Source organism: Vibrio tarriae, from assembly GCF_002216685.1.
GTDB lineage: Bacteria > Pseudomonadota > Gammaproteobacteria > Enterobacterales > Vibrionaceae > Vibrio > Vibrio tarriae.
In genome coordinates this window covers 2652263-2709933 of record NZ_CP022353.1, presented here as the reverse complement: position 1 = coordinate 2709933, position 57671 = coordinate 2652263, and the positions used below count along the sequence as shown (strand labels likewise).

55 protein-coding genes and 2 pseudogenes (1 of these 57 cut by a window edge) are annotated in these 57671 nt (G+C 45.1%); 24 read left to right on the top strand and 33 right to left on the bottom strand.

Annotated elements, in window-relative coordinates; all coding sequences use genetic code 11:
* Nucleotides 1–256: 256 nt before the first annotated feature.
* Nucleotides 257–643, bottom strand: a complete 387-nt coding sequence (locus CEQ48_RS18200; RefSeq protein WP_232060178.1) for a hypothetical protein — start codon at nt 641–643, stop codon at nt 257–259.
* Nucleotides 644–891: 248 nt separating this feature from the next.
* Here CEQ48_RS18200 and CEQ48_RS18195 point away from each other — a divergent pair.
* A protein-coding gene (locus CEQ48_RS18195; RefSeq protein WP_089071069.1) for an IS3-like element ISVch4 family transposase occupies nt 892–2069 on the top strand; the annotation gives its coding sequence in 2 pieces (ribosomal slippage) (nt 892–1150 and nt 1150–2069; 1179 coding nt in all).
* A 3-nt stretch (nt 2070–2072) separates the two neighbouring features.
* Here CEQ48_RS18195 and CEQ48_RS18190 read toward each other — a convergent pair.
* The gene (locus CEQ48_RS18190; protein ID WP_232477865.1) at nt 2073–2402 is read right to left on the bottom strand and encodes a hypothetical protein; all 330 of its coding nucleotides are present in this window, start codon (nt 2400–2402) and stop codon (nt 2073–2075) included.
* Between the two features lie 552 nt (nt 2403–2954).
* Between CEQ48_RS18190 and CEQ48_RS18185 the strand changes: the two genes are divergently transcribed.
* The 10 genes from CEQ48_RS18185 (at nt 2955) to CEQ48_RS18140 (ending at nt 20033) form a co-directional block, all read left to right on the top strand.
* Entirely contained in the window at nt 2955–3635 is a 681-nt protein-coding gene (locus CEQ48_RS18185; protein WP_001102918.1) for an inovirus Gp2 family protein, read from the top strand.
* Between the two features lie 61 nt (nt 3636–3696).
* On the top strand, nt 3697–4371 hold the full coding sequence (locus tag CEQ48_RS18180) for an inovirus Gp2 family protein (RefSeq protein ID WP_029825584.1): 675 nt from the start codon (nt 3697–3699) through the stop codon (nt 4369–4371).
* Nucleotides 4372–4423: 52 nt separating this feature from the next.
* A complete protein-coding gene (locus tag CEQ48_RS18175) occupies nt 4424–5023 on the top strand; it encodes an inovirus Gp2 family protein (RefSeq protein WP_024700458.1) in 600 nt (199 codons plus the stop codon).
* A gap of 68 nt (nt 5024–5091) precedes the next feature.
* Complete coding sequence (locus tag CEQ48_RS18170) at nt 5092–5292, top strand: AlpA family transcriptional regulator (protein WP_001211741.1); 201 nt, start codon at nt 5092–5094, stop codon at nt 5290–5292.
* Between the two features lie 80 nt (nt 5293–5372).
* A complete protein-coding gene (locus CEQ48_RS18165; RefSeq protein ID WP_005496785.1) occupies nt 5373–5813 on the top strand; it encodes a ribonuclease HI in 441 nt (146 codons plus the stop codon).
* A 209-nt stretch (nt 5814–6022) separates the two neighbouring features.
* Nucleotides 6023–8413 carry a T6SS effector antibacterial DNase gene (locus CEQ48_RS18160; protein WP_089072174.1) on the top strand — a complete coding sequence of 797 codons (2391 nt, stop codon included), beginning with the start codon at nt 6023–6025 and terminating at the stop codon, nt 8411–8413.
* 2 nt (nt 8414–8415) lie between these two features.
* Nucleotides 8416–8637 (top strand): DUF7683 domain-containing protein, encoded by a 222-nt coding sequence (locus CEQ48_RS18155; protein WP_000273139.1) that lies wholly within the window; start codon nt 8416–8418, stop codon nt 8635–8637.
* Nucleotides 8638–9158: 521 nt separating this feature from the next.
* Nucleotides 9159–10889 (top strand): ShlB/FhaC/HecB family hemolysin secretion/activation protein, encoded by a 1731-nt coding sequence (locus tag CEQ48_RS18150; protein WP_089072173.1) that lies wholly within the window; start codon nt 9159–9161, stop codon nt 10887–10889.
* A gap of 16 nt (nt 10890–10905) precedes the next feature.
* Nucleotides 10906–19518 (top strand): two-partner secretion domain-containing protein, encoded by an 8613-nt coding sequence (locus CEQ48_RS18145; protein ID WP_232477864.1) that lies wholly within the window; start codon nt 10906–10908, stop codon nt 19516–19518.
* Between the two features lie 5 nt (nt 19519–19523).
* Nucleotides 19524–20033 (top strand): hypothetical protein, encoded by a 510-nt coding sequence (locus CEQ48_RS18140; protein WP_089072172.1) that lies wholly within the window; start codon nt 19524–19526, stop codon nt 20031–20033.
* Nucleotides 20034–20318: 285 nt separating this feature from the next.
* Here CEQ48_RS18140 and CEQ48_RS18135 read toward each other — a convergent pair whose 3' ends face one another.
* The 7 genes from CEQ48_RS18135 to radC (CEQ48_RS18105) form a co-directional block, all read right to left on the bottom strand.
* Entirely contained in the window at nt 20319–20546 is a 228-nt protein-coding gene (locus tag CEQ48_RS18135) for a hypothetical protein (protein WP_089072171.1), read from the bottom strand.
* A 47-nt stretch (nt 20547–20593) separates the two neighbouring features.
* Nucleotides 20594–20962 carry a hypothetical protein gene (locus tag CEQ48_RS18130; protein ID WP_089072170.1) on the bottom strand — a complete coding sequence of 123 codons (369 nt, stop codon included), beginning with the start codon at nt 20960–20962 and terminating at the stop codon, nt 20594–20596.
* Nucleotides 20963–20992: 30 nt separating this feature from the next.
* Nucleotides 20993–21727, bottom strand: a complete 735-nt coding sequence (locus CEQ48_RS18125) for a WYL domain-containing protein (RefSeq protein WP_089072169.1) — start codon at nt 21725–21727, stop codon at nt 20993–20995.
* A 138-nt stretch (nt 21728–21865) separates the two neighbouring features.
* Nucleotides 21866–22042: a hypothetical protein gene (locus CEQ48_RS18120; protein ID WP_032477049.1), complete on the bottom strand. Its 177-nt coding sequence runs from the start codon at nt 22040–22042 to the stop codon at nt 21866–21868.
* A gap of 3 nt (nt 22043–22045) precedes the next feature.
* Nucleotides 22046–22489, bottom strand: coding sequence for a DUF2787 domain-containing protein (locus CEQ48_RS18115; protein WP_089072168.1), 444 nt, complete (start codon nt 22487–22489; stop codon nt 22046–22048).
* A gap of 49 nt (nt 22490–22538) precedes the next feature.
* On the bottom strand, nt 22539–22976 hold the full coding sequence (locus CEQ48_RS18110; protein WP_198301203.1) for a DUF2787 domain-containing protein: 438 nt from the start codon (nt 22974–22976) through the stop codon (nt 22539–22541).
* Nucleotides 22973–23446, bottom strand: coding sequence for a RadC family protein (gene radC, locus CEQ48_RS18105; protein WP_089072166.1), 474 nt, complete (start codon nt 23444–23446; stop codon nt 22973–22975). Before radC (CEQ48_RS18105) ends, CEQ48_RS18110 begins: the two co-directional genes overlap by 4 nt.
* A gap of 170 nt (nt 23447–23616) precedes the next feature.
* Here radC (CEQ48_RS18105) and CEQ48_RS18100 point away from each other — a divergent pair, with 170 nt between their 5' ends.
* The gene (locus CEQ48_RS18100; protein ID WP_089072165.1) at nt 23617–24357 is read left to right on the top strand and encodes a sce7726 family protein; all 741 of its coding nucleotides are present in this window, start codon (nt 23617–23619) and stop codon (nt 24355–24357) included.
* Between the two features lie 19 nt (nt 24358–24376).
* On the opposite strand, the gene CEQ48_RS18095 is transcribed toward CEQ48_RS18100, so the two are convergent.
* The 5 genes from CEQ48_RS18095 to CEQ48_RS18075 form a co-directional block, all read right to left on the bottom strand.
* Nucleotides 24377–25495 carry a beta family protein gene (locus CEQ48_RS18095; protein ID WP_089072164.1) on the bottom strand — a complete coding sequence of 373 codons (1119 nt, stop codon included), beginning with the start codon at nt 25493–25495 and terminating at the stop codon, nt 24377–24379.
* Between the two features lie 12 nt (nt 25496–25507).
* On the bottom strand, nt 25508–26008 hold the full coding sequence (locus CEQ48_RS18090; protein ID WP_089072163.1) for an ImmA/IrrE family metallo-endopeptidase: 501 nt from the start codon (nt 26006–26008) through the stop codon (nt 25508–25510).
* Nucleotides 26005–26625 (bottom strand): hypothetical protein, encoded by a 621-nt coding sequence (locus CEQ48_RS18085; RefSeq protein WP_089072162.1) that lies wholly within the window; start codon nt 26623–26625, stop codon nt 26005–26007. The genes CEQ48_RS18090 and CEQ48_RS18085 overlap by 4 nt, the downstream gene beginning before the upstream one ends.
* Before the next feature lie 337 nt (nt 26626–26962).
* Nucleotides 26963–28180: a tyrosine-type recombinase/integrase gene (locus tag CEQ48_RS18080; protein WP_089072161.1), complete on the bottom strand. Its 1218-nt coding sequence runs from the start codon at nt 28178–28180 to the stop codon at nt 26963–26965.
* Between the two features lie 235 nt (nt 28181–28415).
* Complete coding sequence (locus CEQ48_RS18075; RefSeq protein WP_000640567.1) at nt 28416–29282, bottom strand: YicC/YloC family endoribonuclease; 867 nt, start codon at nt 29280–29282, stop codon at nt 28416–28418.
* A gap of 163 nt (nt 29283–29445) precedes the next feature.
* Between CEQ48_RS18075 and rph the strand changes: the two genes are divergently transcribed.
* Both rph and pyrE read left to right on the top strand, forming a co-directional pair.
* Nucleotides 29446–30162: a ribonuclease PH gene (gene rph, locus CEQ48_RS18070; protein WP_001247175.1), complete on the top strand. Its 717-nt coding sequence runs from the start codon at nt 29446–29448 to the stop codon at nt 30160–30162.
* A 199-nt stretch (nt 30163–30361) separates the two neighbouring features.
* Nucleotides 30362–31003, top strand: coding sequence for an orotate phosphoribosyltransferase (gene pyrE, locus CEQ48_RS18065; protein WP_002030567.1), 642 nt, complete (start codon nt 30362–30364; stop codon nt 31001–31003).
* A 79-nt stretch (nt 31004–31082) separates the two neighbouring features.
* Here the strand turns inward: pyrE and lpxN are convergent, their stop codons facing one another.
* The 3 genes from lpxN to slmA are packed head-to-tail and all read right to left on the bottom strand — an operon-like array spanning nt 31083 to nt 33614.
* Complete coding sequence (gene lpxN / locus CEQ48_RS18060) at nt 31083–32060, bottom strand: lipid A biosynthesis myristoyltransferase LpxN (RefSeq protein ID WP_001283377.1); 978 nt, start codon at nt 32058–32060, stop codon at nt 31083–31085.
* Between the two features lie 10 nt (nt 32061–32070).
* Complete coding sequence (locus tag CEQ48_RS18055; RefSeq protein WP_198301202.1) at nt 32071–33018, bottom strand: Kdo(2)-lipid IV(A) acyltransferase; 948 nt, start codon at nt 33016–33018, stop codon at nt 32071–32073.
* A gap of 5 nt (nt 33019–33023) precedes the next feature.
* Nucleotides 33024–33614 (bottom strand): nucleoid occlusion factor SlmA, encoded by a 591-nt coding sequence (slmA, locus tag CEQ48_RS18050; protein ID WP_000918350.1) that lies wholly within the window; start codon nt 33612–33614, stop codon nt 33024–33026.
* Between slmA and CEQ48_RS18045 the strand changes: the two genes are divergently transcribed.
* Nucleotides 33570–33707, top strand: coding sequence for a hypothetical protein (locus CEQ48_RS18045; RefSeq protein ID WP_001889830.1), 138 nt, complete (start codon nt 33570–33572; stop codon nt 33705–33707). The genes slmA and CEQ48_RS18045 overlap by 45 nt on opposite strands.
* 65 nt (nt 33708–33772) lie before the next feature.
* Here the strand turns inward: CEQ48_RS18045 and coaBC are convergent, their stop codons facing one another.
* Nucleotides 33773–34972 carry a bifunctional phosphopantothenoylcysteine decarboxylase/phosphopantothenate--cysteine ligase CoaBC gene (coaBC, locus tag CEQ48_RS18040; protein WP_001190958.1) on the bottom strand — a complete coding sequence of 400 codons (1200 nt, stop codon included), beginning with the start codon at nt 34970–34972 and terminating at the stop codon, nt 33773–33775.
* 182 nt (nt 34973–35154) lie between these two features.
* Between coaBC and CEQ48_RS18035 the strand changes: the two genes are divergently transcribed.
* The 6 genes from CEQ48_RS18035 to mutM all read left to right on the top strand — a co-directional run bounded on the left by CEQ48_RS18035 (nt 35155) and on the right by mutM (nt 39860).
* Entirely contained in the window at nt 35155–36834 is a 1680-nt protein-coding gene (locus CEQ48_RS18035; protein ID WP_198301201.1) for a methyl-accepting chemotaxis protein, read from the top strand.
* A 111-nt stretch (nt 36835–36945) separates the two neighbouring features.
* Nucleotides 36946–37620 (top strand): RadC family protein, encoded by a 675-nt coding sequence (gene radC, locus CEQ48_RS18030; RefSeq protein WP_000053459.1) that lies wholly within the window; start codon nt 36946–36948, stop codon nt 37618–37620.
* A 294-nt stretch (nt 37621–37914) separates the two neighbouring features.
* Nucleotides 37915–38151, top strand: a complete 237-nt coding sequence (gene rpmB, locus CEQ48_RS18025) for a 50S ribosomal protein L28 (RefSeq protein ID WP_000091952.1) — start codon at nt 37915–37917, stop codon at nt 38149–38151.
* A 13-nt stretch (nt 38152–38164) separates the two neighbouring features.
* A complete protein-coding gene (gene rpmG, locus CEQ48_RS18020) occupies nt 38165–38332 on the top strand; it encodes a 50S ribosomal protein L33 (RefSeq protein WP_001051801.1) in 168 nt (55 codons plus the stop codon).
* 226 nt (nt 38333–38558) lie between these two features.
* Nucleotides 38559–39041 (top strand): hypothetical protein, encoded by a 483-nt coding sequence (locus CEQ48_RS18015; RefSeq protein WP_001266250.1) that lies wholly within the window; start codon nt 38559–38561, stop codon nt 39039–39041.
* 9 nt (nt 39042–39050) lie between these two features.
* A complete protein-coding gene (gene mutM / locus CEQ48_RS18010) occupies nt 39051–39860 on the top strand; it encodes a bifunctional DNA-formamidopyrimidine glycosylase/DNA-(apurinic or apyrimidinic site) lyase (protein ID WP_089072158.1) in 810 nt (269 codons plus the stop codon).
* Nucleotides 39861–39956: 96 nt separating this feature from the next.
* Here the strand turns inward: mutM and coaD are convergent, their stop codons facing one another.
* Entirely contained in the window at nt 39957–40451 is a 495-nt protein-coding gene (gene coaD / locus CEQ48_RS18005) for a pantetheine-phosphate adenylyltransferase (RefSeq protein ID WP_000078886.1), read from the bottom strand.
* A 110-nt stretch (nt 40452–40561) separates the two neighbouring features.
* Here coaD and CEQ48_RS18000 point away from each other — a divergent pair, with 110 nt between their 5' ends.
* Nucleotides 40562–41599 carry a glycosyltransferase family 9 protein gene (locus tag CEQ48_RS18000; protein WP_089072157.1) on the top strand — a complete coding sequence of 346 codons (1038 nt, stop codon included), beginning with the start codon at nt 40562–40564 and terminating at the stop codon, nt 41597–41599.
* 61 nt (nt 41600–41660) lie between these two features.
* Here the strand turns inward: CEQ48_RS18000 and CEQ48_RS17995 are convergent, their stop codons facing one another.
* Together CEQ48_RS17995 and CEQ48_RS17990 are read right to left on the bottom strand one after the other, a co-directional pair.
* The gene (locus CEQ48_RS17995) at nt 41661–42440 is read right to left on the bottom strand and encodes a glycosyltransferase family 2 protein (protein WP_089072156.1); all 780 of its coding nucleotides are present in this window, start codon (nt 42438–42440) and stop codon (nt 41661–41663) included.
* A gap of 42 nt (nt 42441–42482) precedes the next feature.
* Nucleotides 42483–43550, bottom strand: a complete 1068-nt coding sequence (locus CEQ48_RS17990; protein WP_198301200.1) for a glycosyltransferase family 9 protein — start codon at nt 43548–43550, stop codon at nt 42483–42485.
* A 133-nt stretch (nt 43551–43683) separates the two neighbouring features.
* Between CEQ48_RS17990 and CEQ48_RS17985 the strand changes: the two genes are divergently transcribed.
* Both CEQ48_RS17985 and CEQ48_RS17980 read left to right on the top strand, forming a co-directional pair.
* Nucleotides 43684–44391, top strand: a complete 708-nt coding sequence (locus CEQ48_RS17985; RefSeq protein ID WP_198301199.1) for a 3-deoxy-D-manno-octulosonic acid kinase — start codon at nt 43684–43686, stop codon at nt 44389–44391.
* A gap of 3 nt (nt 44392–44394) precedes the next feature.
* Nucleotides 44395–45355 (top strand): annotated as a pseudogene (locus CEQ48_RS17980) (WavE lipopolysaccharide synthesis family protein).
* 3 nt (nt 45356–45358) lie between these two features.
* Here CEQ48_RS17980 and CEQ48_RS17975 read toward each other — a convergent pair.
* The 12 genes and pseudogenes from CEQ48_RS17975 to rfaD form a co-directional block, all read right to left on the bottom strand.
* Nucleotides 45359–46288: a WavE lipopolysaccharide synthesis family protein gene (locus CEQ48_RS17975; RefSeq protein ID WP_089072153.1), complete on the bottom strand. Its 930-nt coding sequence runs from the start codon at nt 46286–46288 to the stop codon at nt 45359–45361.
* Nucleotides 46285–47028 (bottom strand): glycosyltransferase family 2 protein, encoded by a 744-nt coding sequence (locus CEQ48_RS17970; RefSeq protein ID WP_089072152.1) that lies wholly within the window; start codon nt 47026–47028, stop codon nt 46285–46287. The genes CEQ48_RS17975 and CEQ48_RS17970 overlap by 4 nt, the downstream gene beginning before the upstream one ends.
* Nucleotides 47025–48608 (bottom strand): glycosyltransferase family protein, encoded by a 1584-nt coding sequence (locus CEQ48_RS17965; RefSeq protein ID WP_089072151.1) that lies wholly within the window; start codon nt 48606–48608, stop codon nt 47025–47027. Before CEQ48_RS17965 ends, CEQ48_RS17970 begins: the two co-directional genes overlap by 4 nt.
* Nucleotides 48599–48979, bottom strand: coding sequence for an HAD-IIIC family phosphatase (locus CEQ48_RS17960; protein WP_000734013.1), 381 nt, complete (start codon nt 48977–48979; stop codon nt 48599–48601). The genes CEQ48_RS17965 and CEQ48_RS17960 overlap by 10 nt, the downstream gene beginning before the upstream one ends.
* Nucleotides 48976–50256, bottom strand: coding sequence for a lipid IV(A) 3-deoxy-D-manno-octulosonic acid transferase (gene waaA, locus CEQ48_RS17955; protein WP_198301198.1), 1281 nt, complete (start codon nt 50254–50256; stop codon nt 48976–48978). Before waaA ends, CEQ48_RS17960 begins: the two co-directional genes overlap by 4 nt.
* A complete protein-coding gene (locus CEQ48_RS17950) occupies nt 50256–51038 on the bottom strand; it encodes a glycosyltransferase family 32 protein (RefSeq protein WP_181715198.1) in 783 nt (260 codons plus the stop codon). The genes waaA and CEQ48_RS17950 overlap by 1 nt, the downstream gene beginning before the upstream one ends.
* A gap of 2 nt (nt 51039–51040) precedes the next feature.
* On the bottom strand, nt 51041–52090 hold the full coding sequence (locus tag CEQ48_RS17945; RefSeq protein WP_057563046.1) for a glycosyltransferase family 9 protein: 1050 nt from the start codon (nt 52088–52090) through the stop codon (nt 51041–51043).
* Nucleotides 52087–53124 carry a lipopolysaccharide heptosyltransferase II gene (waaF, locus tag CEQ48_RS17940; RefSeq protein WP_198301197.1) on the bottom strand — a complete coding sequence of 346 codons (1038 nt, stop codon included), beginning with the start codon at nt 53122–53124 and terminating at the stop codon, nt 52087–52089. Before waaF ends, CEQ48_RS17945 begins: the two co-directional genes overlap by 4 nt.
* Nucleotides 53124–54324: pseudogene (locus CEQ48_RS17935) on the bottom strand (O-antigen ligase family protein). The gene waaF and the pseudogene CEQ48_RS17935 overlap by 1 nt, the downstream one beginning before the upstream one ends.
* A 1-nt stretch (nt 54325) precedes the next feature.
* On the bottom strand, nt 54326–54886 hold the full coding sequence (locus tag CEQ48_RS17930; protein WP_198301196.1) for an acyltransferase: 561 nt from the start codon (nt 54884–54886) through the stop codon (nt 54326–54328).
* A gap of 14 nt (nt 54887–54900) precedes the next feature.
* Nucleotides 54901–56673, bottom strand: a complete 1773-nt coding sequence (locus CEQ48_RS17925; RefSeq protein WP_089072146.1) for a bifunctional glycosyltransferase family 4 protein/polysaccharide deacetylase — start codon at nt 56671–56673, stop codon at nt 54901–54903.
* A 216-nt stretch (nt 56674–56889) separates the two neighbouring features.
* Nucleotides 56890–57671: the 3' portion of an ADP-glyceromanno-heptose 6-epimerase gene (gene rfaD, locus CEQ48_RS17920; protein ID WP_089072145.1), read on the bottom strand. The gene runs 163 nt beyond the window's last position; 782 of the gene's 945 nt are visible here — the last part of the coding sequence; its start codon lies beyond the right edge, outside the window; the stop codon is at nt 56890–56892.

Genomic DNA, 57671 nt, shown 5'->3' with positions numbered 1-57671 from the left:
GCGAATAGAGATGTCGCCGCATTTAACAGTTGGTGGATATCTAATGATTTACACATTATCCGTATAAGTTACCATTTAGGTAGATTTTGGTATGATATAAATGTAAATGATATTCATTTTTATTGGCGTGTGGGTGTGGATAATCTTTGCACTCCAAGGTAAATCTATTGCCTTTGACGGATGTTAACCCTCTAGTACGATCTGTAAGATTTAGCAAGAAAACATACACTAATACAGGAATGTTTCATCTGTGTTTCTAGAGCAAAATGCGATAAGCGTGGACTTTAACTGCATCATCCACTTGTGGATCTCTTACCAGTTTCAACAGATTCACTTTCAGCGTGTATAACTGGTTTTGGTACCAGAAAAATCCCTCCTTACCATAAAGATAATAGTCAATGCTTGAAGTATTTGAGCTTTCATCTTTAGATGTATAGATGGACTCTTTTTTGGCGATGATACTCATTCTTTTTTGGTAATTTTTCTCACGATGAGTCGCCTTTTCTCCAGATTCTTCTTTTGTCTTATCCTCTACGAATAAAGATGTAAAAGTGAATAGAAATGTCCTTGTAGGTTCAATGAAGCACGGTAGAGTTACGCTGTCGATATCCGCTCTTTTCTTATGAAAAATGATTAGCTCCATCTTTACGAGCGATTTTATACAGTCAGTGATCTTTCGGCTATTGGTCCCTAAGCGAGCAGCGAGCCATTTTATACCCCTCGGAATACCTCCAAACTCAAATACATAGTTTTCCGCTAACAGGAAACACAGGCTAATCAGGGTTGATTTACGTTGCTGCCCAATGTCGTCTCTTTGTTTGTAGTGACATAGTGAATTTGGTCACTTAGTTAGAGGTGATATCATCACCTCATAAGTTAACAGGTGACATTATGACAAAACGTACAAGACGACTATTTAGCGCAGAATTTAAGTTAGAAGCAGCGCAGCTAGTCTTAGACCAAAATTACTCAGTGACGGAAGCAGCCCAAGCCATGAATGTGGGCAAGTCCACGATGGATAAATGGGTTCGCCAGCTTAGAGAAGAACGCCAAGGGAAAACACCGAAAGCTTCACCTATGACCCCTGAGCAAATAGAAATTAGGGAATTGAAAAAGAAGCTGGCTCGCCTTGAAGAGCATAATGAAATACTAAAAAAAGCCACGGCTCTCTTGATGTCGGACTCACTGAACAATTTTTGATAATCAAGAAACTCAAGCAGAGCCACAGCGTAAAAATATTATGCGAAATCTTCAATGTTCATCGAAGCAGTTATAACTATTGGCTTAAACGCCCAGCGTTAATTAATGCGGAAACAATAAAACTGCGCAGCTTGATTAGCGAGGCTCACGCCGCAAGCAATGGCTCTGCGGGAGCGAGAACCATTGCAGATATAGTCACAAATCAGGGTGTAAAGCTGAGCCGATACCGAGCAACAAAGCTAATGAGAACTCTTGGTTTAGTGAGCTGCCAAGAACCAAAGCATCGTTACAGAAAGGCTTCACAAGAACATATTGACGTTCCAAATCACTTAAGTCGTCAATTTGCTGTTACGGCTCCAAATGAAGTCTGGGCTGGCGATGTTACGTATATTTGGACAGGTAATCGGTGGATGTATTTAGCGGTCGTTATCGATCTTTTTGCCCGAAAAGTGATCGGTTGGTCAATGTCTTTGTCGCCTGATAGTCGGTTGACAGGTAAAGCGCTGTCTATGGCCTATGAATCTCGCGGAAAGCCAAAAGGTGTCATGTTCCATAGCGATCAAGGCAGTCATTATACTAGCCGTAAATACCGTCAATTACTGTGGCGCTTTCAAATAAAACAGAGTTTATCTCGCCGAGGAAACTGTTGGGATAATGCGCCGATAGAGCGCTTCTTTAGAAGTCTGAAGACGGAATGGGTGCCAACTGTGGGCTATCGTAGCTTCGCTGAGGCTCAACAAGAGATCACCCGCTACATTATCGGATATTACTGCCAACTCAGGCCACATCAGTATAACGGTGGTCTAACTCCCAATGAATCAGAACGATTATATTGGGAAAACTCTAAAACCGTGGCCAATTTTAGTTGACCACTACAGTTCGAAAAAGTTGTAGATGTTTTTATATTCAACAAGATCTTTTGAGATAACATTTGAGCGAAACTTAGACTCGCTCAATGGACAAGAAGGAAGAAGGTAAGTATCAGCATAAGGAGTGAAGTATGGCAGTATTGACTTCAGTTCATGCCAATCTTTCATCATCAAATAACGAATAGGAGAGTAGGATTTCCTATCGATCTTTTCTTCTTTTGAATACCCTCCAGAAAACAAAATATATCCGCCTTCCCTATCGTACGGATTGATGAAATTGTGTAGCTGATGAGTGTCATTCTTTTCCAGATTTAGGTTTTCACTTTCTTCCATTATAAGGACCTCTAGCCGTTGTTTGTCTAGCAGATTATATTATATATTTTAGTGTAGTCCGATTAAGAATCAATAAGATAGGTAAAATGGTTTTTTCACTTTTTATGTGAGTAAGCTCCAGAAGTAAAAACGTATGAACTGAAGTTTTTGACAATAAATGAGGATGCGTGGGGTTGTTTTGGAGTGATGGATTGCAGTTGAAGTCGTGGGCATTATGAGCTCTCTCTTCATTTACTAGCTCAACGGATTGTCATTTAACTTGTAACTTACTTGGATTCGAAAGTGGGGAGAGGACATCGATTTTCCATTGTTCAGTGCCTAGATGTTGATGGTTAACTAGCACTTGCCCCTTTAGATGGGCAGGAAATGTATACGTAGCAGTTTTTTACATTGTCTGTCTGGTTAGTATTATTACAGTCATATCTACCCTATCAATACACCCATTACATCGGCATAAGCTCATCAACTGAGTCACCATAGTGACTCACAGTACGCAATTAAAAATTAACGACACAGACCTATCTATGAACCTAAACACCGGAGTAGATAGGAATGAATGTACGTTCTAGAAAAAACAAAAACCTCAGACTGACCAACAAGAAAACGTTTCTGGGTAGACCTATCCAGACCGAGCACGGTCCACTCTACATCGACTACTTAGAGAAAATGCACGATACGATTGATCTCGCATTGGGCGAGTATCCTCGGCTGATGGCTATTCGAGTGGATTTGAGGTTTCCTAAGCTAAGGAACAATGAAAAGAGCGGTAATGTCATGACCGACTTTCTACGCTCGTTACAGTCGCAGATTGATCACTCCGGAAAACGAAAGAAAAGAGAAGGGAGTGCTAGAGTGCATCCCTGCAAAGTGCGGATTGCTTGGGTGAGGGAGCGCTCTAGCTCGATAAACGACCACTATCACCTAGTACTCATGTTCAACAAAGATAGATTTAACTGGTTGGGTAAAACTCAAACACAACAGGAGAACTTAGGCTCTTTTATCGTAGAGGCATGGGCGAGGGTGGCTGGTGTCGACTACGAGGAAGCCAATGGACTGGTTCATTTTTCAAAGAGAAAGAATAGCGACAGTGTGGTTATCCACCGCTTGAATTGTAACACTGATGACTTTGATGATGCGTTTGATGAGTTCTTCAAGCACATTAGCTATCTAGCAAAAGAGAACACTAAGCACTTTGGTAGCGGTAGACGAAATTTCGGTCATAGTCATAAGTAGCTTAAAAAGTAACGGTAGTACCAGTTCCTGTGGGAATCACAACAAACCACAGGAACCAATCATGATTCATCAACTCAACGAGGCTCATCAAAGAGTCCACACCATCACTCATGACCGAACCTTTAATGGAAAGCCACTCTACTACCACAAGGATGGTCTCGTTCTCGAATACCTAGAGGAGATAGACCGAGTGCTGACTGAAGCACTAAACCAATACCCAAGAATCTTTGCTGTTCACATCAACCTAAACCTACCGAGTGACTTCGGGGAAGATTACCTAGCGGTGTTTGCCCATTTCTTTCGTATTTTAGAATCGGAGACTAATGAGCTCTGTAGAGACAAATACACCGACAGAACTTATCAATACCAGCAAACGGTCATTCGCTATATCTGGACGAAAGCCAGTGAATCCACCAGCGATCACCATCATCTTATCTTGCTCTTTGATAGGGATCTCTTTCAAAACTTCGGCACTGGACGAGAGGGTTGGGGACGTTTTCTCTACAAAAAAGTGAGGAAGACATGGGATAGGGTGGTTGAAGATTATTACAGCCAACCATGCTCTGGATTAGCCTACTCTCCTACGAATGAAGGTTTTGAGCTGTTGTCTGACGCTCAAGTGTTCCCGTTACAGTTAAACGAGTTTTTTTATCGAATCAGTCGTCTAGCGAAGCCCACTGCCAACCGGAACGCTCACCCCAACAAGAGCTTTGGTTGCAGTCACGACTCACCTTAAAAATACAGAGCGAGCAATGCCTATGTCATTCACACTCTGAGAGGTATTACCCATGTCGAACACAACCCACCTTCCAACCATTACTCGTGCTAGAACATTTAAAGATTATCCATTGTTTTACAGCAATAAGGGACTTTATGAATCAGCGCTTACCACGATGGATAAGGTCTTTGATCAGGCTCTCACTCAGTATCAACGTACTCTTGCGATGCGTTTGGATTTATACCTGCCTAAAGATCATCAAGACACCGATCTCAGCATCCTTAATGATTACTTTGACATTCTGAAAGAGAAAATCGATGCCGATTCGTTGCCTTATATATGGCGTAAGCGAGCTGATAAAACCCCTTCACATAACTACCGAGTAATGCTGTTTCTTGATGATAGTCAGTACTTCGGCCCTGCCATTTGTTGGGATAAAAGTAATCAGCTTGTGGATCATCTAAAAACAGCTTGGAAGGAAGCGATAGAAAAGCACTACAAAGGCAAAGAGCGATCAATGATCTTGTTTAACGACCGAGGGAACTATGGACTAGGAACACGCTGTAAGAGCAAAGATACCAATATAAAGCGTTGTGTCTTCCACCGTCTGAGTAGCTTTGCTGAAGCGTGGAAAGAAGAGCGTTACTGCTTTGGCTCTAGCCTAGATTAGATTAGGCCGACTGCACTTTTTTACAGTGGCGGCTTATCCATGGGTATATACAAGAGGAGACAATTCCCATGAGATTTCTACGACTTAAAGACGTGATGTCATTAACAGGGTTAGGCCGCTCCACTATCTATAAGTTCATGGCTGATGAAACCGATTTTCCGAAGAGTGTCCCACTCGGCGGACGAGCGGTAGCTTGGGTCGAAAGTGAAATAGAGGAATGGATGGAGCAACGTCTAGCACTGCGAGATAACCAAGAATCTTTTCAGTAACACAAACATCAAATCACATCATCAACGAGGCGCTGGCTAAGCAAAGTCATGCGCCCTTTTTACAATTAGAGAGATAAACAATGAGCTATTCAATTTACGTAGACGGCGCTGCACCAAACAACCAACACGGATGTACACGAGGTGGCATTGGGCTGGTGGTTATGGATGAAGACAATGAGATTGTTCATGAAGAGAGTTTTACCATCAATCGAAAAACCGACAATGCTGAGTTGGAACTACTGGCCTTAATTGAAGCATTGGAATACGCAGAAGATGGGGATGTTATCTATTCGGACAGCGATTACTGTGTGAAAGGTTTCAACATCTGGATGGACGATTGGAAAGACCGAGGTTGGCGTCGAGCGGATAAGAAACCGGTTAAAAACCGCCAGCTTTGGCAACAAGTGGACGAGTTGAGTTCTAGGAAGTATGTCGAGGTATTTAAGGTCAAAGCACATTCGGGCATTGAAGGGAATGAAAGAGCTGACCTGTTGGCGGTTGAAGCTGCGGAAGCTGACTAATACAAGAATTCATAGTTTGGGAGGGTAACACCTCTCAAGCTATGCCCTATTTTTTGTTTGGGTCAAGTTGGTTAATGATGAAATCATTATCAATAGGTTTGGATGTAGTGGGTGAAAATCACAATGTCTGCAATTGGTAGACCGAACTTATGGTTATAAATCCTGCAACTCCCACTGGTTAGGTAGAATACATCCATTGAAAGTAGCGGATGGATTTAACTGTGGGTTATCGAGTGGTACGGTTAACCGAACTGATGGCATATGAGTTTGGTCAGGTTGAAGGTGACATTGGTAGGCTGGACGAAAGAGCGTTAGGCTCAGCACTCCCTCAGGGGATGAGCTATTCCAGTTTTATGGATAAGCTGAAAAGTGGTGAGTTAGCACTATTGACGGATTCCCCTTCAAAGCCTGTGATGCTCCGAGATGGCATGAGCAAATCATGGAGCTTGTCGGCGGAAGGGCAAGAGGTGTTATCGCCAGAAGCGAAAAGTGCCTACCTGTCCAGAACGAGAATGTCAGGCGGTGCGGCTGGCAGTGCTGCGCCCACTCAAAGCGCCGCAGGTTATGCGCCTAACATTGAAGAGACCTACGTTCCTGAGCCCGTAAAACCTGATACCTCAGATGCACCACCAAAACTGCAATACGAATATTGCTTTGAAGTGGCTTGCTCGGATGAGACGTTTAGAAAAAGCGTGGGGTATGCGTTTGAACTGGCGAAAACCAAACAAGAATCCCTGATTGGCCGTTGGCAGACGGAGGCAACCGAGCACGGTACAAAATATACGGCTCATACCGCCTTTGATGAACCGAAAAAATTAGTCGCTAAAGTAGCGTCCAATGCTCTGGGTATTAGCGTTCCCGACAATGTGCAGGTGAAGCCTATAGGCTCTGGTGTAGTGCGAGAAGCCTTTATCCCAGTTGTTCCCTCAGTGCAGCTTGGTGAGCGTTTGGGGCTGCCAACAGAAGGTTACTACTACCATTTTTACAATGGCCGCTTAGTTCAAGAGTACAAGCTGCTTGGAAATGGCAAGTGTGCCTTCTACGCGACACGTTCCACTCACGAGCAGCTCAATGATGAGCAAGGGTACAACATCTATCAAAGTGCCATTCTGGTCTACTGGAAGCTCGAAGGTAAAGATGTTGAAAACCAACATCTGATTTATCTTGAACAGCCAATTACCCGAGAAGAGCTCGACAACCTCAATGATGACTGGTTGGCCCAACATGGTATTAAGCTCGATATCAACGAATTGCTTGCTTCGCCCAAGCAGCCTGTCGCAGAAAGACAAACCATTCAGCCTGCGGAAACGGAGAAAGCTGAGAGCAAACCAGAAACGCATACTGTTGGGACGGATTCTAAAACCAACCAACGAGAATCATGGGGAGCCATTGCAGAGCAATATGGCTTGTCGGCGAAACAATTACTGGATTTGAACACACAGTACAATGCCGATCCGATGTCATTGAAAGTCGGGGATACGCTGACCGTTAAGGCCGTCGAACAAGACCAGAGCACTCCAGAAAAAGCGACCGATTTACCTCCGTTTTCCCCTTGCACCTATAGCTGCTTGGCGAACACGCATTATGATCACTCTGACTCGCTTATCTCAGGAACCCAGTTTAAGGCGATAAACAGCGATAGTCTGTTCGAGAAAGAATTGCCCGTTACGAACTTAACCACTATCACCACGGCTTCTAAAGCAACCGATTATGGTAAAACGGCACTACTTGCGATCCCCGCAAATGGCGCAGCAACGAACCTTGGCATTCTTAGCTCCAGTACGACAAATACGATAGGCACATGGTCGATTTCAGGAGAAGCGTTAGCAGGCTTTGCGCGAATGGGGGGCTTTCTAGTGGCCGCCTTATGGCCGTCTCAGCTTGGTGATGGCACCTTAGACGGAAATTCAGATTTTGCGGCTAATGATACTACGACTATGCGTGTACGTTTCAATATGTACACGGACGAAAATGGTAAACAGCAAGTGGTCGGAATCAAAACGGGAGAGGGTAGTGCCTATGGTGAGCGAGTTGCGAAGCGTGAGGCTGTGCAACAAGGACAGCACTTTATTGCTGCGCTAGATAATGGGATTACCATTACATGGACACCTGATGGCTCAACGGATGTACTAACACCTGATACTGTATTGCCCGAAAATGATCAGCTCGATGTTCACAATATCTGGGTTCGTCCTATCGAAGAGCATGAACAAGAGATAGGTACAGCGCTCTATCCCGAGGAAGAGCTTGCTGAGTATATTGTGACTTTCCCTGTGGATTCTGGCTTGCTTCCTCTCTATATCGTTTTCAACAAGCCTAGTTCAGGTTCAGCTACGAACCTTAACTATGTACCAGCACCAAGAGGCAATCCTCCATTACCTGCATTCCCTGAAGCTAGAAAAGCCAAAGAGAAAACATATGTGCAAGGTGGCGGCAAAAAAAGGCCGAGATGGAAAGATAAAAAGCGAATTTATGAATGGGATTCCCAACACGGTAAAGTGGAAGTATATGATAAGAATGGTAACCATATAGGTGAGTTTGACCATGAGACAGGAGAGCAGACTAAACCTAAAGATCCGAAGAGAAAAGTGGAGAAATAGTTATGTATGAATTGAATTTCTACAATAAGGACACTGAAGAACTTGTAATGGAGATTGAGCTGAAAGGTTTATCCGGTGATGATGTATTGAGGATTTTTGGGTTTGCTTTAGAGGGGAATTGTGCAGATGTATCTCCTGCTCAATTATCTGAAATAGAAGCCTGTGTAGGCTATACCTTTCAAAAGGTTGAAAGTGACATCTCAATATGTGAAGTCATTGATTAGGTTTGTGTTTGACGCATGAATTGGATATTTTGGATTGCTTGTTTTTAAGAGTTATGCCGCTTTTTTAACAGATAACATATACCTTCAAACTGGTGTATTGGGACAAAAAAGAATGGGGAGCAATTACGCTCCCCATTGTCGTTTTTTACTGTCACTGGTGATAGATATTACTTTTCTTTGATGGCTTGACAGCCGATGATCTTCGCTCTGAAAAGTATATCAAAGTCAAAAAGGTCATAGCGCATTCTGGTGTAAGAGGGAATGATATAGCCGATTCACTAGCGGTTGATGCGGAAAGATATGATATTGATGGCGTTTTTATAAACGACCTATTTGAAGCTAAATGTAGCGTATGAGTACGTTATTGAAGTGGTTGTTTGTATTGTTTTAATGACTCAATCGTCGTCCTCCAGACGCTACAAAGCGTGAGCTAATTATCATTACAATGAATGAGTGTTGGTTTTTTATTCTAAAAGTTGTTAAATGCGACACATATTACATTTATCTCATGAGTTTTTGCGGTGCTGTCTATTATTTTTCGGGTGTTTTCATTTAACAAGAAGTCAGAACAACGAAAAGTAGGCGTGAGGCCAAGATTTTGCGTGCTAGTGTTAGTTGTGGCATTTTTTTATTCTAATATTTCTCATGCAGCTAAATTGCCTTTGGGGCCGTTGACTGCACAAGATATTGAAAACGAACAAAAACAACGTTTAGAGCAAATTGAAAATAATACTAATGCGCTTCAGGGACTCGTTCCTGTTCCTGTCATATCTGAATCGCAACCTATCGAAGATACACAATGTATTAACGTTAGAGAAATTCGTTTTTCAGGCAATACTCGTTATAGCGACCAAGTGCTTACTGAAGCTGCTGAGTTTAAATCGGGATGTATTGGACTTAATACCATCAACGAGTATCTACGGAAAATATCCAATCATTACATTCAAGCTGGTTATATCACATCACGCGCTTTTATGACGCCACAAGACCTTTCTTCTGGGATTTTATTGATTGTTATTATCGAAGGGAAAGTAGAAAAGGTCCTCTTCAATGGCAAGAAAGCTGACTTTTTAGCTATGGCATTGCCAAGTATCTCTGGCACTGTATTAAATTTGAGGGATATTGAGCAAGGGCTTGATCAGATCAACAGGCTTTCTCGATATAACGCTCAAATTAAACTTTTACCTTCAGCACGGCAGGGTTATTCAATTGTTGATATTCAAACGGCGGAAAAACGTCTTGTCTCCGTAAGTACTGGTTTTAACAATAGTGGACAAGAATCTACAGGAGAAGAGCAACTTTCTGTGAGTTTAGCCGGTGAAAACTTTTTTAAGTTGCTTGATCAGTGGAGTCTCAGAGCAACCAAAAGTGCGGCGTTTATAAACTCTAAAGATTCGGAAAGTTTGTACTTTGGTTTAGATATTCCATTGGGGTATTGGAATTTTAGCTATCGAACTTCTTACAGTAATTACACTACCACGTTTACAAATAAAGATTTTGTGTTTGACTCATCAGGCAAAACTAATAGTCATGACGTAGAGTTTAAATGGCTTTTTTATCGTGATGACGTCAGTAAGTCTGCACTGAAAACTACCATCAGTCATCGCCGAGAAAAGAACTACATCCTAGGAAACGTACTAGAAGCAGGGTCTCGAAATGTATCCTCTGCATCCCTTGCTTGGGATCACAGTACTCGCTTAGGTGGCGGTTTTATGAGCTTGTCGCCAAAGGTTTCGTTAGGAACTGATTGGTTTGGCGGGGAAAAAACGCAATCTCAGGATGACTCTCTACCTACAGCTCAGTTTATTAAAGGCTCATTAGCAGGGAGTTATGCCTATCCAATAACGCCATCGTTGTCTCTTGCAAGCACCATTTTTGCACAGTGGAGCAACGATACACTATATGGCAGTGAACGACTCAGCATTGGTGGCGAATATTCCGTTCGAGGCTTTAAGGGTGCCTCAATTTCTGGTGATGAAGGCTACTACTGGCGAAATGATATCAACTACCGATTAGGCCAATGGTCTAACATTGGCTTACTTTCAATGCAGGTCGCCCTTGATACTGGCACTATTGTGGAAGATAGCAAAGATACCTATGAGAAAGGTTCATTGCTTGGCAGTAGTGTATCACTCCAGACTCAGGCCAAGTACGTATCTAGTTCATTAACATTCGGTTTTCCGATTGAAGTTCCTTCAAGGCTTAGTGCTGATGATTACGTGGTCTATTATCGCGTAGATTTCTCTATTTAAATTTGGCAGGTAGATTATGGATAAGCGAGTAACCCAAGGCAGTGTGTGGTTTACGTATACGTTATGTGGTGTTCTAACACTTCAACCTGCACTTGCTAATGTTGTCATTGATGGTAACTCAGCTAACACCAGTAAAACTCAAGCCGGAAATGGGGTTGAGGTGATTAATATCGCCACTCCTAATGGTAAAGGTTTATCACATAATAAGTATCAGCAATTTAACGTTGATCCTGAAGGGCTTATCCTTAATAACTCGACTGCTCAGCTTAGCCAATCTCAACTTGGCGGTATTTTACAAAACAACCCGAATCTAAAAGGCAAAGCAGCTGATGTCATTTTAAATGAAGTTACTGGCGCAAATCGTAGCCAACTGGAAGGCTATACTGAAGTCTTTGGTCAACAAGCCAATGTCATATTAGCAAATCCCTACGGCATAACCTGTGACGGATGTGGTTTCATTAATACACCTCGAGTGACGTTATCGACAGGGACTCCAGAGCTAAATAATGAGCAGCTGACAGGTTTTGATGTTTCCAAGGGTAGCGTCACCATCGAAGGGTTAGGTCTTGATGCGACCAATCAAACGTACTTTGACATCATTAGTCGTACGGCTGAAATTAACGCGAGTATCCATGCGAATGATTTGTCGGTCATTACAGGTAATAACAAGGTTAGCTATCAAAGTCATCAAGTGACCGAAAAATCCCCAAAGCCTACGAGTAAACCTGTGTTAGCCATTGACTCTTCCTCTTTAGGCGGCATGTACGCAGGGCGTATTTCTTTGGTAGCGACTGAAGATGGCGTTGGGGTAAACCTTGGCAATCTTGTGTCGAATGTGGGCGACATTGTGCTCACTACAGATGGTAAAGTGCAACTTGCGTCAGCTCAGAGCGCCAAAAATATAGAGATTACTAGCAGTCAAGATGTGGCGCTAACCAACCAGCAAGTTGCGCAAGAGCAACTTAAGATTAGTGCTGATAGAGTAGCTCTGAATCAAACAACGGTAACTGCTGGGGATTTGGTTGAGTTGACAGTGAACGAAGGTTTATCGGTTCAAAACAGCCAATTGTTCAGCGGTATAAAAAACAACAATCAAGTCAAGGCTAATGCTGAGCTTAACATTAAAACTGCTCAACTGACCTTGCAGGGAAGCGAGATTGTCTCCAAAGGCAAGCTATCGGGGCATATTACATCGTTAAAGCTGGACTCAAATAGTGCAGTTGCAGCGAGTGATATTGTACTGACAGATGTTGAGGTCATTGAAAATAACGGTGAGATTAACGTGAACTCAACGTTAGATATTGACGCAGAACAGCTATCGTTAGTCGGCTCTGGCACAACGACCGCAGACTCTATTCAGATAGATGTGAACTCTGCCAATCTTGATAGTCAGATTACCGCCAATACATTATCTGTAAAGGCGCAATCGATATTAGATATTGGGCAAGAGGCCAATTTACAATCAACAGGCACGACAACTCTTAATGCACTGGAAATCACTCAAAAGGGGCAATTGACCAGCAATGGCACCATCACCCTTAATGCTGGCACGCTAACTCATGAGGGCGAAGCGAATGCCAATCAAATTGTCGTCAACGCAGAGTCGTTAGAGCAACGCGGTCAACTCGTCGCTGAGCAAGACATTTCCATCACAGCCAGCAATGCAAACTTATCCGGTAAGGCTCAAGCGAAGCAAACTCTTCAAGTCACTGGTGAGAAAATCAATGTGGCAGGGAAGCTAGAGGCCACGCAGCTCGACATTACTTCCACATCAATCGTCAACATTGACAGTCCAGCGCAGCTCAGTGCCATCAACCAGTTATCTGTTGATACCAATGATGTCTCGAACAAAGGCAGTATTCATTCAGGCGGTGGGCTGACTATTGGCGCTCATACCCTTGAGCTGCAAGGAGCTATGACCAGTGTTGGTGACTTAAAAATCGATACAATAAATTTAGGCATACAGAGCGATATCGAAACGCAAGGGAATCTCAATCTCTCTGCGTCATCGGTCACCAACAACGCTCAAGTGATTGTTGGTCAAAACTTAAACTTGTCTGCTCAAAGCTTATCGAATAATGGGACTCTAACAGCCAGCGGTGATACGTCTGTTTCATTAACGAATAACTTCACTCATGGCTTGTCAGGGACGATATCGGGGCAAAATGTCACCCTTTCTGCTGTCAACTTCGATAACTCAGGTACTCTTCAGGCATTGGATAATCTAAACCTAACAGTTAGCTCGTTAGTTAATAAAGGTGGATTGGTTGCTCTTGGGGATTTCACCACAGTGGCCGCAAGCGGGATTAATAACCAAGGGCTTGTCTATGCGGGACATAATGCCCATCTTTATTCTAATACACTGCACAATGCATCAGATATCGTGGCTGGGCATGACTTATTGATTGCCAAAAATGCAGCGAAACAGAAGAATTTTAGCATAACGAACCACTCTGGCACTATTGAGTCTTTGGGGGGAGACATTGGTCTTTATACCAATAGCTTGAGCAATTCTCGAACTATGATTGATGTTGAAAGCACGACCACTGACGACAGACGAGCTGAGTTTCCAAACGTATTCGAAGCTGTTGATACGGAATACCAACCCGCAGTTATAGAATACGATGCTGATTGTGGCGGGGGGGCAAGTGATGGCAGTCGGACTTGCACAAAATATTCAGTGCAAGCTGAAGATTCCCATTTCACTGTCATTGCCCTTAAAGAAGGCTCTCGACTAAAATCTGCCTCCGCAGTAGGTCGCATTGTAGCGCAAAACAACTTAGTGATTGGCGCTGGAACCGTACTCAACCGAACCAGTCAAATTGCAGGGAACAACGTTACCATCGATTCGGGAACGCTCACAAATGAAGGTTATTTGTTTGATGAGTTCACAATTTACTATGACTACACATTGAATAGCAGTTGGACAAGAACGAGTTTTCCATTTTCTCGAGCTTCAGTGCGCAAAGTCAAAACAGGCTCTTCGGGCCAGCTTAATTCCTCAATCACTGCCAGCAACAATTTAACTCTTAATGTTGCTAACAAGGTCAATAACTCCACGCTTAAGGCGAACGCAACCGCTGTTCAGCCAACTAAATCTGCGTCCGGATTAAATGCGACCCCATCGGCATCGGTGATGGGCCCTACCATTACTTTTGCAAACATGAATGATATTGCATTTCCTGAGTTTGTGTTCCCGAGTACGCCTAATGGGTTATTCATTCTCTCACCTGACCCTAAGGGAAAATATCTCATTGAGACCAACCCTCTGCTGACCAATATGGGGAACTTCTTAGGATCCGATTACTTTATGAGTAGCGTGGGCTTTAACCCAGAGACCGATGTTAAGTTCTTAGGTGATGCATTTTATGATTCACGTGTTATCAGCCAAGCCATTTTTGAGCAAACGGGTCAACAATACTTAAATGCTTCAGTCGGTAGTCAATTAGACCAAATGCAACAGCTGATGGATGCTGCGGCCTCTCAGAAAGTGTCGCTCAATCTGACTGCGGGCATTGCACTTTCTTCTACTCAAATAGCCAGTTTGACTCAAGATATTCTTTGGTATGAAGAGATTGAAGTGAATGGTCAGAGAGTTCTAGCACCTAAACTCTACTTAGCTCAGGCGACAATCGATAACTTGAGCAGTGGTGCTCAAATTGCCGGTTCCAATGTCAGTATCGATGCTGGCGACATAGAAAATAGCGGGCAATTATCAGCAGATTCAAGTCTTGGCGTAAACAGCGCAAACAGCATCACCAATATTGGTGGCAGTATTGTTGGTGGGGATATTTCGTTAACGGCCAAGAAAAATATCATCAATTTAAGCGGTGATATTAAAGGTCACGATGTTTCACTCGAAGCAACCAATGGCAGCATTGTTAATGAAACTCGAGTTAAAACAAGCACGGCTTCATTGGGCAGCAATCATGGAACGTTCACGGATGTCGGTAAGACGGCCACCATTACCTCAACTGGGAACTTGGCTCTTAAAGCCGGTAAGAATATTGAAAACCATGCTGCGGATATTAAAGCCAATGGAGAGGCCAGCTTAAATGCTGGGCAAGACCTCATCGTTAGCTCGAAAGAAGAAACTCATGGCTATGACGTCACTGCGCGAGGGTGGCGAAAAGGGGAAGATGAAACCTCTCAAATTGGCGCGAGTATTACAGTCGGTGGAAACCTAACGATGAGTGCGGGTCAAGATATTGCAGTCACCGCCAGCCAAGTGACATCAAGCGAGAACCTTAGCTTGACTGCTGGTAATGATATTACCGTTCAAACCGCACTCAATAAACAGTCAGATCATACCTATCGGTCGAATTACACGGAAATAAATCGTAGTGAGCAGCACCAAGGGTCGATTCTTGAGGGCAAGAATGTCTCTATGCAGGCTCAAAACGACATTACGTTATCAGGGAGTACGGTTTCAGCAGGCCAAACCGCAAATCTTAAAGCCAAGGGTGATGTCAACATTCTTGCCGTTAATGATAGCGAGTACCACTACGACAAAACTGTCTCGAAGAAATCTTTTGGTCGAAGCAAAACCACCATCAATGAAACCTATCAAGAACAGGTGAAAGGCAGTGTTATTACTGCTGGTAATGATATTGGCATCACAGCTCAAAACTTAGATTCAGCGATTACCGCAGGTGGCGCCAGCAATATCAATGTTATAGGCTCTTCCCTGAATGCTGGAGGTGAAGTGAATTTATCCGCTGATGGTGATGTTACCTTGGCGGCTCAAACTTACAAAGAGTTCGAGCGTCACGAAACCATTAAGAAAGGCTTTGGTGGGCTAAGTGGTAGCCACCAAGGCAACATTGATGATGCCACTTTGCTTAACAGCAGCTATTTGATTAACTCAGGAAATACAAATATCCAAGCAGGTAATGACATTGGTGTTATCGCCAGTGAAGTGTCGAGTGGAGGAGAGGTTAACTTAAATGCGGTGAATAATGTATTGGTTGCCGCTGGAGAAGTGCTCAAGCAGAGCCAAGAGTGGAATGAAAAAACCTCTTTCCTAAGCGGTGGTAACCTGTTTGAGATGGAGAAAAAGCGGGAGGGTCAGCAGAGCTCTACTGCCCAATCGAGTGTGATTCAGTCAGGTGGGAATCTCTTAGTCAATGGTGGTTCAGTGACCGTTATCGGTTCCGAACTTCAAGCTGATAAGAATATAGACTTAACTGCCGATACTGGAGATGTCTCCATTCTTGCGGCAAAAGAAGATACTTATTCATTCTCAAGTGAAGAAAAACTGTCCGTCAGTTTAGGTGGTGGTTTCAATGGCGTTAGCTTTGACGATGGTCAAGTTAAAATCTCTCTCGGTGATGCAACCTACGATAAAGTTAAACAGCAAAGTGATGCGCTGAGCCATAAAGGGAGTGTCATTACAGCAGGTGACAACTTATCTGTGGATGCTGAGTCGTCTATTTTGGTCGAGGGCTCTACGTTGGTTGCCGATAGAAACCAAGACCAATCAGGTGACTTAACGCTGACCGCCAAAGAAAATGTGACCATTAAAGAAGCGGTGGACACACTCAGTGAACAACGTGAAGACATTCATGGTAAAGCTGAAGCTAGTTTGGTTGTTCAGCATCAAGCTGTGGAAGTCGCCAAAGCGGCGCAAGCACTCCAGCAATCGACAAATAAACTCAAGCTGGCAGAGCAAAACTATAAACAGTACAAGAAAGGGCTCGGCTCTCTAGAGTCAACACTGAGCACGTTAGAGCATGAGTACGCTGACAAAAAGCCAGGCGTAACATTTGAAGATATAGAAGAGCTCAATGACCTAATCAGCGAAGTGAAAAGCGATGAAGCATGGTATGTCGCAGGCGTGGCGTTGGCTGCTGAAGATGTCGCTTCCAAAACGACCTTGCTGGTTCAGCAAACAGCCGCCGCCGCACAAAGTTCGGGCACCTATGGCTTCAACGCAGGTCTTTATTTAGACATTGAAGCAAGCCAAACTGACTCCAGCACCTTAACGACTACCTCTGTAGGCTCAACGTTAAGTGGACAAAACATTAAGATAAGCGCTGGAAATAACACGGGTAATCAACTGAATATCCAAGGCTCTGAGCTCGCGGCGAACGACACCCTGTCCCTTGCTGCCAATGAGGTGAATATCACTGCTTCTCAAGATACGCACAGTAGTAAGTCTGAAACTCAATCCGGTAAGGTTGGAGCTTCAATGACGGTGTATGGCGCTTCATCGGGCATTAACCTCAATGCAAGTTTTGACCGAAGCCAAAGCACGTCATCCTCTAAAACCCACAACAACAGCCAACTAAGCGCCGATAATATCAGCATTACTTCTGCTCAAGACACTAACATTAAAGGGGCAACCGTAGATGCTAAAGAGAGCTTAACGCTTGATGTCGGTGGTGACTTGAATGTCGCATCTGTTCAAGACCGTCATAGTTCTAGCAATAAAGGACAAGGCGTTAGTGGTGGCTTATCTCTTTCAGGAGGGAGTGACACTGGACAGTTGACAGGAGGCAGCTCAGGTATCAATGCATCCAATGGACGAACAAGCAGCAAAGAAACGGTTGTAACCAGCTTAACGTCAAATGGTAGCTTAGATATCAATGTTGATGGCAACACAGATATTAAAGGCGCCACCATTGCAGCTCTAGATGGTGAGGGCAAAGATAGTGGCAAACTTAACCTAACCACAGATTCATTAACTTATGCTGATCTTTCCAATACTAGCTACAGTCAGGACCAAAGCTTAGGCCTTAACACCAGTGTAGGTGTAAATAATGGTGAGCTGGATTCGACCAATAACTCAACGTCCCTTCAATACAAAAACACATCTGGTTACGATAAGAGCAAGACGTTGGCAACGATTGGCCAAGGTAACTTAAACATTGGGGATTTAGAGTCTTCCGACGATACTTCTCGCCTCAATCGCGATATCGAACATACAGAAAAAGACCTGTTCACGGTTGACCGTAAACAAGGGGATTTTGATGTCACGATTGATCATCGTCTGCTGACTGAGGAAGGTAGAAGCCAGATAGCTGAAGATATTTTAATCACCGATATGTTCCGTGAAAGTGTTGAACGAGCTATCACGACAGAGCGTGTAGCTATGGCAGACATCATTTCTGAAACAGGAAATCAACTTAATATCTATAACGCAGTTAAACAGAGAATTGCAGATGATCCGACCTTAGCGGCTAAACTGCAAGATCCTAACCTTCCAGCGGAAACCAAAGAGCAGATGTTGGATCAACTTACTCATGCAGCGATTAAGTCACTGGGCTATGACGCAGAGGGTTATGAAAACAAGATCATTGCGAAGGAGGAAGATGTTCGTCAGGGCTTCTACTCTGAAGAGACTGGTAAATCGTATATCAATGATACAAAAACGGATGATACGAAAGGTTTAGTGCTGATCGCTGGACATGAGATGAGTCATTTCATTGATAATCAGACAGGAGGTAACGAGAAATACTCTAAACAAGATCAGGAAACCTATGCTGAGAGCATAGGTGAAGACTTCGCTGATTACACGGATATTGCATTAGGTGTTAATGGTCATGGCGGTATGGCGAGCAGTAATAACCATGTTGGAAATAAAGGTAGTACAGTTGTTAACAATACTTATGCATATAACGGATTAGATAAGAGTCAGGGCGATAATCTTATCTTCGCTGTACCTGTGGTATATGAAGTCGGTATGGCAGTTACAGCTGCAACAGCAACTTATCTACAAGCCAATCCTGATGTAGCAGCATCAATATACGATACTCTTTCAGAGTCGGCTGAAAATGCTGGTCGTACTCTAAATGAAATGTTAACGATAGATCCAAAGTTAACGGATAAAGAGCTGGATGTGCAGGCTGTAGTGGTTTCAAGTCTATTAAAAGATCTTGAAGACCAGAGTCGAAGCACTGAGGACAAGCTAGAGATCTACCGCTTAATTGATGAGTATGACCCTAAAGCTGTTGAGTTGGCTAAAGAGCGTGCGAAGGCTATCTCACCGAATACTGGCGGCAGCAAGATAGTTGAAAACAACAATACAACTTATACTAATCCGATTGATGAAGGGTATGACTCATCTACTGTTACTGAGGTAGGTGGTAGCATCGATGCCTCAACAGAAACGGTAGTCACAACCGAGCAAGGGTTAGGCAAGACTGAATCACCTGCTGAATCTGGCATTGATCCATTGTTGGTTGTGGACGCTAGAAAAACGGACAAGCTAGAAGTTGGAAAGTTAGAAACATACAAGGATTCTAAAAATGTAACAGGAGATGGTAGTATCCATAGAGATCATCAGCCATCTAAAGCGGCTTTATTGCGTCGCGCAGAAGAGTTAAAAGGATCACCTTTAACCCCATCAGAAATAAAAAGAATCGAAAATAACGCACTTACGGTAACCGTACCTGCAGGTGTTCATAAAGCTGGTCCTACTTATGGCTCGAAGAACACCCGTGAGCGTCAAGAAACGGATGCGAATGATCTAAACAAAGCAGCATCACGTGATGCTGATGCTATGGTTGAGAATAGTAAGGAACTTTCACCGGAAAATACTTCGGTTTTAGAAGACGCATGCAGTAAGATAAAGTGCATTACTAATGATGATTACGATGATTTCCTAAATGACCAGTTGGATGATTAATACTAATGATTGATACATTATTCCTGTTATCTCTAATGGAAAAAGCCAGTGGTGATAGCAAGTTAAAATCAGGTTTTGATATATTAAACTTATCCTTACCAAAGGATTTAGCTCTTAATGATGATGAGTATAGAGCTTATGTTGAGTATCCTGAATTTGGACTCTGTATAATCTTCACTGATGAATCTTACTTTGCTGGGAAAGCCAGCTTACCTATTGGTTCTGGAAAGTTGTTTTATTCAGGATTATTTTTTCATTCAGAAGGAAAAGATGGATACTCTGAATACAAAGGCAAATTACCTTTCGGACTATTGTTCACAGATACTCGTCAGGATGTAGTTAATAAACTCGGACAACAATCGTGGCAAAGGTTGGCTAGAGATAAGCAAAGGGTAATATCTGACCGTTGGGATGACTTACCTGATGTACCGTATCGTTTGCATATTACCTATAACAAAGACACTGGAAGAATTAGTATTATCTCGGTAAACATACCTGACAAACCACTGAGTTAAGTTATATACAGCGCCACTCATCCGAGTGGCTTCCCTTTTCCCAGAACCACCCACCACAACCACAGAACCCTCTCTCGCCACCAGAAACAGCAAATTCCAACTGTATCAGCCACGGAAATATATTGTTAACCCCTGCGCTATTAGGGCTGTGATTCGGGGTGTTCTGGGGTTGAAAACATGTTTTATACATAACATATACTTTCAAATCAGCGCATTGAGACAAAAAAAGAATGGGGAGCGTTATTGCTCCCCATTGTCATTTTTTACTGTCGCTGGTGGTAGGTATTACTTTTCTTTGACTGCTTCACAGCCTTCAGGAACGGTGATGGTTGATGCATCCTTACCTGCCTGTTGTGCCGCTTTCACATCCATTTTGTATTGAGTGCATTTGCCTACACTGACGTTAACTGCACCCGAATCTGCTGATGGGTTGCCGCCCAGTGTTCCACCAGCAAAGGCGGAAGAGGCAGAGAAAACTAACGCTGCTGTGATGAGTAGAGGTGACTTGTTCATAGTTGATCCTTACGAGTTGGTTGAGTATGTTATTTGGGAATTGAAAGTTAGAAGGTGTAGACAAAGGTGCCAGCGCTGGAGGTGACTTCGATTTCTTTCACGCTGTCCACGGTGCAGTTGTTGCTGTATCCGGTGTAGGTTTGGCCGAACTTTAACGAAACGTTTCTTGATAGCTCAGAGGTAGTCCCCGCAGGTAATCGGCAGTTGCCACGGTTAATCACCACATCGCTAATTACGGTGTTGTCGGTGATGGCTTGCAGGTCAAAGACCAAGGTTTCCCAATGCGAGTTAGTCGATATCGACACTTCAATGTCTGCCGTTGCTGCTTGGGTCTCTTCTTGGTCGCCACAGGCGGCAAGTCCAATAAACAGGATGGTCATAGCGGCGTATCGGAGTAGGGTGTTGGTTAATGTCATAACGGTGCTCTCCTTATCGGTGAGGGAAATTCAGGGTGTACTGATTCCATCGTGTTCACGCATGAACCGCTCAAGATTGAAATCAGTCGGATAGGTAAAAGAAAACGTCGATACACTGGCCTCATCAATCAAAGGCAAGGCTAGGGTACGTATCGTGTGTTGACCGGATAATCGAAAGAGCAGCAAGAGCGCGTCACACTGAACCGAGAGTCCCAGTGGCTCAATGAGCGCCTTCTCTTGCTGCAATACTTGGCTAGATATCTTGAGCATACGGTTGTGCAGTAACGCCGTGTGTACCGCATTCAACAATTGCCGTTGCTCGTCACTCCACTCGCGAATCGTGGGCAATGCCACATGTACTTTGGCTAACCATGCTTGCTCTTTTGAATGTGCTGAACCCTTGTGTGGCAAGGGTTTGTCTCTCTCCGAGGAGGACCCTTTCCCATAATTCAGTGCATCAGGAACCAGCGGTAGTAAGTACTTGTTGGTCAGTTGCCAATAGAGCATTTCCTGCTTGTTGAGCTTCAGTAATTGCTCTGAGGTTTTCCGATAAACATGGGGCATGCTCATCGAATCACACTCCACATTAAACACGTCCACAATGATGTCATCGAGGTAGCGCTTAATGCTGCGCGTGGTGCGGTGGATATCGAGTAGGGCTAACTGCTGCTGCAACTCTCTAACGGTGATCCATCGATGTTGAGGAATAAGCATCAGCGTATGCAGCAAAGCGGATAACCCTTCAATGCTGGTTTTATTGCTCATGACTACGCTCTCAATACATCAAAGCTCCACACCGGAGTCGGACATTTAATGTCGGGAGAATAGAGGTGGGTCAGACACATAATGTCCAACGGTGAAAACAGCATCAATCGGCATCACCAAAGCGTGAGCCGATTAACATTAACGAGGCTTACGCTTATCACTGAGCTCTGCAACGGTTGCCAATAACCCAATCAACAGCACCACCAGAAACCCTAAACTGGATAGGGCTCCAATGGCACCGAAGAACGGAGAAAGTGAGAACAACGTAATGAGGGCAGTGACAAGTTTGATGGTTTGTAGAAGAAGGGAAGTCATGAGTTATTGCGGGGTGACGGCTATCTCGTTGTAAGCGTCCGTATCGACATAGGCAAGAAAGTTATTCTCCCATAGCCGATACAGCTCTTTAGCATCACGGCTACCTTGCATTGGTAGCCAGCCACGATAAGCAACAAAGAACTGCCCAACCCGAAAATCAAAATCCAAGTTGCGTTCTAGCTCTGGATAGTAGTTCCCCATGTAAGCAAAGTCGGTTATGTACTCAATGCTCCATTCTCCTGTTGAGGTTTGGCAAATCGCCATCTCAACCGGATGGAAGCCGCCTTCTTCCACGCTGTAACTTTTATCACGAAAGTTAAATACCAGATAACGGCTGGTGGTCAGTGCTTCATTACTCAGCAAGTGAGCGGTGAATTGCTCACTTAACAGCTTATGCAGTTTCTTTGATACAGGTAGTGTGGATGCCATAAAGATTAATTTGGACATAGTGAGTCCTCCTTGTTTCAGGATTCAAATAAGAAATACAGAGTGAGAATTATTGGAACGTGCCGACCATCGTCAGTTGCACGTCATCAAAGACGTTTCTGGAAAGGTGGCGAGCAAAAGCTCTCATCCATACCGAGAGTAGCTCTTGTACCTCTGGGTGGGATAAATCAGTACTTCCTACATCGGGTTGATAGCACCAGCGATTAGCCAAATGAAAGTACAACTCAGGTTCAACGGTTGTACTGTTGTCATCGGGGTAAGAGAAGCTGGCAAAGAAGACCACCAGCCAAGGGCTAGAGGCTGACTCTCGCTTAAGCTGCACTTCAATAGGATGCAAACCTTGTCGATGTCGGTAGTAACTCACCTGACGGCAGTTCAGCACGAGTCTCTCGGCATTCTCTGGGAGAGTGTATTGATTCAAAAGGGCTTCCAATGATGTATGTAATACATCATCAATAGAAAGCTCACCATAATGTTGTTCAATCATAACCACCCCCTTTCAGCAAATGATGTGCAGCTATCGCCTGTCACGATATGGTCAAGTACGCGAACGTCCACTAGAGCTAAAGCGTCTTTGAGTCTTTCGGTTATGCGTCTGTCCGCTTGAGACGGCGTAGAGTCTCCAGATGGATGGTTATGGGCAAATATCACCGCTGCTGCATTGACTTCTAACACCGCTTTCACCACTTCTCGCGGGTAGACGCTGGCCGCATCCACCGTTCCTTGAAACAGCTCTTTAAACTCAATCAGTCGGTTTTGGTTATCCAGTAGTAATAAGGCAAACACTTCACGCTCATGGCTGCCTAGCTTACAGCGCACATACTTTTTGGTGGCATCAGGATTGGTTAGGGCATCGCCACGCACGTAGCGGTTAGCCAGTATTTCAGCGGCATGCTCTAGGATTTCATTTTCCTGATAGCGTTGCTGCTTTTGGTAATCGGAAGTTTTGGGATTCATTTCAGGCTCCTGTAGGAATCAATGATGGGTATTCACATTGATGACATATGCCTGAAGATTTTTGGATTTAGTTTTGGTATCAAAATCGGCTTAGAACAAGAATGAAAATACTCCTTTTATTTTGTATACTTCAACAGAGTTTTAGTGGAAGTGAAACAAGGTAGTGGGTCATGTCGGCAGTAGAGACATTCTTGGAGCCGGAAATAAAATCCAATGTTATTAATTACTTAATTGAAAACTGGAAGTTGAGCTCCCAAGATTTAATTATCAATGAATTTACTGTTGGAGACTTTTCCCGCAGAGTTGACTTGGCTGTCATCAAGTCAAGTCGTCTATTTGCATTTGAGGTCAAAAGTGATTCTGATTCATTGATTAGGCTCGAAGGTCAGGTGTCTAAATACCAAGAATATTTTGATAAGGTGATTGTTGTTACAGCTCCTCGGCATACTGTAAAAGCTTTAGAGCTCACTCCTTCTAACGTTGGAGTTTGGGAGATATCCCAAGGTGTTATTACGATTAAACGTAAAGGCCGTATTAAAGAAGTAAACTCTCGGAAAGCGTTTATCGAGATGATGACCGCTGTGGAGTTGAAAAAATTGTCTAGAAACCTTCAGATCCCTAGCCCAAATGTTAAAAGAAAAACCTTGGAAAGAGTGTTGGACAATGTTGCAGTGTCGAAGCTTCGAAATGCTGCTATAGACTTCATCAAAAGGCGCTATCAATCAAGAAATGACAGTTTTTTTGAAAATTTGGAAACCGGCATGAGCACCCCTGATGCTCTTGATCATTTAAAATTACCGAAAAAAGATTTTACATCTACTGATATAGATAGCTTCATTTCAGCTTTAGAAGAGTTAAATCAGACCTTTGGCTCTAAGAACTGCTCAAATAAAATTGTGGCGAACGCTTAAATGGACGCCACACCTTTTTTCAATCTTCCCAATCTTCTTCGGTATCTAACTCACTTATCTCTTCAAAATAATGAATTTGCTGGTAAAGATGAAGGTTAATTCTTACCGCAGTTGCTTTTTGGGCTGAGTTAATACCGTATTTATTACCTTCGGCGGTCTTCTCAATCATTTGTTGCCCCCATGCTTTTAGGTCCTTTATCCAATAATCTGAATTTATCATTTCTTGGGCAGCTTCTTGATAGAGCTCTTCTTTTTCTTCGTCTTCATTTTCATCATCAAATTCTTTTCTGATGAATCTCCAGTCATTTTTTAGTGCATAGTCAATTCTTGGAGGAGGTAAGCCACCACCCCCACCCATAGCTTCAGCACGAGCACTTGCTCTGTCTGAGTAGACTAACTTAATTCCTTCACAATCTTTAACTATCTTGTTGAAAATAAGGCGCTCAAAAATAGAAACTTCCCCTCGATAAGAACGACCAAAAGAATAAGGGAATGAAGTTCCAGAAAAAGCGATTGTTGCTTTAGGAAGCACTTTATGTATACCCTGAATGAACTTGGTGTATTTGTGATGTTCAATTAGGTTGATTCGAGTTAGATCACCGTAATCTAGTATTAAGAACAATTGCTCTAGTTTATACGAACTTAATGTTTGTATTATATTATTGAAGTCCGGAATTGTTAAAGGTTGACTGCCTGCCATTTTTAATCTGACGACGATGGTTCTTTCTAATTCCAGTAGTCGATCTAATTGTTTGTCTAGCTGTTCTAAGTCCTGAAGTCTAACTGTAGGGACGATATGTTCATGCTTTTTGATAAATTCTACCCAGTTCTTATAGCCATCATCTGGCTTGAGTAGTTCCTGAAATTCAAGGAAAACTTTGGCAGCCCCTTCCTCTTGTGCTTTATTCTCCAGTGAGTTGAGGAAATCATCATCAACATCAGCTATCCATGGCCTTTTCCCAAATGCTTTCTCTATGCGATCCATTGATTTATCAAAGCTTTTACAGGCAGCCCAACGTTTTAGTGAGAATGCAGGGAGTAGCTGATTTTTTTCACAATCATATAGTTCTTCGAGAGCTGCCATTTCTGCTGGCTTTAGAGATATCAAAGGAACGTAAGAAGCTATTTTTATATTCATTGATGCCTCCGCTTACTTGACGCCTAATCTATTTTTTAAAGCAATTGCTGAGACTGCCATATCTTCTGCTATAGCTTCATATAACAATTCTCCCTTTTTATCTGCTGCATGATGTTGTTTAAGCCTTAGAACATGTTCCATCGGCATAATGATGTCTGCCGCTAATCTATCCGCTTCTCTCTCTATGGCGGTAGATTGAGACGAACGATATAAAATGTCATCAGTGATTCCATCTTTCAGTAGGTGTCTATGCAAGAGGAAATGTGAAATCTCGTGAGCAAGAGTATAGCGCTGCCTTGCTTTTACATCGTGCCTATTTATTTTTATGTTAACTGTACCATCTTGTTCTTCTTTTATTTGACCTGATATGTTGGCAGTTAAAGTTGTTTTCTTTACCACTAAACCTAGATCTTTAGCTATCTGGCCGAGCTTTACGGGTAATTCAGAGTGTTGTTTTTCAATAACTGATTTTTGAAACTGACTTAGCTTTGTCCATTCCGTGGATTTACTCATGCTTGTTCTTCCTCAAGGTCTAACTCTGGGTACTTACTAAAACCATTCGAGCCGTTATCTTTTATTTGTCGTCTTACAATTAAGTCGACTGCACTTTCTAAGTGTTCCTTAAGTTCACCGTTATCTAGCAAAAATGCTATTTCCTTTTTTGCCACTTCGTTAATCTTTCTATTAGCTTCGTTTCGAGCGACCTCTGAAGCTACAGAGGTTGATAGTTCTTCCGCTGATTTAATTGCACTTTCCTTTACGTTTTTAAACCCAAAGAAAGTAACTATAGCTACAATAACACCAAACACAGTTACTATAATGGTAACACATGCCAATAACAGGCTAACCCATACAGAAAAACTCATTCTGCCTTCAGATTTTTCTATCTGCTCTTGTAACTGTTCTTGTTTTTCTTGAAGGTTAGATATAGCTGCTTTTTGCTTTTCGATTACATTAAGCAAAGTTAAGTCAAGGTTATCAGCTTCTATATTATTTTGAGTAGACGTTCGTAGCTGAGGGGTTTTAGCCTGTGTTTCTTGAGAAGAAGATGCATTTGTTGCAGCTACCTTAGGGGAGTAACTAAGAAAGCACAGCAGAAATGATAGTAGCGAAGTCGAGACTTTTTTCATGTATGTTCTAAAAAATGAGAATGGAGCTACGAGTATGCCACCATATCTCATTACTATCATTGTGACTTTTTCTACTTACTTAAAAACATTGATAAAATTCTTGTTATTTGATTTCATTGATGACAATAAAGTCAGTAGGAAAGTCGTGGATTAACATTTTGGTAAGTATTAAGGATGTAGCATTGTGCATTTACCAAGTAAATCAGATCGTGATTGTATGTGACGCGGCGTCTTCATTTTATACAGGAACTAATACCTCTTTATTTTCAACATTGATTTCTTACCAATGTGGCTATAGATCTTGAATCGGTCTCATCATCAAGTGTCATTGTCAGCTTTAAATGACAATGTTTTGCTCAACTAGCTTGGTAACTTTCTCCAGTGCTTCTTTGCGCTCTTCCAAGTAGTCATATCGATCATAGATACCTTCAACACCTTTCAACTTGTGATTTAGACAGCGCTCCGCGATATGGCTAGGCACTTTGACTGAAGCGAGTAGGCTACGGCAGGTGCGGCGTAGATCGTGAACCGCAAAGTGTTTGATATCGCCCATTTTATTTGGTGGTTGTACCTTACGACCGGGCTCTCGACCAAATAGCTTTGAAATAGCCCTGTTCAGTGTGTCTTTGCCCATGTGAGGTACTTTGCTTTCCCTTCTGTTTGGGAAGACGTACTCCGAGCGACAAGCTCGCTGATGTAGTTCTTTAAACCATTTAATGCACAGATCCGGAAGCGGAATCGTGAAACCTGTGCCAGATTTGCTTCGCTCCGCTGGTAGGTGCCATAAAGCATTATCTAGATCGAACTCAGTCCACTTTGCTTCTGTTAGCTCTGATTTACGAACGCCAAGACAAAGAAGCAGAGCACAAGCTAGGTAGTTGTCTCGATTGAAGCTATAAATGTTTTGGTTGAAGACGGAAAAAACATGTTTAATCTCTTCCAGTTCTAAGACCCGATCTCGGCTTTCTTCAATGCCACCAGCATCATAGTTAGAAAATGCTAGTGCGGGGTTAGACTCAATAACACCAATCTTCATACCGTGTTTAAAAAGCTGCTTACAATACATTAGCGTGTCGTTAGCTGTGGTTGGACGGCCACTGTCAGCGACTATTTGGATGATATTACGGATATCTAAAGGTGTGACACGTTTCAACGTGTATTGACCAATTTGCGGAGAGATCTCTTTCTGGTAGATACGCTTAGGTATATTGGGGTGCTTGAGCCTTTTGGACAAATCCTTGTACCAGTCTTCGAAGAGATCATCGATTATTTGTATATCGGCTTGCTTACTCCGTTTTCTTTCTGCAATAGGGTTAATTCCTTCGCTTATTTGCTTTCGAAGTTCAGATGCTTTCAACCTTGCATCTGCAAGAGAAAGTTCATCGACCTTGCCAATAGTCACCTCCTTTCTTTTCTTAAAAAGGGTGTACCTTAGCATCCAGTATGGTCGACCTATTCTAGGAATCATTAGATAGAAACCATCACCATCGGCATGACGACCCGTTTTTTGGTCTTTTACTATCGCCTTAACTTGGTTGACGGTGAGATTCCCCATCTCTATCTCCTTGAATTTATAGCTCTAATCGAAGTTATCATTACATCACCCTCCAGAAGTGGGGAGTATGTTGTGATATTTATACTACGGTGGGGAGTAAATAGCAAAGTGCTACCCAAGATACTCCCCATTTGTTCATGGCTGTTGATGAATTTTATGGATGTATATGGATGGTGAAAACAGAAAAGCCCTTATAAATAAGGGCTTTGTGGAAGTGTGTGGAATAGAGGGGAATCTATTCTATATTTTGGATCTGCTCCCTCATCTGCTCGATGAGTACTTTCAGTTCCACACCGGAGGCGGTGATATCGGTTGAGATGGATTTAGAAGCCAAGGTGTTCGATTCACGGTTGAACTCTTGCATCATGAAATCGAGTTTTCGGCCACATGAGCCGCCTTTTTTCAGCACTTCACGCGCTTCTTTGACATGAGAGTCGAGACGATCCAGCTCTTCGGCCACATCCGATTTTTGTGCCAGCAGGATCAGCTCTTGCTCTACGCGGCTCGCATCAAGTTCGATTTTCGCCTCTTCAAATTTGCTGAATAGACGCTCGCGTTGCCATTCCAGAATTTCCGGCATGCGCGCACGCACTTTGACGACTTCGGCGCTGATCGCTTGCAAACGCTGCTCAATCAGCGCTTTCATGTTGTCGCCTTCACGGCCACGCGCGGCGATAAATTCGTCCACGCCTTCATCAAACGCACTGAGCAGTGCTTGGTTGATGGCGTCCATATCTTGCTCAGGCGTTTCCATCACGCCCGGCCACTGCATCACTTGGAATGGGTTAATGCGGCTGAGTTCACCGGTCATGTGCATGATCTGGTTAGCAGCATTAATCACTTGCTGGGCGAGTCCTTCATTGATGGTGAGGTGGCTTTGCGCGGCTGGATTTGCTTCAAAGCGCAAATGACACTCGATCTTACCGCGTGACAGGCGCTGACGAAAACGCTCGCGCAGCAGTGGCTCTAAACCACGGAACTGCTCAGGCAAGCGGAAGTACGTTTCTAAATAGCGTTGGTTAACCGAGCGAATTTCCCACACGGCGCTGCCCCAATCGCCTTTGACTTCTTTGCGTGCGTACGCAGTCATGCTGTAAATCATCAGGATGTCCTTTGCTTTCATCTCTTTGTGACTGGCGCTAATAGTAGCAAAGCAGGTAGAACGGCGCTACCGTGCTGAATTCGTTAACCTAGCGCCTATAGGGGCTTTGGGCTATAATCCTGCCCCAACCGAATTGATACAGCCACAAGAAGGTCGAGACCCTATGCGTCCAGATAACCGCGCTGCGGACCAAGTTCGCCCCATCAAAATCACCCGTCACTACACTGCGTACGCAGAAGGCTCGGTGTTGGTGGAATTTGGCAACACCAAAGTGTTGTGTAATGCCAGCATTGAAGAAGGTGTGCCACGTTGGTTAAAAGGCCAAGGGAAAGGCTGGGTGACGGCGGAATACGGCATGTTGCCGCGTGCAACCCATTCACGCACGCGCCGTGAAGCGACCAATGGTAAGCAAGGCGGTCGTACCATGGAAATCCAGCGTCTGATCGCGCGCAGCCTACGTGCTGTGGTGGATCTGGAAGCGATGGGCGAAATCATGATCACCGTTGATTGTGATGTGATTCAAGCCGATGGCGGTACGCGTACCGCTTCGATTACTGGTGCAAGCGTGGCACTGGCCGATGCTTTTGCCCATCTGATCGCCAAAGGCCAACTGAAGAAGAACCCGATGAAAGGCCATGTGGCTGCGGTTTCGGTTGGTATCCTAGGTGAAGATGTGCTGTGCGATCTGGAATATGTCGAAGATTCTGCCGCTGATACGGATATGAACGTGGTCATGACCGAAGAAGGCAAAATGATTGAAATTCAAGGCACTGCTGAAGGTGAGCCGTTCAGTCATGAGCAGTTGCTGGAATTGCTGGCTGTCGCGAAAAAAGGCATTGCCGATATTGTCGCAGTGCAGAAGGCATCGTTGTTAGATTGATTAAGTAGCTCCCAATTGGGGGCTATTTTTTTGCCCTCATCTTCGTCGGTATTGACGCGATGGCTGCGTTAGCAAGTACTTTTTGCCCTAGTCACTTACTTCAGTAAGCTCCTAGGGACTCAAAGTTTTGCTGCCTTGCCCTCACGCCAATATCTTAGAAGATGAATTGTTCTTAAATCGTAAATTTAGAGAAGATGTGATGAAAGCTTACCAGCGTGAATTTATTGAGTTTGCCCTAGAAAAACAGGTGCTGAAGTTTGGCGAATTTACTTTGAAATCAGGCCGTAAAAGTCCTTATTTCTTTAACGCTGGTCTGTTTAATACTGGCCGTGATTTAGCGCGCTTGGGCCGTTTTTATGCGGCAGCGCTAGTGGATTCTGGTATTGAGTTTGATGTGCTGTTTGGTCCTGCTTACAAAGGCATTCCGATTGCTACCACCACAGCAGTCGCGTTGGCGGACCACCACGATGTGGATACGCCTTACTGCTTTAACCGCAAAGAGGCCAAAGATCATGGCGAAGGCGGTAATCTGGTGGGCAGCAAGTTAGAAGGTCGCGTGATGCTGGTGGATGATGTGATCACCGCTGGTACGGCAATTCGTGAATCGATGGAGCTTATCCAAGCCAATAAGGCTGATTTAGCCGGCGTTCTAGTGGCTATTGATCGCCAAGAGAAAGGCAAGGGCGAGCTCTCAGCGATTCAAGAAGTGGAACGTGATTTCGGCTGCGCGGTGATTTCGATTGTGAGCCTGACCGATCTCATCACCTATCTTGAACAGCAAGGCGGTAATGCCGAGCATTTAGAAGCGGTCAAAGCGTACCGCGCGCAATACGGCATTTAAGCCAAAGATTAACGCGCAAATCGAAAAACAGCCTCAATTGAGGCTGTTTTTCTAGCATTAAGCTCAAAAAAAAAAACGCTTAGCTTTGATCGCCATGATGGGAGTTGTCGTAAATTTCACTGCCATCACGCTGAGTTTTCAGCAACGACAAGTTCCACATGTACTGCTCCGGCTGTGGCGTGACCAGGGCTTCAATCGCACGGTTCATCGCCAGTGCATCGGCTTCTTCATCGCCAGTTGGGAAGTTTTGCAGCGCAGGCAAAATGTGCACTTCATAACGGCCTGAATCACTGTTGTAGCATGACATCAAAGGTACTACATGCGCTTTGCACAGCTTAGCCATTTTGCCAAACCCTTTGAGCGTGGCTTTTTCGGTAGCAAAAAACGGTACAAACACGGAGTTTTGCGGGCCGTGATCTTCATCCGGTACCCAGTAGCCAACATAGCCGGATTGAATCGAACGCAAGAAAGGTTTGATGCCCGATTCACGAGTGAAAATTCGGCCACCATACTGCATACGTTGGACGTGCATCAGCCAATCGGCAATCGGGTTGCGCTGTGGCTTCATGATGTTGGCGACTTTGTAGCCGCGAGCCGCCAGCATAACGGCGGCGTAATCAATGGCCCAAGAGTGCGGGACTAACAAAATCACCCGCTCGCCGCTATCTAGCAGCGGCAGCAAGTTCTCTTCGCCAATCAGTTCGCCCCGTGCGTTGTTGTAGCGGGTCGAGCGCACCAACAGCTCTGAATAACCGAGCATAAACTGCGAGGCTTTCACAAACGTATCGTGCAGGATCTGCTCGCGCTCTTGCTCGCTTTTCTCTGGAAAACAGTAGGCGAGGTTAACCCGAGCGCGGCGGACTACGCGGCCATTTTTCTTAATGATAAATGGCACCAAGGGCTTGGCTAATCGATCTCGTATGCGCCATGGAATAAAGGCCAACAGTGCCGCGAAAGCGATGCCGATCCAAGTGCCCCAGTGTTTGGGGTGCAGAAAGCGCCACTCAAATTGCGGGTTATGTAGATGGCGTGCAATGCCGTTGTCTTGATCGCTCACAAATTCACCTTTACTGATAGCGCGAGTTGGTCAGTTCATAGTCCGGCAAAGATTTGAAGCGTTTGTGCAGCCACATCCATTGCTCGGGGGCGCGCAGTATAATCTCTTCGACAAATTTATTCATGTAAGCTGCGGCAGCGGTTTCATCTTTTTGTGGGTAGTCCGCTTCAATTGATTTATCAGCCATGATCTCATAGCGCCCTTGCGCGTTACGGAAACCGGAGCCGATGACAATCGCGCAGTGGCTGGTGTAAGCCAAAATACTGGTGCCGGTGGTGGTACAAGCTTCTTCTACCGCAAAGAAAGGCACAAACACCGACTTATTGTGGCCATAGTCTTGGTCTGGCAGGTAGAACAGACGCTCGCCTTGGCGTAACACGCGGATCATCTGCTTAATATCGGTTCGGTTGATAAGCTGATTGCCATTGCGTGTTCGACCACGGTACTGAATGAACTCATAGGCAGGATTACTGTGCGGACGATACACGCCATAGCCACCGATGCCTAGCACAGCAAACGCGCGCGCGGTGATTTCCAGATTGAGTGCATGTACGCAACACAGCAAAACCCCTTTGCCTGTTTTTGCATGTTGGCGAATGGCTTGGGTATCTTTATCAATCAAAATGCGCTTAAAGCGCCACGTTGGCCAGAACCAAGTGATGCCGGTTTCAATCAGGGCCGCACCGGTGTTTTTGAAGTTTTCCAAGACAAACGCATCGATCTCGCTTTGGCTCATGGTTGGGAAGGTGAGTTCCAGATTACGTCTGGCGATATGGACCCGCTTTTTACCAAAGCGCATCGAAAATTGGCCTAAACTGCGGCCGATTTTTAGCAGCACAGGATAAGGCAGCAGGTTAACCAGCAGGGCGAGTAGGCCAAAACCAAGCCAGACTCCCCAGTATTTTGGGTGCAATAAAGAGAAGGAGAATTCAGGTTTGCTGTATTTATCTTGACTCATTGTACTCACTTAATCTGTGCACTTAGCAGCGCCCAGTATTCATCAAAATTCGCGGTTGGCAGGTATTTGAAATCAGAACGCACAAAGCGATTCAAGCTGCCTTCCACCTGACCGAGCAGCTGCGCGGCGAGGATATTTTCATCCACCGGGAAGGATTTGCCTTCGCGGAGTTTACGTTCACGCAGAATTTGGCGCAAAGAGGTTTCAATCCGTTCAAACAACTGATTGATGCGATCGCGCAAGCGCTCATTTTCAAACATTAAAGCATGCCCAGAGAGAATGCGTGTCAAGCCCGGGTTACGTTCGGCAAAGGCGAGCAGCAGTTGCATCACCAAACGAATGCGATTGAGCGTGTCTTTTTCTTCATCAAAGATGCGGTTGATACGCGACATCAAGGATTCTTCAATAAACTCAATCAAGCCTTCAAACATACGAGCTTTGCTCGGGAAATGGCGATACAGCGCGGCTTCGGACACGCCAACTTGCTTAGCGAGTTTTGCGGTAGTGATGCGTGAAGCCCCTTCATTGGATTCAAGCATCTCGGCTAGAGCTTGCAGGATTTCTTCGCGTCGATTGATTTTTTTATTGCCGGCCATGCCCCGTTTTTCCTTTTGGTTATCACTGCTGATGAACAACAACTACGTCGCAGACTCAGCGCCTGCGACAAAGATGAAACCTTTGAAGTGTAACTAAGCTCAGAGGTTGTTCGAAGCGTGTTGATAAAAATGGTTGAAGTAGGTGGCGAAAATAACGCCTACATTTGCTCATGAATCAAATGCATTACTGCGCTAGCGAGCGCGTCTTTACTGGTTAAAGGTAGGCTGTGTTGCCCTTCTTTCCAGAATAGGGTCAAGGCATTGTCATTGCTGTTAAAGCCTTGGCCAGCAATCGAGACGTCGTTAGCGCAGATCATATCCAGATTCTTGCGCACGAGCTTGCTACGCGCATAGGTCTCGACATCTTGCGTTTCTGCCGCAAAGCCAACGGTAAACGGTCGATTCTCAGTCAGAGCCGCAACGGACGCCACGATATCGGGATTTTTCACCATCTCAATGGTCAATGTGTCGTTATCACGGCTCTTTTTGATCTTCTGTTCGGCCACGGTTTGTGGGCGATAGTCGGCTACCGCGGCGCACGCGATAAAGATCTGGTGTGAGGTTGCCTCTTTCATCACTGCGCTGTGCATTTCTAATCCACTTTGCACATCAATACGATTGACGCCCACCGGCGTTGGCAGATGCACAGGCCCGCTGACCAGCGTGACGTCAGCGCCGAGCTGCGCGGCGGCTTTGGCGAGCGCAAAGCCCATTTTGCCTGAGCTGTGGTTGGTGATGTAGCGTACTGGGTCGAGCGCTTCACGAGTGGGGCCCGCAGTGATCAGCACGCGTTTACCGACAAGAATTTTCGGGGCGAAGAAGTTTTCACAGTGCGCCACTAACTCCATCGGCTCCAACATACGACCTGGGCCGACATCTCCACAGGCTTGTTCGCCAGCCGCAGGACCCCAAGTCAGATACCCACGGCGGATAAGCGTTTGTAGATTTTCTTGGGTCGCGATATTGCGATACATCTGCTGATTCATGGCCGGAGCAATCGCCACTGGCGCGTTGGTGGCCAGAATGAGCGTGGTCAGCAAATCATTGCCCATACCAGCGGCCATGCGCGCGATGAGATCGGCAGTCGCCGGGGCCAGCAGCACCAAATCGGCCCATTTAGCGAGCTCAATATGACCCATCGAGGCTTCTGCCGCAGGGTCAAGCAAGCTATCCGATACGGGACGTCCGGAAACGGCCTGCATGGTCAGCGGAGTAATGAATTCTTTGGCGGCGTGGGTCATCACCACTTGCACGGTCGCACCGCGCTCCACCAATCGACGAGTCAATTCTGCACACTTATACGCTGCGATACCGCCACTGATACCGAGCAGAATCTTTTTGCCTGCCAATGATTGCATTTGGGATCCCTCAAAAAATCTGCGCGCTATGTTAGCACAGCTCGAGCTAAAAGTTGGAGTCACAACCGCCGCTGTGCATCGCGCCACTGGTCGAGCTGCAAAGCATCGGTCATTTCACAGACAATAGACCATGAATATGAGATAAGTCATTCACAAAGCTAACAATAATGAAAGGGAATCTTATGCTGTCTTCTCTACGAAGCCGTACCAAATTACTGCTATTGACGGTCATTCCTCTGATCGTCATTACCGCCTTGGTCATGGCGGTGAATTATCAGAGTGGGTTATCTACCTTACAAAAAGAGCTAGAAAACTACCGCACCGATCTGATTGATGCCAAGAAAAAAGAGCTGCAAGCCTATCTCATGATGGGGGTGACTGCGGTGAAACCTTTATATGAGAGTGATAAAGCCGGTGAAAACCAAGCGCAAGCCAAACAAATCCTCAAAGCGATGCGTTTTGACAGCGATGGCTATTTCTTTGCTTACGACTCACAAGGGGTCAATACCCTACATGCGATTAAGCCTGAATTAGAAGGCAAAAACCTCTACGGCATGAAAGATGAAAATGGTGTGGCGGTGATTGCTGGTTTAATTGATGCCTCAAAAACGGGCGATGGATTCCTCTATTTCTCTTGGCACAAACCGACGATTAATGCTCAAGCGCCGAAACTGGGTTATGCCGAATACCTACCAAAATGGGATTGGGTATTGGGGACGGGCATCTATATTGATGATGTCGATACCCAAGTGGCAGAGTTTCGCGCGCAGCGCGAGGCGGATCTCTACGATCAAATGATCTCCGCGATTGGGCTTTCGGTTGTCGGTTTAGTGTTCACTATTATTGCGGTGAGTGTTTTGGTGTCTCGCGGCATTGCACCACTGCAACATGTGGTGAGTTCATTACAGGCGGTGGCTGCGGGTGGCGGCGATTTAACCGCGCGGATTAAAGTTGAGAGCCAAGATGAGATTGGCGATGTGGCGAAAGCGTTTAACGCCTTTATGGATAAGCTGCATCCGCTCATGACCGATATCCGCGCCTCGGCCAATACGGTCGAAGCGGCTGCGCAGGAGTTGGATCAACAAACCTCGCAAGCCAGCCATAAGATGGATGGTCACTGTTTAGAGACCGATAAAGTTGTCGCCGCGGTGACTGAAATGAGCGCCACGGCGCGCGAAGTGGCGAGCAACACTTACTCGACCGCGCAAGCGATTGAATCCGCTAACAGCCAAATTGCTGTCGCGCAGAAAGAGGTGAATCTGGCGATTGATGGGATTGGTGAGTTGGTCAACGAAGTGAACCAAACCTCTGCCGCGGTAGGCGATCTCAGCCAACAGGCGGCGAAGATCACCCAAGTGCTGAAAGTGATTGGCGATATTGCTGAGCAAACCAATTTACTGGCACTGAATGCGGCGATTGAAGCGGCGCGAGCGGGTGAACAGGGGCGCGGCTTTGCTGTGGTGGCCGATGAAGTACGCTCACTGGCGAGTCGTACTCAAAATAGCACTAAAGAGATTGGTGAAATGCTCAATGCGCTGCACCAAGGGGTCAGTAAAGCGGTGCAGAGCATGAACATCAGCCAAGAGTGTGGTGAGAAAACCGCGCTGGAATCGGTGCAGATTAAAGAGAGCTTAGCGGGGATCTCCAAAGCGGTAAGCCTAATTCATGATATGGGTATTCAGACGGCTTCTGCGGCTGAGCAGCAAAGCGCCGTAGCAGAAGACATCAACCAAAATCTGGTCGCGATTCAGCAGATCGTCAATGAACTCAGTGAAAGCTTTAAACAGACCGAAAGCGTGAGCGCAAGTTTGTCCCATTCTGGGCAACAGATGGGCACTTTGGTTGGGCATTTTAAGCTTTAATCAACAGTGAAATTGCATCGCCGCTTGAGGTGATTCGAAACTTGAGAAGGGCCGCTTGCGGCCCTTCCTTTTCTCTGGCTTGAGTAAGCAAAACCGACGCCGAGAAAAGAGATGAGTCTGAAAGAGTTACCCACCGAATCGATGCCGCGCGAAAAATTGCTGCAACGCGGCCCGCAATCATTAAGTGATGCGGAATTGCTGGCGATTTTCCTACGTACAGGCACGCATGGTATGAATGTGCTCGCCTTGGCGGATCTGCTGCTGCGCGATTTTGGATCACTGCGCGCACTGTTCTGCGCCTCCAAGGAGCAGTTTTGTCGCCACAAAGGGTTGGGCGAAGCCAAATTTGTCCAGTTACAAGCGGTATTGGAGATGACGCAGCGTTATCTCGCTGAAACCTTAAAGCGCGGTGATGCACTCACCAGTCCGCAGCAAACCAAACTTTATTTATCGAGCGTTTTGCGCGATCGCCAACGAGAAGCCTTCTATATATTGTTTTTGGATAACCAACATCGTGTCATTCGTGATGAGATTTTATTTGAAGGGACGATTGATGCGGCGAGCGTTTACCCACGGGAAGTGGTTAAGCGGGCGCTGCACCATAATGCCGCTGCGGTAATACTGGCACACAACCACCCATCCGGTGTCGCGGAACCGAGTCAAGCCGATCGAAGGATCACCGATCGCCTGCGTGATGCACTCGGTTTGGTTGAGATTCGTGTGCTGGATCATTTTGTCGTCGGTGATGGGGAAGTGGTCTCTTTTGCTGAACGTGGCTGGATATAGTCAACACTTATGGTTTGCGGCATTTTTAAGCTTGTGAGTTAGCGAGAATCTGCTAATATGCCCCGACATTTTTTAACCCTGATTCAGCTCGCACCGTAAAAAGATCAGCAAATCCTGCGAAAAGGATCTGTTCGGGTCTTGAGCAATGTGCGGCAAGTTAGTATAATGCGCGACCTTTGATAGCCTTGTATGGGTATTCCATAACGGTTTTTAACCTCAACTTCTGATTTTGGAAAGAGAGAGGTTCGGCCACCAAGGTTGATATCGAGCTGAAACGATTTGGAGAAGACATTCATGTCACGAGTATGCCAAGTAACTGGTAAGCGTCCTGCAGTTGGTAACAACCGCTCACACGCAAAAAATGCTACTAAGCGTCGTTTTCTGCCGAACCTACAAACTCATCGTTTCTGGGTAGAGAGCGAAAAACGTTTTGTTAAACTACGTCTAACTGCTAAAGGTATGCGTATCATCGACAAGAAAGGCATCGATGCTGTTCTTGTAGAGATCCGTGCACGTGGCGAAAACGTTTAAGAGGAATTGAGCAATGGCTAAAGGCATTCGCGAAAAAATCCGCCTAGTATCATCTGCAGGTACAGGTCACTTCTACACCACTGATAAGAACAAGCGCAATATGCCTGGCAAGTTCGAGATCAAGAAATATGATCCTGTAGTTCGCCAGCACGTTGTGTACAAAGAAGCAAAAATCAAGTAATTGATTTAGCTCTTGTTTACAGTGTTGTAAAAAAACCCAGCCTTTGGTTGGGTTTTTTTCTGCCTGTTATTTGGGTTTTGGCTGCCAATAACAGAAAGGCCAAGGTATAGAGCTCCTCTTATACTCAAACTACTTGGTGTTGCAGCTTCAAGTAGCAAGGGGATGACTAGGATCTCACTAAGCACTTTGTTAATCTCAAAACGTTTGCTTATCGCAAGGAGTGATTATGCGCGTTTCTCCCAATCGACGTCGCCGTTGGAACAACATTCTGATTTTGTCTGTGATTGCTTTTATCGCGGTGATTAATCTGCCGACCGTGATTAAAAGCTATTTATTGCCCGATCCTGCGAGCCAGTTTCCAAGCTTACTGAGAACAGACGCCACCTTACAGGCGTTGCATTTCCCTGCGTTTTCATTAGAAAAAAGCCGCGAAGAGTGGCAGTCGGAGCCTGAGTTGAGTGTTGATGGGCAAGAATTAGTGCAGCGTTGGCATGCACTCACTGGGACAGAAGTGGATGAGGCGACGTATCGTGCCCTGCAACCTACGTTGCCAAACGCACAAACGATAGAAGTGTGGTATGCCGATCGCGAAGAGCCACAAAGGATCACCTTCTATCAAACCCCACAATTTTGGTTGCTAAAAAACTGGCAAGATCGTTGGATTGCGGTCTCGGCCGAAGCGAGTTATCTATTCCCTGCGCCATTGTAAGAGGTTGTCATGCCTGAATTACCTGAAGTTGAAGTCAGCCGTTTAGGGATCTCCCCACATTTGGTCGGCGGCACGATTCAATCCTTAGTGTTACGTACGCCCAAGTTGCGCTGGCCGATCCCTCAAGAGCTGAAACAGCTTGAAGGGCAGACTATTCTCGCGATTCATCGCCGCGCTAAATATCTTATTATTGAAACCGCCGTCGGCAGTGCGATTGTGCATTTGGGTATGTCTGGCTCGCTGCGTATTTTGGATGGCGATTTTCCTGCTGCGAAACACGATCATGTGGATCTGGTGATGACCAGCGGCAAACGGCTGCGCTATAACGATCCGCGCCGCTTCGGGGCTTGGTTATGGTGTGCGCCTGATGAGAGCCATGAAGTGCTCGGGCGTTTGGGGCCTGAGCCGCTGACCGAAGCCTTTAACGCTGAATATATGATGGACAAAGCGCACAACAAACGCATCGCAGTAAAAGCTTTCATCATGGATAACGCAGCGGTCGTGGGGGTGGGGAATATCTATGCCAATGAATCGCTGTTTACATCACGCCTCCATCCACTGCGCCCCGCTCATTCGCTGAGCTTAGAGGAGTGGCAAACCTTAGTGGCGAACATCAAACAAGTGCTGCAAGTGGCGATTAAGCAAGGCGGCACCACGCTGAAAGACTTTACCCAAAGCGATGGTAAGCCGGGCTATTTCGCGCAAGAGCTGCAAGTGTATGGCAAAGCCAAACAGCCTTGCCCGAATTGTGGTGAGCCGCTTTGCGAGCAGAAAATTGCTCAGCGCAATACCTTTTTCTGCCCGCAGTGCCAGCATTGATATACCCAAACGACTTAGAGTTGCAGGTAGCCAACACCGCTGCAGCTTCAAGTAGGAAGGGGATCGAGGGATGCGAGCTTGCATCCTTTTGAAGCGCTAGATTTTTTTCTTTTGATGTAGAGCGTTAGCGACAATAGTGGGCACAAACTCATCCACATTACCGCCGTGGATCGCCACTTCTCGCACTAAGGTTGACGAGATAAATGCGTGCTCTTCGGCGGGCGTTAAAAACACACTCTCTAAGCCCGGCATTAAACGGCGATACATATTGGTGAGACCAAATTCGTATTCAAAATCGACTGTGGTACGCAAGCCGCGGATCAAGACATTCGCTTTTTCGGCTTTGGCAAAATCAACTAACAATCCGGAAAAGCCTTTCGCGCTGACGTTATCCAGATGAGAGGTGACATGGCGCGCGAACTCGACCCGCTCTTCGAGCGTAAACAGAGTGTTTTTACTCGGGCTGGCGGCCACGGCGATGATCACTTCATCAAACATTTGCGCGGCGCGCTCAATCAGATCCAGATGTCCGTTAGTGATGGGGTCAAAAGTGCCGGGGTAAATCACTCGGGAAAGACGTTTTTGGCTCACAATCCGTTACTCATCAATCAGGGAAGTGGCCTCATCCTAACAAAAAGCCTCACATTTACCTATGAAGTCGGTATGATGAGCATGCAAAATTTCACACCTTATCGAGCACAATGAAAAAGTTACTGGTTATTCGCAACGATAAAATTGGCGATTTTATGCTGGCTTGGCCAAGTTTCGCTATGCTGAAAGCTTCTCTGCCGGATTGTCATATCACCGCGCTGGTGCCGAAATACACCGCCGCACTGGCAGAACTTTGTCCATGGATTGACGCGGTGATCATCGACCCCGGCCAACAGGCGGATAAAGCGCAGCATAAGAAGTTGGTGCAAAGCTTAAAAGCGCAGCAGTTTGATGCTTCTATTAACCTGTTTTCGACCATGTATAACGCGCTCTTAGTGTGGAAAGCACGCATTCCTTACCGTTTAGCGCCGGCGACCAAATTGGCGCAGATTTTCTATCAGCACCGCATTAAGCAAAAGCGCTCGCAATCGGCCAAGCCGGAATACGAATATAATCTTGATTTGGTACGTGCTTTTTTGCGTGATATCGGCCAGCCGATTATTGAGCCGAACGCGCCGTATCTGACCTTTCCTGCTGAGCAGTTGGCGGCGCAGCGCAGCAAACTCGCTGAGCAGCTAGAGCTTAATCCGGCTAAGGCGTGGCTTTTTGTCCACGCCGGCAGTGGCGGCTCCGCGAATAATCTCTCTTTGACGCAATACAGTGAGTTAGTGACAGGCGTGGTGGATGAGCACAAACAAGTGGTGCTCACCGCAGGGCCCGGTGAAGAAGAGAAAGCGGCGCAATTGCAAAGCTTGCTGGCTGAGCAAGGCGTGATCGCGGCCTTGTACGCCAAAAATGACGGGCTGGTGGATTTCACTCGTTCGCTGGCGTGCGCGCAGCTTTTCATCGCGGGCTCGACAGGGCCTTTGCATATCGCGGCAGCCTTGGATGTGCCTACGGTCGGATTCTTCCCAGCCAAGCGTTCAGCAACGCCACTGCGCTGGCGCCCACTCAACTCGCAAGGTAAGCACATCGCTTTTTGTCCGCCGCCTGCAGACGATAAAGCAAACCAAGAGAACATGAGTCGGATTGATATGAAGAGCGTATTGACTGAGCTTACGCCTTGGCTACGTAGTGTGCAGCTTTAATCATTAAAAAAGGGAGCTGCGGCTCCCTTTGTCTTTGTTACTTTACTCGATAGATATCCGCTTAGCGTTTGTAGTGCTCGTCATTATCACGTGCCCACAAATCAGCGTATTTCACAAAGGTGGAGTGTGCAGAGAGCAGTGCAATTAAAAATCCCTGTTTTCCATCTAAAAAACCGCGCTTGAGCAGATACATTTTCAAAAAGCAGCCCACAGCATGGACGATGCCTTGAGAAAGGGAAGCCTTCTTGCCTTTCGCCTGACGCTGATCCGCCCACGCTTTGGCGTAACCCGCGGATTTCACCAGATAGTGGTGCACATCGTTATAGGTGTAGTGAATCGCATCGCCCGCTAAAGTTTCGACTTTCATGCTTGGTTCAACGTGTACCTTTTCATGCACTAATGCGCCATTGTAGCGAGTCAGTTGAGTTGGGTAGAGGCGCAGTACGCGATCGGGGTACCAACCACTATGGCGGATAAAGCGACCAAACACCCAACTGAGGCGTGCAAATTGATACAAGGTATCCGGCTTATTAGCGGCAACGGCTTGTAAAATGCTCTGCTTGAGCTCAGGTGTGACTCGCTCATCGGCATCCAGCCACAGCACATAATCCGATTGGACATAAGATTGTGCCAATTGGCGCTGCGGGCCAAAGCCCGGCCACTTTGCATTCACGTAAAATTTTTCAGTGTAACGATGCGCGACCTGCTCGGTTTCATCGTGACTGCCAGAATCGAGCACTACGATCTCATCAACCCAGTCGTGCACGGTTTGTAAGCACTCATCCAGATGACGCGCTTCATTTTTTACTATCAATGCGACAGCAAGCGTTGGTTTATTCACGAAAAATCCTCGCTACGAATAAATCTGGGTATAAAAGGTGTGTCAATCGTTCACCCGTGTGGCCATGATGTCAGCAGCGGCACGCTCAAACATCGCAATCACTTGTTGCGCAGTGATGCGCTGCATCGCATTGGGGTCTTTAACCCGCGTGCGCCAATCAACCTGCTGCGGCGTTTTACCGGTTTCCGCAAGTAAAGCTTCTTGGTAAGCGGAAACAACATAGTGGCGATAATGGTATGGACCTGTGCGCTCAGGATTATGGTGAGCGTAGAGACCAATGATTGGTGTATGCATGGCATTAGCCATATGCGCAGGGCCTGTATCGGGGGCGATCACCAAATCTGCCTTTGCGAGCAGTGCGAGCATCTGTTGCAGCGTGCTTTTTCCCACCAAGTTTAAGACGGGGTGAGCGAGTGCTTGCTCCACTTGCGCGGCCAGATCGCGCTCAACTTGTGCTGGGCTTCCGGCCAAGATCACTTGCCAGCCTTGTTGTTGGGCATGTTCAATAACTGCTGCATAGCCCTCTACCGTCCAATTCTTATAAGCTTTGCTTGCTCCGGGCACCACAACTAAGCGAGGCTGCTCGGGCTGAAACTGCGCCTCAGCCCATGTCAGATCGTCAGGTTGGCAGGTGAGTGACCACTTAGGCTCAATATCGCGAATACCTAAGTGCTCAACAAACGCCAATAAACCATCTAAGACGTGCATTTTGTCCGGTGAGGGAACTTTGACATTGGTAAACCAAGTTTGAAAATCTTGGCTGCGCGCCGCATCAAAACCCAGTTTATAGCGAGCTTTGATCCCCAAAGTCGCAATGCTGGCGCGAAAAGCGTACTGCATGTGCAGCAGCGCATCAAAACGCTCAGACTTTAATTGCTGCCAAAGCTGAGTATAAGCACGCCATCCGAGTTTTTTATCAAACACGATGACCTGAATATCGGGCAGAGATTGGATAAGTTCTGCTTCCAGTTTACCCGTCACCCAAGTGATGCGTGTTTGCGGCCATTGGCGTTGAATCGCTTGTACGGCAGCTATCGTATTACAGACATCACCAATCGCCGATAAACGCAGGATACAGAGGGAGTGTGGGGCTGATTGAAACAATGCCATAGCCAAGCCTATTCGATAAAACTATTCGATAATTGAGCCAGAATTATGCAGAGCTGACCAGAAAATGTAAAATGCAGCACGCCAGATGCAGAGCAAAACTGCAAAACTACCGGATAACGATAGGAATCGCCCCTTGATACAGACGTTCAACGACGCGCAGCAGAAAGTTTGGTTTGACGACGCGCTTTTGCATGAAGACCCAAGTCAATGTTGTAACCCCGAGTTTTGGCAGCAAAACGGTAAAGTGCTCGGAAGCGCGACAGGGCGAGGCACCACGTGGTTTGTACAGTTGCAACAGACACAAGGTGCGTTGCGTCATTATCGTCGTGGTGGTTTGTTTGGCAAACTAGTGGCCGATTCTTACGGGTTCATCGGTTGGGAAAAGACTCGCAGCTATCAAGAATTTATGCTGCTCAATCACTTGCGCGATGCTGGCGTTAACGTGCCGCGCCCGATTGCCGCTCGCGTACAAAAACATGGACTTCTGTATAAAGCCGATCTCTTAAGTGAAAAAGTGCCGAATGCCCGCGATCTTGTGAGTATCTTGCAAGAAAGCCCGATTAGCGATGAACTCTATCGTAAAATCGGCCGTGAGATCCGCAAAATGCACGATGCGCAAGTCAACCACACCGATCTTAATATTCATAACATCTTGATTGATGACCAAGAGAAGGTATGGATTATTGATTTTGATAAGTGTTATGTGCAATCAGGTCATAGTTGGAAACAAGGAAATCTCAAACGATTGAAGAGGTCGTTTGAGAAAGAAGTCTGCAAGCGAAGGATTAATTGGAGTCTTGAAGCGTTTGCTATTATTTCTAGCTATAAACATGAAGAGTAAAATATGCTATACGATCAGATTACATTCGTAATTCAAGGACCTATTACACCGTCCATTACCTCCACATCTGTTCGACGTTTACGATCAATTTTCCCAGGCTGTCAAATTATCGTATCTACTTGGGAAGGAGAAAATACGCAAGATATTGAAGCTGATCTTATTATTTATAATAAAGATCCAGGTTCAACTATATTTGTATATAGTAAACGAAATGATGCTATACCTGTTAATATAAATCGACAAATTGTGTCAACTGTTTCTGGGTTACGCCATGTAAAAACTAAATTTGCAGCGAAATTGAGAGCTGATAATATTTTAAACAAAAGAAGGGTATTAGAAATTTTTGAGCAATTTCCTTTACGTAAGGAGGGTTATGCAGTTCTGAATAACAGGCTTGTTTGTTCTAATTATTTCGCGAAGGAGTTTGAGAGGGGGCTACGTGTACCTTTCTTCTTCTCTGATTTTTTCCAATTTGGTGAGGTTGAGGATCTACTTAAAGTATGGGATTGTGATTTATATAATGATTATGATTTCAAATCAACATTGAGTGGTAAGAAGCAGCACAAATATTATCCAAATGACAGTGTTAATGTAGAGCAGAAAATTTGGAGCAATGCAGCAAGAAAACTATATCCTTATGAATTAAAAGATGAACATGGTGATCATTTTGCAAGGCAACAATCGTATAATTTTATGATAAATAATCTTATCATTGTTGACGGAGATGAACTTGGATTAGATGTACCAAAACGTCTTCGACACTCAAATAGCTATCCCTACGATTTTTTTACATTTCAAAGATGGAAATGGTTGTATGAAAACGAGTTTTTAAAAACTAAAAACACTCCATTAAACTTCAAATTTTTTTTGGTATTTTTCACTCATAATTAAGACTATTAGGAAAGGAGTTAGGCTAAAATTAAGAAAAACCTTAACTCCTATGTTTATTAAAGTTAGAGATTGATATTTAATTAAAAGAATAGATCTTTTTGAGTATACGGCCTATTTGATTTCTATAGTAACGGTATAGACGTTTCTTATCACATGGTATTGATGTTATTTGATTAAGATACAGCCAATCCTTAAGGTCATATTCAAGTGCCAGATTGCCTCGTTTATAGAAGCGCTCAGTGATATCAAGCCCTATATTTTCTGGACAATCCATGAGTAAGTTATTGGCCATAAACTGTGACCAAAATTCTTCACCTAAGCCTGCGTGATCGCAGGTTTTACTTTCAATATGGTGCTCCTCACCGAGTAGCGCTGAGATCCAGTTCAGACACAAAACTTGCTCTGTCGCTGGGGGGCGTGCTTTGTAGCCCGGCTTAAGCGTGAAGTGTAATTCTGGTATCCAGCGATCAGACCAAATAGTCAGGAGATCTTGGGTCAGTCCAAAATCAAACAGATCGCTTTTATGAAAATGCACCGGATGTCCGTAGTGGCTCGAAATAAAAAACGTACTGCTGGTGAGCACTCGCTGAGTCAAAAATTGATAATTTTGCGCTCGGGGGAGATCGGCATATTGTTCATACAACTCAACAAATTGGCGACCCGTCAGCAGGTTATCGGTACGTAACTTAACTGCATAAGGCGTTTTTACCGCTTTCAGCCCCATGTGGGTGCTGTACATCTGACGGTTATTATTGAGTTTAATTGGCTGACCGTCATAAAAAACGGTATTTGCGCCGGGATCATCCAATTCCAACACTTGGTCGTAATCGAGCCCATCCAACGGCTGCCCTTTCCAAGTCGAAAGAATGATGGTCGATTTAGGAAAAAAGCGCCGTATGGAGTTCAAACACTGCTCTGTGATGCCCACGATTTGCTGACGACTGGCGCTTGCTTGCACCGGCCCCTGCACAACAAAGGTGATCGCTTCATCATCAATCTTGATCATGGTTGTGGCTGCCTCAAAAAGTCAGTGTACTCATCTGGTACGCCACAAAAAATGACCTCATGACGGGCGATCAAGTGGTAGTGAATATTTAACCCTTTTTGAATGAGCAGGTTGTAGAGTGGCGCAATGTATAGCTCGCCTCGTTCCCATTCTTGGCTAGGCATGGCAACGTATTCGCGATACGCCTCCAAGTAATCCTCTTTACGATTGAAGTGATAAAGCCCAGTACTACAGAGATCGGAAATCGGATTCTTCTCGGCGGTTTGAATCACTTTGGTGCTGCCAGCATGTTCTGGTTTAGCGAAAGACCAGTTGTCACCACCGCCCTGAAATACTTCTAGGTAGCCATCGCTGTGTTGGCTAATGTCAGGAAATACAAAATTCGGACGGAATGTGTCGATGTTAAACACCGTGATCGAGCCTTGATAGTCCACGCCCTGTTTTGCGAGTTCTTCTAACCCCAAAGTCACCGTTTCTGCTTGGCCGCGAGTTTCGGTATGCAATTCAGCAATGTAAAACTGGTTAATGCCAAGCTGAGTCGCTTTTTCGCGCACAAAGGCTGCAGTGTCGTAAACATTGCGCACAATAAACAGAAACGGAGTGCTAGCAAAATAGGCGGCAAAGCTGTTGACCGAGTGTTCAAACAGAGTTTGACCATGGGCTTCAAGCATATATTTAGGCTGGGTATAGCCGGCTTTAAAGAAGCGAGAACTCATTCCCGCCATTGGGATCACAATCATTGAGCAAGCCTTAATAAAATTTGGTGGAGACGAAATGCATTCGCAAACAAGGCATCTTGGCGGCGACGATCATCGGCATGCAAAGGCAACATGGAGAGGAATAGTTGAATTTGCATCGCGTAGAGATTTTTCGCCGTGAGACCGAAGGTCTGTTCAATCAGTTCGATAAAACCTTGTTGCGTCTCTTTATGATGGCTCTGTTCGGCAATCTTTAATTCGATCGCGTTATCGGCAATCTCAACATGGTAGTAACCGGCAATAATCCAGTCATATAAACCTAGAATCGAATGACTCAGTTTAGCGAGATCGTAGCGGATATCACCATACAGTGTTTTCTGCCCGTCAGGCGTCATTCCTCTAGGATCAATCGTCTTAATTTTGTTGGCTCGGAAGTCATACAAAATATTGCTAAAGCAAAAATCACCGTGTAAGACCCCTAGCAAGGGTTTGCTATCAGGTAGATGTTTTTGGCTATCACGTAGAATTTGCGCTAGCGAAATATTTTGTCCAGCAAACTGCCATTGATCTTCTAAAGTGATGTGTCGCGCTGTACAGAATTCGTTAAGGCGTAGAGCGGTTTTATCGGCAAACAGTATGTCGAGAGTATTGATGGGAGCATTGGGCTCGACCGTTTGCTCAAGGCATAGACTTAAAAACTCCACTGCGCTAGCTAAGATTTTCTGCCAGATTTGGCTCGGTAATCTGGAAAAAACGAATAATTCGTTCAGTGCTGTTAGGTAGAGATACTCTAAACGATAGGAAATTTTCCCCTCGCTGTTTTGGCTGCCTAAATATTGTGGAATGAAACCACGCATCGCCATCGGCAGATTGTCAAACCAGTAAGCTTCAGCGGCGATTTTTTGGTTTTTGATGCTCGACTTTTCAATCCATTTAGCGGTGATGGTCAGTTCATTAAAGGCGCGCTGAGTGGTGAATTCGGCTTTAGAGTGATAGTAAGTATTCACATGGCCAAAATCGAGCCAACCGATGGAATTGACGGCACTTAAGCCGACGCTTTTATGATAGCGATTGAGGCCTGCAATAAACTTCCATTCACTCTGTGTGATACAACGAACCAGTTCCCGTGGTCGGCTGAATTTGAAGTAACCATCGATAATTCGCTGACTTTCGTGACTCATGGGCGTATTGGCATCTTGTAGCCAATCAACGTCATCATTAGTTAATACGGCCCAGTTATAGCTGTCTTTTGCGGTGGAAACGCTGACGATATCATCGCCAACGGGTAGTTGGTTAAATAGCGTATCACCGTAGAGGATGTGCAGTGGTGCATTGAGTAAGTGCCCACTAATATTGAGTGCCGCCACCAGTGATGCCCCTAAACTGAGTCCATCCGGCGTCGCGATAATTGTCACCTGATGTTGTTCAAGCCATTGGCGGTCAATCTCTGAGACCACATAAGACTCAGGCAAAGAGAGATAGACTTTTACGCCTTGTGGTGCCAAAGCGACTTGATGCTGAAACAGGCGACGATTGCCTAACGGCAGAAAACTCGGAGGAATACGCCCAAATTCAGATTCCAACTCTTGGCCAACATAGGCACCAGACATAATTAGGAACATGATTTTTCCTTCTCAAAGAGTTGGTGGATCTCTTCCAAACTCATCGAGGCAAATTCGGAAGGGCGCACGGCGCGATCATCAATGTAAAAGCCATCGTGCCCACACCAAGGTTTTCCTACTAAAATTTCATCATAAGGCACTTGGTGTTTATCCAGCCACTCAGTAATGATAGGAAGCGTGTGGATATTGATTTTGCCGACGTTACCTTCATAAGTGCGCATATTACGCGCCGTCGAAATCACAATCTCAAACCCTTGTTGGTGGTACTCGCGAAGCTGTTCAATCACATCAAGCCGAGGTAGCACGTTACGATAATCTGAAGTATTGGCTTGGGTGAGAGTGCCGTCGAGGTCGACGATTAATTTTTTCATTGGGCGAATTCCTTAGTAAAACCTAATTCGGTCAAGGTGTTTTCGAGAGCTCCACGATTTTGCATCACAATCGCTAAGGCATTTTTTCCGCACTGCTGCCGTTCTTGAACATCAGCAAACCAATGGTTTACCAGCTTGGCAATAGTTTCTGATTGGTCAGCAATCACACAGGCATGTGCATTGATGAGCGCGTGGGTGATATCAGTAAAGTTGTAAAAACTAGAGCCTGTAATGATGGGTTTTGCCAGTGCAGCAGGTTCAAGCAAATTATGCCCACCGACTTTTTTGCCCACTAAACTGCCACCCATAAAACACACATCAGAAGCGCCGAGTAATACCAGCATCTCTCCCATGGTATCGCCGAGATACACTTGAGTGTCGGAGGTTATGGTTTGTTGGCTGCTACGAGTTTGCACTGAAAAAAGGCTAGCTGCGAGCTTATGCACTGCCGCAAAACGTTCAGGATGGCGCGGCACTAAAATCAACAAAGCATTAGGATGCTGCTTGAGGATTTCTTGATGTGCCGCAAGCACAATTTCATCTTCACCTTGATGTGTGCTGGCGGCTATCCAGACTGGACGATGTTTACCTAAAGCCGTTCTGAGCGCTTCACCTTGAGCAATCACCTCATAGGTGATGTTGATATCAAACTTAATCGAACCGGTAATTTTGATTTTTGTCTCAGCCACACCGAGCTGAATAAAACGCTGCGCATCGTCTGCAAATTGACATAACACTAGGCTGAGAGGTTTCGCCATACTGTTAAAGAACGGGCGAATACGCTGATAGCCGCGATAGGATTTTTCCGAAAGTCGTGCATTCACGAGTGTAATCGGCAAACCCGCTTTGGCAACGGTATGCAGAGTATTTGGCCACAGTTCTGTTTCCACTATGATCAATTGGCAAGGTCGGACACGACGCAAAAAGCCTCTTACTGCAAACGAAAAATCAATCGGGGTATAGCGATGCTCAACCCAATCCGCCAACTTTTCCGCTTGTTCTGCACCCGTCGGGGTCGTGGTAGTCAGCAGAATTGGTGTATTCGGTGAACGTTGCTTAATTTGTTTTATGAGTGGCGTTACCGCTAGGGTTTCACCCACCGACGCGGCATGGATCCAGATCGGTGGGTTTGTGGCTTTTAGTGGTGGGGTAGCGCCGAAATGCTCTTTCCAACGTTTTCCGACACTGGGTTTCCCCTGTTTATGGCGATAGAGGCCATACAGTAAAAACGGTGCAGCTAAAGTGAGTAAAAGCGTATAAAGCGTACGGAGCAGCATTATTTTTTCACGAGATCTTCGGGATTGATGTGTGTCCATTTACCACGAGGTTTATCAATGTACTGGAAGTGTTCATTGGTAAAGGTGCCCTGAATACATACGTATTTACGATCTTGGGTGTGAATCACCGCTTTAGCAGACAAGATGTTATTGAGTACCGTTGGTCCTGTGGAGTGATACACCCCCATCGAAGGCTCGTAGTGATTCACGTTATAAACCACCTGTTCAATAGTGGCCTGCAGATCGGGATTGTTTGGTGCAGTCGCAATGAAGTAGTTGGTGATCTCGGTATTATTTTTAATGCGAATATACAGCTCTTGTGAGTCGCCGAGCAGCTTATCGAGCGGCCATACCAGCGTGGCATCAATATCCATATACACACCACCATAGGTATTGAGTACCACTAAACGCCATAAGTCAGCTTGGGCTGCACCGTTAGTGAGGCGTGAATAAGCGTCATAAACTTCTGGTGATGCATGTTCTTTTAAGAACTCACCACGCGCTTCGGTACTCACATAGCGATAGTCACAGTTGAGCGACATGAGACGGTTAAACAAATAGTTAAGATAAACCGGTAATGAAGCTTGATCGGTGAAGTTGGTTTGCCAAATGGTGCGTGGAATGGTGGCATTGGCGCGCATTTTTAGCTTGGCGGGTGAGTAAGCGGGAATCGTAAACCGCAGCTTTGGAAACATCCAATGAAACGGGTAAGAGAGCATCTTAAACAGGTTGCCAGTCAGGCGGATCAGTCGATTGGCGATCAATACGGTTACTTTGCTCATATTCATTGTTCCTGTGTGTTTTTGGCTGCAGCCAAGCGCATTTTTAATGTTGTATCAATCGCTGAGGTAATTTGCTCAGTAGACGGTTTTTCACCATTCGCATTCATCACGATAGTATGCGCTTCATAGAGGGGGGTGTAACGAAAGGGAACCGTAGCATAAAAAATCCCCACCGTTGGTGTGTGAGTTGATATTGCCACGTTTCGGATGCCCGTATCGGGAGCAATCACTAGAGTTGCTTTCGCAATGAAGGTGACTAAGTCATCAAGAGGCAAACATGGCTGAATCGTTAACGAGCCATTGTCGGCTAGGTCTTGTAGATACTCACCTTTTTCAAACTCATTCTTTCCTTCAAGAAAGACATGTTTCACATTCGGTTGTTGTTGAATAGTTTGCTCAATCACTGCCCGCATCTCAGGCTTAGTTAAAATTTTGCGCAGCTGGGAGGCTCCACTGAAATAGACGATATACGGAGCGGCATGATCGCAGATCTGCCTATTGTCAGGGTAAGCAAAATCAAGCGGATAACTCGGGTTATGGCCAAGGATTTTCAGCATATCGAGCATGCATTCCACTTCCGGTTGAAAATCAGAGCGAAAGACTGCCAAGTTATACAAAGTGCCACATAAAAAGGGTTTGTAAGGAAAACCCACTTTGAGTTTCGCTTTAGTCAGTAATGTCATCCAGTAAGAGCGATTCGTACCAGCCACATCAAAGATAATGTCTTGTGCTTCCAGTTGGTTATAGTCTTGCCATTTTTGCTTGAGTGACAGCTGTTTGGAATCATCGCGGCTTTTCATTATTACTGTTTTGTCCGCTAGCTCTGAGGGGGTTCCATAGAGGTAGTTTGACACTGTTACCAAGGTGATTTCGGCATTAGGGAAGAACTTTCTAGCCTCAACTAAAAAGGGGCGCACAATGACTTGGTCGCCAAGCGCTGCATGACGAATGACAGCGATTTTCTTAACTGCTAGAGGGTTAAAATGGTCATTTAAGTATTGGCGTGCCGCTTTCGAAGCATAAGCACCTTTTTCAAACCAGAGGTGTTTCATGAATCTTTTCCAATAAAGTTATCTAAAGCTTTAATGACTTGTGCAGGTTTTAGTTGATTTAAGCAATTTAAATGTTCTAACGGACAAACTCGTTTAAAGCACGGACGACATTCGATCTCTGTATGTACGACGGCCAGTTTATCCGTCAGTGGTGGCGTATACTTGGGAGAGCTTGAACCATAAATTGCCACAATGTTACAACCAACAGCGGCTGAAACGTGCATTAGACCAGAATCGTTACTGACCACAGTATGGCAAGCTGCAAGCAGATCAACGGCTTCGATGAGAGAGGTTTCGCCGGCGAGATTGGCGCAGTATTCCTGTTGCTCTTCACTTAAAGCCAGTTGAATTTGGGTGGTGACGGGGTGATCTTTTGCTGAGCCAAAAAGCCATACTTGAAAACCTTGCTCAATAGCATAACGAGCGACTTCAGAGTAGTAATGGTCAGGCCAGCGTTTCGCGGGGCCAAATTCTGCACCAGGACAGAGTCCAATGACGGGACGCGATGAGACTAAACCGAGTCGCTGTCGAGCGGCTTGCTGCGCGATGGCGTCGATGACGAGTTTAGGTCTTGGGCAATGTTCTAACGAAACGTCTGCAAGCATAGTGGCTTTTGGATGAGCTAATGCGACGTACCTTTCAACCATGTATTGAAAAACACGTTTGTCCGGACGTAAGTCATTAAGCAGCCCATAACGAAATTCACCTTTCCAGCCGGTACGTTTTGGAATGTTAGCAAACCAAGGGATCAAGGCTGATTTGGCTGAATTAGGTAGCACAATGGCATGTGTATAACGATTATCTCTCAGCTCACACCCAATAGCGCGGCGCCCAAGCAGATTGAAAGCACCATGACCGATAGTCATTTCAATCGCTTGATTGACCTCAGGCATACGTTCCAAAATGGGCTTACACCAAGCCGGCGCTAGAACGTCAATCTGTGCGTCAGGGTGCTGCTGTTTGAGGCGCTGGTACAAGCTTTGTGACATGACCATATCGCCAACCCAAGATGGGCCAATAACAAGAATTTTCATCAATTTTTTGCTCTTCTGGCTGCGATGTAAGCATAGAAAATTGCCACCATAAAGCCATAAAAGGTTCCAATAAGATTGGCTTGTAACGGTGCTTCAGTTAAACAGAAAAGGATAAAACCAAAGACAAAAAGGTATCCAGTTTGGCTGATTGGACAGCCTGTTTTTCGATAGTCGCTTAAAAATACCCCAAATGGTAAAACAAGCATCGCGAAAATCGCCAGAATTCCCAATGTTCCATTACTGGCTATAGCTTCAAAATACTGGCTATGTGCATGACCTCTGGGCACCGTGCTCGTCCATTCATCCACTTTTCCTTCTTTAAAAAGTTCAATATTTAAGCTTTCTCTTTCCGAATATGTCGTACCCAAAATAGGACTGCGTTTAAATGCTTCAAGAGCAGCGTACCAGAGTTGAAGCCGAGCACCTGATGAAGCTGCAGCCTGGACATTGTTACTAGCAATGCTGGATATTTCAAAAATGGTAAAATCAACGCGCTCTTGTATACGCGGTGAGATTTGATAACTGGCCGAGAGTAATAAAAAGCCAACTAGAGTAAAAAAGAGGGTCTGTTTAAATTTTAATTTTCTTACATTGACGATAAAGAACAATATGAAAACTAAGGGTAGCGTTAAAATAGCTCCTCTTGTTAAGGTTAGAGTTGTCGCCACAGTTGCAGCTATCGCTGAGAGATACAAATAATGTTTGAACTGAGTTTGTGTGAAGGATAAGCCAAAAGATATGATGGCTAAAGCTGCTGCGAGATAACCAAAGTTAATACTAAATAGAAAACCATCAACGCGTGGCATGTTCAATATGAAAAATTGATAAAAAGCAAAAGCTAAAGCACCAAAAGAAGCCAATATGGTTGATGTGCATAGTGTGTTATCTAAATTTGCGCCTTTGGAAATTTCATTCTTAATGAAAAAGTATATAGGTATACATAACAGAGTACGAATTCCTGCATCTAAATATCTTAAAGTACCACCATCAATAATTGTAATTGGTAAGTTTGACAAAAAATACGCACTCAGGCTTATAAGAGGAATAATGTCGAATTTATTAAGATTTAAGCCATTTTTAATTAATTTAACACTAGAGTAGAGAGTCAGTAATCCTACCGTTGCAACAGAAAATCCAGGCGTAATTAAAAGTAGTGAAACAGTAAAAAAAAATTGATACTTTAGTTATTTTATTATTCATTTTAATAGCTCAGGGTCGTGTTCCAATTAATATTGCCTTTGATTTTTTTCGCAGGGTTGCCTGCGGCAATACAATACTGGTCAATCGATTTTGTCACCGTAGAGTTGATACCAATAATCGAACCGGAACCGATATCCACTCCTTTTAAGATCGTGACGTTATCCGCTAACCAAACGTGGTCTCCAATTGTTATATCACGAGCAGGATTTATCCTCTCCCCTTTATATAAAATATCATGTCCGTCACTGGTCATCAGTTTTACATTGCGCGAAAACATGCATTCGCTACCAATAATTAATGTTGTGTCATATTCTCGGCATGATAAAAAACAATTTTCGCCAATTACGCAGTTTTCGCCAATTTCTAAAAGGCAATTATTACCATTGAGTTCAATCGAGACGCCTTTTAAATTTGCACCATCATGAATAATGAGTCGATTATTCTCTCCATTCACATAAATGTCGCAATAGCGAATACGTGTGTTTTTACCTATTTGAATACTGTTGTTAGGTTTTACCCGAATTTTATTACGTAATTTTGCAATTAAACCAAAGCCAGCCATCTGCAACCTCTTATTTATTTTTTGTTCATTTTTCTAAATAGGTAATTCCCTTTCACTTTTCGCCACAGACCAAAAGTGTCGGTTCTTGGAAAAATCGCAATCCGACGTATTTGATAGGGATCTTTGTGCATCAAAAGTGGACCACTGTTGGTTGCTACGGCAAATGGGTAACCCAGCGCCTGAGCGAGTTGTTTAGAGGTTGTATCATGGTCACCATAAGGATAAGCAAAGGAGGTCAGTGGCTCTCCGATTAGCGCTTCAAGTTCGAGTTTGTTGCGCAATATCTCTTCGCGCTGTTCTGATTCGCTGAGCTTACTCAAAAAAGGATGAGTCACCGTATGGCCACCAATTTCTACTAATCCAGAGTCATGTAACGCTTTAACTTGTTCAGGTGACATCAAAGGGACCACTTTTTCTGGGTTGTCACTCACTTCGACATCCCAGCGATTAAAATTCTCCCCAGTCACCACATACACCACGGCTTTAAATTGATACTTGTTGAGCAGCGGCAGTAACAATTCATAGTTATCGCGATAGCCATCATCCACGGTAATTATGATAAAACGCTTGCCCGATTGTAAGCGATGAATAAATCCCTTCTCAGAGAGATCTTTGAAGGTCAGAGTTTCAAAGCCCATCTTTTTAAGCAACCGAAAATGTTTCTCAAGCTGCTGAACATGCAAATAAGTACCATGTACACCTTTTTCGCTGTCATCACGAATAAAGCGGTGGTACATGATGATGGGGACTTCTCGTTGTAACTTGTTGACATAAACCGTTTGATAAAGGCTTTCAAGCTCATTCACAATCACTTGTAAATCATAGTTAAGCTTGATCTGTTCAGTGATCTCTTGAGCGCAGTGCGGTTGACTTAGGCCTTGCTCAATCAAAGCGGGGATCTGCTGGAAATCTATCGCCAAATCTTGTGGGCCGATGTCGCCAAAATTGGTTGCCATGGCTTGGTTTAGATTATCCTGTTCGATAATCCCCACGCAGCTTGCTTCACCAATCGCAAGGGTCGGGCGGCCACATAGGAGTGCCTCCATCGCGACTCGCCCTGCACCAATCACCAAATCTGATTGACCCATGACCTGTTCAACGTTAGCGCTGTAGCCGGGAAATGAGACTTTAGCTTGTAGTGCACTAAAACGCTCAGTTAACGGTGTACCTGTGATCACTTGAACTTGGTAGCGCTCGAGGTCTAAACACTCTGTCAGCAACCTATAGCAAATTTCACCTTTCGGGCCACTGAGTCGGCCAATGATAGAGATAACCGGCTTAGGATTATTGGGTGCAGCGCTACGTTTAAAGGTACTTGTTTCTATCCCATTACGGCTTACGTGCAGTTGGCTCGCTGGTACATCGAGATCTTTGATTAATTGATCTCGTATAGCTTCACAAACCGGGAGCGCTTTATCTCCCATTGCATGGAATTTTTTGCGCGAAGCATGTACCGGTTGACGGCCATGGACCGTGGTAACCATAGGGGTATTAGTCAAGCGGCAGGCAATATGGCAACTCCAGCTTGATGCTCGTGAGTGAGCATGGACTAACTGGATCTGATGTTTCTTGATCAGGTAAACCAGATAGGCGACATGCCAAAAGCGCCGCGGGATGCTGCGTTTATTAAAGCGCAGTTTAAAAAACAGGCCATCGTGAGCTTTGGTGAGCGTATCGGAAACATAAAATACCTGATGGCCACGTCGAGTGAGCTCATTACCTACACTAGTGGCGTACACCTCGGCTCCCGTTACTTCGAGTTGGGATAGGGCCATCAAAACATTCATCTAAACTCCAATTTCCACATATGGTTATACGCCCCTTAGGAGCCAATTTTTTACACCTTCCCTTTTGGGAAGCAATTACTCTATCTATCCCTCTCTACAAGGGGACAAATCCATTTGTCCACCCAGCAAGCGGTTGATTCCGTTTGTTCCACCCAGTGGTAATCCCATTTTTTCCTCCCGTTTTAGGGAGAAGTTAAGAGGGGATAGGTGTATCCCTTATTTTCGATTAATCAGCGCCATATATTCAGCGACACCTTCAGCCACGCTCTTGAACTTTACATCACAGCCAGCAGCGCGAAGCTTAGTAAGATCAGCCTCAGTAAACTCTTGGTAAGCACCTTTAAGATGGTCTGGGAATGGAATGGTTTCGACTTCGCCACGACCATGGAAAGCGATTACCGCTTTCGCCACTTCGTTGAACGACTCCGCTTTACCTGTGCCGCAGTTAAAAATACCGGATACACCGTTATCTAAAAACCATAAATTGACCGCAGCGACATCGCCGACATATACGAAATCACGTTTGAAATTCTCGCTGCCAGCAAACAGTTTTGGATTTTCACCCGCGTTCATTTGATTGTTCAAATGAAAGGCAACCGAAGCCATCGAACCTTTATGTTGCTCACGAGGACCGTAGACGTTGAAGTAACGAAAACCGGTAATTTGCGATAAAGTTTCACCATGCTGCGCTGCATCTGCCCATAGGCGGCGCACATAGTTATCAAATTGCTGCTTCGAATAACCGTAAACGTTGAGTGCACCTTCATACTGCGGCTCTTCAATAAAGGTATCTGTTTCACCATAAGTGGCAGCCGAAGAGGCATACAGAAAGGGAATTTCACGATCTAAACAGTAGTGCAGCAGCTCTTTAGAGTATTCATAGTTGTTGAGCATGACATATTTGCCATCCCACTCTGTGGTGGCAGAGCAAGCACCTTCATGGAAAATGGCGTCAATGGGCCCGAAATCATCGCCGGCCATGATCTGAGCTAGGAAGT

Excerpts from the sequence above, each read along its gene's own strand:
- CEQ48_RS17965 (WP_089072151.1), bottom strand. The coding sequence starts at position 48,608 with ATGTTCCTAATTATGTCTGGTGCCTATGTTGGCCAAGAGTTGGAATCT.
- coaBC (WP_001190958.1), bottom strand. The coding sequence starts at position 34,972 with ATGCAATCATTGGCAGGCAAAAAGATTCTGCTCGGTATCAGTGGCGGT.
- CEQ48_RS18135 (WP_089072171.1), bottom strand. The coding sequence starts at position 20,546 with ATGAACAAGTCACCTCTACTCATCACAGCAGCGTTAGTTTTCTCTGCC.
- CEQ48_RS17930 (WP_198301196.1), bottom strand. The coding sequence starts at position 54,886 with ATGGCTGGCTTTGGTTTAATTGCAAAATTACGTAATAAAATTCGGGTA.
- CEQ48_RS18160 (WP_089072174.1), top strand. The coding sequence starts at position 6,023 with ATGGATTTAACTGTGGGTTATCGAGTGGTACGGTTAACCGAACTGATG.
- CEQ48_RS17950 (WP_181715198.1), bottom strand. The coding sequence starts at position 51,038 with ATGAGCAAAGTAACCGTATTGATCGCCAATCGACTGATCCGCCTGACT.
- CEQ48_RS18145 (WP_232477864.1), top strand. The coding sequence starts at position 10,906 with ATGGATAAGCGAGTAACCCAAGGCAGTGTGTGGTTTACGTATACGTTA.
- CEQ48_RS17975 (WP_089072153.1), bottom strand. The coding sequence starts at position 46,288 with ATGATCAAGATTGATGATGAAGCGATCACCTTTGTTGTGCAGGGGCCG.
- CEQ48_RS18180 (WP_029825584.1), top strand. The coding sequence starts at position 3,697 with ATGATTCATCAACTCAACGAGGCTCATCAAAGAGTCCACACCATCACT.
- waaA (WP_198301198.1), bottom strand. The coding sequence starts at position 50,256 with ATGCTGCTCCGTACGCTTTATACGCTTTTACTCACTTTAGCTGCACCG.
- rph (WP_001247175.1), top strand. The coding sequence starts at position 29,446 with ATGCGTCCAGATAACCGCGCTGCGGACCAAGTTCGCCCCATCAAAATC.
- radC (WP_000053459.1), top strand. The coding sequence starts at position 36,946 with ATGAGTCTGAAAGAGTTACCCACCGAATCGATGCCGCGCGAAAAATTG.
- rpmB (WP_000091952.1), top strand. The coding sequence starts at position 37,915 with ATGTCACGAGTATGCCAAGTAACTGGTAAGCGTCCTGCAGTTGGTAAC.
- CEQ48_RS18130 (WP_089072170.1), bottom strand. The coding sequence starts at position 20,962 with ATGACATTAACCAACACCCTACTCCGATACGCCGCTATGACCATCCTG.
- CEQ48_RS17925 (WP_089072146.1), bottom strand. The coding sequence starts at position 56,673 with ATGAATGTTTTGATGGCCCTATCCCAACTCGAAGTAACGGGAGCCGAG.
- CEQ48_RS18000 (WP_089072157.1), top strand. The coding sequence starts at position 40,562 with ATGAAAAAGTTACTGGTTATTCGCAACGATAAAATTGGCGATTTTATG.
- CEQ48_RS18170 (WP_001211741.1), top strand. The coding sequence starts at position 5,092 with ATGAGATTTCTACGACTTAAAGACGTGATGTCATTAACAGGGTTAGGC.
- CEQ48_RS18075 (WP_000640567.1), bottom strand. The coding sequence starts at position 29,282 with ATGATTTACAGCATGACTGCGTACGCACGCAAAGAAGTCAAAGGCGAT.
- CEQ48_RS18175 (WP_024700458.1), top strand. The coding sequence starts at position 4,424 with ATGTCGAACACAACCCACCTTCCAACCATTACTCGTGCTAGAACATTT.
- slmA (WP_000918350.1), bottom strand. The coding sequence starts at position 33,614 with ATGGCCGGCAATAAAAAAATCAATCGACGCGAAGAAATCCTGCAAGCT.
- CEQ48_RS18055 (WP_198301202.1), bottom strand. The coding sequence starts at position 33,018 with ATGAGTCAAGATAAATACAGCAAACCTGAATTCTCCTTCTCTTTATTG.
- pyrE (WP_002030567.1), top strand. The coding sequence starts at position 30,362 with ATGAAAGCTTACCAGCGTGAATTTATTGAGTTTGCCCTAGAAAAACAG.
- mutM (WP_089072158.1), top strand. The coding sequence starts at position 39,051 with ATGCCTGAATTACCTGAAGTTGAAGTCAGCCGTTTAGGGATCTCCCCA.
- CEQ48_RS18115 (WP_089072168.1), bottom strand. The coding sequence starts at position 22,489 with ATGTCCAAATTAATCTTTATGGCATCCACACTACCTGTATCAAAGAAA.
- CEQ48_RS18140 (WP_089072172.1), top strand. The coding sequence starts at position 19,524 with ATGATTGATACATTATTCCTGTTATCTCTAATGGAAAAAGCCAGTGGT.
- CEQ48_RS18200 (WP_232060178.1), bottom strand. The coding sequence starts at position 643 with ATGGAGCTAATCATTTTTCATAAGAAAAGAGCGGATATCGACAGCGTA.
- CEQ48_RS18095 (WP_089072164.1), bottom strand. The coding sequence starts at position 25,495 with ATGAATATAAAAATAGCTTCTTACGTTCCTTTGATATCTCTAAAGCCA.
- radC (WP_089072166.1), bottom strand. The coding sequence starts at position 23,446 with ATGAATCCCAAAACTTCCGATTACCAAAAGCAGCAACGCTATCAGGAA.
- CEQ48_RS17945 (WP_057563046.1), bottom strand. The coding sequence starts at position 52,090 with ATGAAACACCTCTGGTTTGAAAAAGGTGCTTATGCTTCGAAAGCGGCA.
- CEQ48_RS18165 (WP_005496785.1), top strand. The coding sequence starts at position 5,373 with ATGAGCTATTCAATTTACGTAGACGGCGCTGCACCAAACAACCAACAC.
- CEQ48_RS18125 (WP_089072169.1), bottom strand. The coding sequence starts at position 21,727 with ATGAGCAATAAAACCAGCATTGAAGGGTTATCCGCTTTGCTGCATACG.
- CEQ48_RS18090 (WP_089072163.1), bottom strand. The coding sequence starts at position 26,008 with ATGAGTAAATCCACGGAATGGACAAAGCTAAGTCAGTTTCAAAAATCA.
- CEQ48_RS18080 (WP_089072161.1), bottom strand. The coding sequence starts at position 28,180 with ATGGGGAATCTCACCGTCAACCAAGTTAAGGCGATAGTAAAAGACCAA.
- CEQ48_RS18190 (WP_232477865.1), bottom strand. The coding sequence starts at position 2,402 with ATGGAAGAAAGTGAAAACCTAAATCTGGAAAAGAATGACACTCATCAG.
- CEQ48_RS18100 (WP_089072165.1), top strand. The coding sequence starts at position 23,617 with ATGTCGGCAGTAGAGACATTCTTGGAGCCGGAAATAAAATCCAATGTT.
- rpmG (WP_001051801.1), top strand. The coding sequence starts at position 38,165 with ATGGCTAAAGGCATTCGCGAAAAAATCCGCCTAGTATCATCTGCAGGT.
- CEQ48_RS18035 (WP_198301201.1), top strand. The coding sequence starts at position 35,155 with ATGCTGTCTTCTCTACGAAGCCGTACCAAATTACTGCTATTGACGGTC.
- CEQ48_RS18120 (WP_032477049.1), bottom strand. The coding sequence starts at position 22,042 with ATGACTTCCCTTCTTCTACAAACCATCAAACTTGTCACTGCCCTCATT.
- CEQ48_RS18185 (WP_001102918.1), top strand. The coding sequence starts at position 2,955 with ATGAATGTACGTTCTAGAAAAAACAAAAACCTCAGACTGACCAACAAG.
- CEQ48_RS18085 (WP_089072162.1), bottom strand. The coding sequence starts at position 26,625 with ATGAAAAAAGTCTCGACTTCGCTACTATCATTTCTGCTGTGCTTTCTT.
- CEQ48_RS17960 (WP_000734013.1), bottom strand. The coding sequence starts at position 48,979 with ATGAAAAAATTAATCGTCGACCTCGACGGCACTCTCACCCAAGCCAAT.
- CEQ48_RS17970 (WP_089072152.1), bottom strand. The coding sequence starts at position 47,028 with ATGATTGTGATCCCAATGGCGGGAATGAGTTCTCGCTTCTTTAAAGCC.
- CEQ48_RS18155 (WP_000273139.1), top strand. The coding sequence starts at position 8,416 with ATGTATGAATTGAATTTCTACAATAAGGACACTGAAGAACTTGTAATG.
- waaF (WP_198301197.1), bottom strand. The coding sequence starts at position 53,124 with ATGAAAATTCTTGTTATTGGCCCATCTTGGGTTGGCGATATGGTCATG.
- CEQ48_RS18015 (WP_001266250.1), top strand. The coding sequence starts at position 38,559 with ATGCGCGTTTCTCCCAATCGACGTCGCCGTTGGAACAACATTCTGATT.
- CEQ48_RS18110 (WP_198301203.1), bottom strand. The coding sequence starts at position 22,976 with ATGATTGAACAACATTATGGTGAGCTTTCTATTGATGATGTATTACAT.
- CEQ48_RS17990 (WP_198301200.1), bottom strand. The coding sequence starts at position 43,550 with ATGGCATTGTTTCAATCAGCCCCACACTCCCTCTGTATCCTGCGTTTA.